The 55453-nt window shown below is 73.6% G+C and carries 59 protein-coding genes and 1 tRNA gene (2 of these 60 running past the window's edge); 43 read left to right on the top strand and 17 right to left on the bottom strand.

The genetic code is table 11. The annotated features are described in order from the left end of the window. A protein-coding gene (ligD, locus tag G5V58_RS14200; protein ID WP_230486629.1) for a non-homologous end-joining DNA ligase crosses the window boundary here: on the top strand, positions 1 to 253 show its final stretch. 686 nt of this gene lie to the left of the window's left edge; only the last 253 of its 939 coding nucleotides appear in the window; its start codon lies beyond the left edge, outside the window; the stop codon is at positions 251 to 253. After that, positions 250 to 1158, top strand: a complete 909-nt coding sequence (gene ligD, locus G5V58_RS14195; protein WP_165233896.1) for a non-homologous end-joining DNA ligase — start codon at positions 250 to 252, stop codon at positions 1156 to 1158. The genes ligD (G5V58_RS14200) and ligD (G5V58_RS14195) overlap by 4 nt, the downstream gene beginning before the upstream one ends. Here ligD (G5V58_RS14195) and G5V58_RS14190 read toward each other — a convergent pair. Continuing rightward, complete coding sequence (locus G5V58_RS14190) at positions 1139 to 1567, bottom strand: DNA polymerase ligase N-terminal domain-containing protein (protein WP_165233892.1); 429 nt, start codon at positions 1565 to 1567, stop codon at positions 1139 to 1141. The two genes, ligD (G5V58_RS14195) and G5V58_RS14190, sit on opposite strands and share 20 nt — an antisense overlap. Continuing rightward, the gene (locus tag G5V58_RS14185) at positions 1564 to 2313 is read right to left on the bottom strand and encodes a ZIP family metal transporter (RefSeq protein WP_165233889.1); all 750 of its coding nucleotides are present in this window, start codon (positions 2311 to 2313) and stop codon (positions 1564 to 1566) included. The genes G5V58_RS14190 and G5V58_RS14185 overlap by 4 nt, the downstream gene beginning before the upstream one ends. Positions 2314 to 2345: 32 nt before the next feature. Between G5V58_RS14185 and G5V58_RS14180 the strand changes: the two genes are divergently transcribed. From G5V58_RS14180 to G5V58_RS14155, 6 genes are all read left to right on the top strand, one after another. After that, complete coding sequence (locus G5V58_RS14180; protein ID WP_165233886.1) at positions 2346 to 3593, top strand: glutamate-5-semialdehyde dehydrogenase; 1248 nt, start codon at positions 2346 to 2348, stop codon at positions 3591 to 3593. A gap of 25 nt (positions 3594 to 3618) precedes the next feature. After that, positions 3619 to 3756, top strand: coding sequence for a hypothetical protein (locus G5V58_RS14175; protein WP_165233883.1), 138 nt, complete (start codon positions 3619 to 3621; stop codon positions 3754 to 3756). Positions 3757 to 3793: 37 nt separating this feature from the next. Then, complete coding sequence (nadD, locus tag G5V58_RS14170; protein WP_230487356.1) at positions 3794 to 4384, top strand: nicotinate-nucleotide adenylyltransferase; 591 nt, start codon at positions 3794 to 3796, stop codon at positions 4382 to 4384. Continuing rightward, positions 4381 to 4764, top strand: coding sequence for a ribosome silencing factor (gene rsfS / locus G5V58_RS14165; RefSeq protein ID WP_165233877.1), 384 nt, complete (start codon positions 4381 to 4383; stop codon positions 4762 to 4764). Before nadD ends, rsfS begins: the two co-directional genes overlap by 4 nt. Positions 4765 to 4769: 5 nt before the next feature. Beyond that, positions 4770 to 5408 carry a histidine phosphatase family protein gene (locus G5V58_RS14160; protein ID WP_165233869.1) on the top strand — a complete coding sequence of 213 codons (639 nt, stop codon included), beginning with the start codon at positions 4770 to 4772 and terminating at the stop codon, positions 5406 to 5408. 43 nt (positions 5409 to 5451) lie between these two features. Beyond that, a tRNA-Ala gene (locus G5V58_RS14155) sits at positions 5452 to 5524 on the top strand. 188 nt (positions 5525 to 5712) lie between these two features. Here G5V58_RS14155 and G5V58_RS14150 read toward each other — a convergent pair. Together G5V58_RS14150 and G5V58_RS14145 are read right to left on the bottom strand one after the other, a co-directional pair. After that, the gene (locus tag G5V58_RS14150; protein ID WP_230486628.1) at positions 5713 to 6717 is read right to left on the bottom strand and encodes a PQQ-dependent sugar dehydrogenase; all 1005 of its coding nucleotides are present in this window, start codon (positions 6715 to 6717) and stop codon (positions 5713 to 5715) included. Positions 6718 to 6937: 220 nt separating this feature from the next. Beyond that, positions 6938 to 7348 (bottom strand): ATP-binding protein, encoded by a 411-nt coding sequence (locus tag G5V58_RS14145; protein ID WP_165233863.1) that lies wholly within the window; start codon positions 7346 to 7348, stop codon positions 6938 to 6940. A gap of 215 nt (positions 7349 to 7563) precedes the next feature. On the opposite strand from G5V58_RS14145, the gene G5V58_RS14140 reads away from it, so the two are divergent. The 4 genes from G5V58_RS14140 to malQ all read left to right on the top strand — a co-directional run bounded on the left by G5V58_RS14140 (position 7564) and on the right by malQ (position 11960). Continuing rightward, positions 7564 to 8811 carry a fatty acid desaturase family protein gene (locus tag G5V58_RS14140; RefSeq protein WP_165233860.1) on the top strand — a complete coding sequence of 416 codons (1248 nt, stop codon included), beginning with the start codon at positions 7564 to 7566 and terminating at the stop codon, positions 8809 to 8811. 304 nt (positions 8812 to 9115) lie between these two features. Beyond that, positions 9116 to 9823: a response regulator transcription factor gene (locus G5V58_RS14135; RefSeq protein WP_165233857.1), complete on the top strand. Its 708-nt coding sequence runs from the start codon at positions 9116 to 9118 to the stop codon at positions 9821 to 9823. A gap of 16 nt (positions 9824 to 9839) precedes the next feature. Further along, positions 9840 to 10085, top strand: a complete 246-nt coding sequence (locus tag G5V58_RS14130) for a hypothetical protein (protein ID WP_165233854.1) — start codon at positions 9840 to 9842, stop codon at positions 10083 to 10085. Between the two features lie 9 nt (positions 10086 to 10094). Then, entirely contained in the window at positions 10095 to 11960 is a 1866-nt protein-coding gene (malQ, locus tag G5V58_RS14125; RefSeq protein ID WP_230486627.1) for a 4-alpha-glucanotransferase, read from the top strand. Here the strand turns inward: malQ and G5V58_RS14120 are convergent. Beyond that, the gene (locus G5V58_RS14120) at positions 11957 to 13141 is read right to left on the bottom strand and encodes an FAD-dependent oxidoreductase (protein WP_407939756.1); all 1185 of its coding nucleotides are present in this window, start codon (positions 13139 to 13141) and stop codon (positions 11957 to 11959) included. The two genes, malQ and G5V58_RS14120, sit on opposite strands and share 4 nt — an antisense overlap. A gap of 67 nt (positions 13142 to 13208) precedes the next feature. Next, the gene (locus tag G5V58_RS14115; protein ID WP_165233851.1) at positions 13209 to 13772 is read right to left on the bottom strand and encodes an OsmC family protein; all 564 of its coding nucleotides are present in this window, start codon (positions 13770 to 13772) and stop codon (positions 13209 to 13211) included. A 74-nt stretch (positions 13773 to 13846) separates the two neighbouring features. Between G5V58_RS14115 and metX the strand changes: the two genes are divergently transcribed. From metX to G5V58_RS14100, 3 genes are read left to right on the top strand one after another with little or no spacing between them, the layout of a single operon-like run. Further along, positions 13847 to 15049 (top strand): homoserine O-acetyltransferase MetX, encoded by a 1203-nt coding sequence (gene metX / locus G5V58_RS14110; RefSeq protein WP_165233848.1) that lies wholly within the window; start codon positions 13847 to 13849, stop codon positions 15047 to 15049. Positions 15050 to 15053: 4 nt separating this feature from the next. Continuing rightward, positions 15054 to 16349, top strand: a complete 1296-nt coding sequence (locus G5V58_RS14105) for an O-acetylhomoserine aminocarboxypropyltransferase/cysteine synthase family protein (protein WP_165233845.1) — start codon at positions 15054 to 15056, stop codon at positions 16347 to 16349. Next, entirely contained in the window at positions 16346 to 16840 is a 495-nt protein-coding gene (locus G5V58_RS14100) for a CoA-binding protein (protein WP_196240512.1), read from the top strand. Before G5V58_RS14105 ends, G5V58_RS14100 begins: the two co-directional genes overlap by 4 nt. Positions 16841 to 16929: 89 nt before the next feature. Here G5V58_RS14100 and G5V58_RS14095 read toward each other — a convergent pair whose 3' ends face one another. Continuing rightward, positions 16930 to 17535, bottom strand: a complete 606-nt coding sequence (locus G5V58_RS14095) for an SGNH/GDSL hydrolase family protein (RefSeq protein ID WP_165233842.1) — start codon at positions 17533 to 17535, stop codon at positions 16930 to 16932. Position 17536: 1 nt separating this feature from the next. Continuing rightward, positions 17537 to 18148 (bottom strand): response regulator transcription factor, encoded by a 612-nt coding sequence (locus G5V58_RS14090; protein ID WP_165233838.1) that lies wholly within the window; start codon positions 18146 to 18148, stop codon positions 17537 to 17539. Between the two features lie 148 nt (positions 18149 to 18296). Here G5V58_RS14090 and G5V58_RS14085 point away from each other — a divergent pair, with 148 nt between their 5' ends. Genes G5V58_RS14085 through G5V58_RS14070 form a run of 4 tightly spaced genes read left to right on the top strand, consistent with a single transcriptional unit; the run spans position 18297 to position 21116 of the window. Beyond that, complete coding sequence (locus G5V58_RS14085; RefSeq protein WP_230486626.1) at positions 18297 to 19451, top strand: CaiB/BaiF CoA transferase family protein; 1155 nt, start codon at positions 18297 to 18299, stop codon at positions 19449 to 19451. Next, positions 19448 to 20191, top strand: a complete 744-nt coding sequence (locus G5V58_RS14080; RefSeq protein ID WP_165233832.1) for a GntR family transcriptional regulator — start codon at positions 19448 to 19450, stop codon at positions 20189 to 20191. The genes G5V58_RS14085 and G5V58_RS14080 overlap by 4 nt, the downstream gene beginning before the upstream one ends. Next, positions 20179 to 20820: a carboxymuconolactone decarboxylase family protein gene (locus tag G5V58_RS14075; protein WP_165233829.1), complete on the top strand. Its 642-nt coding sequence runs from the start codon at positions 20179 to 20181 to the stop codon at positions 20818 to 20820. Before G5V58_RS14080 ends, G5V58_RS14075 begins: the two co-directional genes overlap by 13 nt. Beyond that, the gene (locus G5V58_RS14070) at positions 20817 to 21116 is read left to right on the top strand and encodes a putative quinol monooxygenase (RefSeq protein ID WP_165233826.1); all 300 of its coding nucleotides are present in this window, start codon (positions 20817 to 20819) and stop codon (positions 21114 to 21116) included. Before G5V58_RS14075 ends, G5V58_RS14070 begins: the two co-directional genes overlap by 4 nt. 15 nt (positions 21117 to 21131) lie before the next feature. Here the strand turns inward: G5V58_RS14070 and G5V58_RS14065 are convergent, their stop codons facing one another. Then, on the bottom strand, positions 21132 to 21884 hold the full coding sequence (locus G5V58_RS14065) for a TetR/AcrR family transcriptional regulator (RefSeq protein WP_165233823.1): 753 nt from the start codon (positions 21882 to 21884) through the stop codon (positions 21132 to 21134). A gap of 227 nt (positions 21885 to 22111) precedes the next feature. Here G5V58_RS14065 and G5V58_RS14060 point away from each other — a divergent pair, with 227 nt between their 5' ends. Genes G5V58_RS14060 through G5V58_RS14040 form a run of 5 tightly spaced genes read left to right on the top strand, consistent with a single transcriptional unit; the run spans position 22112 to position 28345 of the window. After that, positions 22112 to 23680, top strand: a complete 1569-nt coding sequence (locus G5V58_RS14060; RefSeq protein WP_165233820.1) for a class I adenylate-forming enzyme family protein — start codon at positions 22112 to 22114, stop codon at positions 23678 to 23680. Next, positions 23677 to 24915 carry an acyl-CoA dehydrogenase family protein gene (locus G5V58_RS14055; RefSeq protein WP_165233817.1) on the top strand — a complete coding sequence of 413 codons (1239 nt, stop codon included), beginning with the start codon at positions 23677 to 23679 and terminating at the stop codon, positions 24913 to 24915. Before G5V58_RS14060 ends, G5V58_RS14055 begins: the two co-directional genes overlap by 4 nt. After that, a complete protein-coding gene (locus tag G5V58_RS14050) occupies positions 24915 to 26360 on the top strand; it encodes a 4-hydroxyphenylacetate 3-hydroxylase N-terminal domain-containing protein (RefSeq protein ID WP_165233815.1) in 1446 nt (481 codons plus the stop codon). Before G5V58_RS14055 ends, G5V58_RS14050 begins: the two co-directional genes overlap by 1 nt. Further along, entirely contained in the window at positions 26357 to 27475 is a 1119-nt protein-coding gene (locus G5V58_RS14045; protein WP_165233812.1) for an acyl-CoA dehydrogenase family protein, read from the top strand. The genes G5V58_RS14050 and G5V58_RS14045 overlap by 4 nt, the downstream gene beginning before the upstream one ends. A 3-nt stretch (positions 27476 to 27478) precedes the next feature. After that, positions 27479 to 28345, top strand: coding sequence for an enoyl-CoA hydratase/isomerase family protein (locus tag G5V58_RS14040; protein ID WP_165233809.1), 867 nt, complete (start codon positions 27479 to 27481; stop codon positions 28343 to 28345). 3 nt (positions 28346 to 28348) lie between these two features. On the opposite strand, the gene G5V58_RS14035 is transcribed toward G5V58_RS14040, so the two are convergent. Then, entirely contained in the window at positions 28349 to 29500 is a 1152-nt protein-coding gene (locus G5V58_RS14035) for an acyl-CoA dehydrogenase family protein (protein WP_165233806.1), read from the bottom strand. A gap of 33 nt (positions 29501 to 29533) precedes the next feature. Next, positions 29534 to 30373 (bottom strand): enoyl-CoA hydratase/isomerase family protein, encoded by an 840-nt coding sequence (locus G5V58_RS14030; RefSeq protein ID WP_230486625.1) that lies wholly within the window; start codon positions 30371 to 30373, stop codon positions 29534 to 29536. Positions 30374 to 30557: 184 nt separating this feature from the next. Between G5V58_RS14030 and G5V58_RS14025 the strand changes: the two genes are divergently transcribed. Genes G5V58_RS14025 through G5V58_RS13955 form a run of 15 tightly spaced genes read left to right on the top strand, consistent with a single transcriptional unit; the run spans position 30558 to position 44859 of the window. Further along, the gene (locus tag G5V58_RS14025) at positions 30558 to 31721 is read left to right on the top strand and encodes a substrate-binding domain-containing protein (RefSeq protein ID WP_165233803.1); all 1164 of its coding nucleotides are present in this window, start codon (positions 30558 to 30560) and stop codon (positions 31719 to 31721) included. 54 nt (positions 31722 to 31775) lie between these two features. Next, a complete protein-coding gene (locus G5V58_RS14020; protein ID WP_165233800.1) occupies positions 31776 to 32618 on the top strand; it encodes an SDR family oxidoreductase in 843 nt (280 codons plus the stop codon). Further along, complete coding sequence (locus G5V58_RS14015; RefSeq protein WP_165233797.1) at positions 32615 to 34057, top strand: ATP-binding cassette domain-containing protein; 1443 nt, start codon at positions 32615 to 32617, stop codon at positions 34055 to 34057. The genes G5V58_RS14020 and G5V58_RS14015 overlap by 4 nt, the downstream gene beginning before the upstream one ends. 34 nt (positions 34058 to 34091) lie before the next feature. Further along, on the top strand, positions 34092 to 35324 hold the full coding sequence (locus tag G5V58_RS14010; protein WP_165233794.1) for an ABC transporter permease: 1233 nt from the start codon (positions 34092 to 34094) through the stop codon (positions 35322 to 35324). Next, entirely contained in the window at positions 35321 to 36022 is a 702-nt protein-coding gene (locus G5V58_RS14005) for a crotonase/enoyl-CoA hydratase family protein (RefSeq protein ID WP_165233791.1), read from the top strand. The genes G5V58_RS14010 and G5V58_RS14005 overlap by 4 nt, the downstream gene beginning before the upstream one ends. Continuing rightward, entirely contained in the window at positions 36019 to 36810 is a 792-nt protein-coding gene (locus G5V58_RS14000; protein WP_165233788.1) for an SDR family oxidoreductase, read from the top strand. The genes G5V58_RS14005 and G5V58_RS14000 overlap by 4 nt, the downstream gene beginning before the upstream one ends. After that, on the top strand, positions 36807 to 37109 hold the full coding sequence (locus G5V58_RS13995; protein WP_165233786.1) for a putative quinol monooxygenase: 303 nt from the start codon (positions 36807 to 36809) through the stop codon (positions 37107 to 37109). Before G5V58_RS14000 ends, G5V58_RS13995 begins: the two co-directional genes overlap by 4 nt. Beyond that, positions 37106 to 37756, top strand: a complete 651-nt coding sequence (locus G5V58_RS13990; protein ID WP_165233784.1) for a nitroreductase family protein — start codon at positions 37106 to 37108, stop codon at positions 37754 to 37756. Before G5V58_RS13995 ends, G5V58_RS13990 begins: the two co-directional genes overlap by 4 nt. Then, the gene (locus G5V58_RS13985) at positions 37753 to 38673 is read left to right on the top strand and encodes a hydroxymethylglutaryl-CoA lyase (protein ID WP_230486624.1); all 921 of its coding nucleotides are present in this window, start codon (positions 37753 to 37755) and stop codon (positions 38671 to 38673) included. Before G5V58_RS13990 ends, G5V58_RS13985 begins: the two co-directional genes overlap by 4 nt. Next, positions 38670 to 39809, top strand: coding sequence for an acyl-CoA dehydrogenase family protein (locus tag G5V58_RS13980; protein ID WP_165233782.1), 1140 nt, complete (start codon positions 38670 to 38672; stop codon positions 39807 to 39809). The genes G5V58_RS13985 and G5V58_RS13980 overlap by 4 nt, the downstream gene beginning before the upstream one ends. After that, the gene (locus G5V58_RS13975; RefSeq protein ID WP_165233780.1) at positions 39806 to 41380 is read left to right on the top strand and encodes a class I adenylate-forming enzyme family protein; all 1575 of its coding nucleotides are present in this window, start codon (positions 39806 to 39808) and stop codon (positions 41378 to 41380) included. The genes G5V58_RS13980 and G5V58_RS13975 overlap by 4 nt, the downstream gene beginning before the upstream one ends. Beyond that, the gene (locus G5V58_RS13970; protein ID WP_165233778.1) at positions 41377 to 42606 is read left to right on the top strand and encodes an acyl-CoA dehydrogenase family protein; all 1230 of its coding nucleotides are present in this window, start codon (positions 41377 to 41379) and stop codon (positions 42604 to 42606) included. Before G5V58_RS13975 ends, G5V58_RS13970 begins: the two co-directional genes overlap by 4 nt. Continuing rightward, a complete protein-coding gene (locus G5V58_RS13965; protein ID WP_165233776.1) occupies positions 42603 to 43328 on the top strand; it encodes a TetR/AcrR family transcriptional regulator in 726 nt (241 codons plus the stop codon). Before G5V58_RS13970 ends, G5V58_RS13965 begins: the two co-directional genes overlap by 4 nt. Beyond that, positions 43325 to 44056 carry an SDR family NAD(P)-dependent oxidoreductase gene (locus tag G5V58_RS13960; RefSeq protein WP_165233774.1) on the top strand — a complete coding sequence of 244 codons (732 nt, stop codon included), beginning with the start codon at positions 43325 to 43327 and terminating at the stop codon, positions 44054 to 44056. The genes G5V58_RS13965 and G5V58_RS13960 overlap by 4 nt, the downstream gene beginning before the upstream one ends. A 44-nt stretch (positions 44057 to 44100) precedes the next feature. Then, positions 44101 to 44859 (top strand): DinB family protein, encoded by a 759-nt coding sequence (locus G5V58_RS13955; protein ID WP_165233772.1) that lies wholly within the window; start codon positions 44101 to 44103, stop codon positions 44857 to 44859. 5 nt (positions 44860 to 44864) lie between these two features. Here G5V58_RS13955 and G5V58_RS13950 read toward each other — a convergent pair whose 3' ends face one another. After that, the gene (locus tag G5V58_RS13950) at positions 44865 to 46874 is read right to left on the bottom strand and encodes an ATP-binding protein (protein ID WP_165233770.1); all 2010 of its coding nucleotides are present in this window, start codon (positions 46872 to 46874) and stop codon (positions 44865 to 44867) included. Positions 46875 to 46992: 118 nt separating this feature from the next. Then, on the bottom strand, positions 46993 to 47523 hold the full coding sequence (locus G5V58_RS13945; protein ID WP_165233767.1) for a mycothiol transferase: 531 nt from the start codon (positions 47521 to 47523) through the stop codon (positions 46993 to 46995). Between the two features lie 68 nt (positions 47524 to 47591). Here G5V58_RS13945 and G5V58_RS13940 point away from each other — a divergent pair, with 68 nt between their 5' ends. Beyond that, the gene (locus tag G5V58_RS13940; RefSeq protein ID WP_165239098.1) at positions 47592 to 48539 is read left to right on the top strand and encodes a helix-turn-helix transcriptional regulator; all 948 of its coding nucleotides are present in this window, start codon (positions 47592 to 47594) and stop codon (positions 48537 to 48539) included. Here the strand turns inward: G5V58_RS13940 and G5V58_RS13935 are convergent. Both G5V58_RS13935 and G5V58_RS13930 read right to left on the bottom strand, forming a co-directional pair. Further along, entirely contained in the window at positions 48536 to 49177 is a 642-nt protein-coding gene (locus tag G5V58_RS13935) for a VOC family protein (protein WP_165233764.1), read from the bottom strand. The two genes, G5V58_RS13940 and G5V58_RS13935, sit on opposite strands and share 4 nt — an antisense overlap. A gap of 59 nt (positions 49178 to 49236) precedes the next feature. Beyond that, positions 49237 to 49818 carry a dienelactone hydrolase family protein gene (locus G5V58_RS13930; RefSeq protein ID WP_165233761.1) on the bottom strand — a complete coding sequence of 194 codons (582 nt, stop codon included), beginning with the start codon at positions 49816 to 49818 and terminating at the stop codon, positions 49237 to 49239. 97 nt (positions 49819 to 49915) lie between these two features. On the opposite strand from G5V58_RS13930, the gene G5V58_RS13925 reads away from it, so the two are divergent. Further along, a complete protein-coding gene (locus G5V58_RS13925) occupies positions 49916 to 51037 on the top strand; it encodes a 5-methyltetrahydropteroyltriglutamate--homocysteine S-methyltransferase (protein WP_165233758.1) in 1122 nt (373 codons plus the stop codon). 2 nt (positions 51038 to 51039) lie between these two features. Further along, positions 51040 to 52500, top strand: coding sequence for an aldehyde dehydrogenase family protein (locus G5V58_RS13920; protein ID WP_165233755.1), 1461 nt, complete (start codon positions 51040 to 51042; stop codon positions 52498 to 52500). On the opposite strand, the gene G5V58_RS13915 is transcribed toward G5V58_RS13920, so the two are convergent. Further along, the gene (locus tag G5V58_RS13915) at positions 52488 to 53114 is read right to left on the bottom strand and encodes an alpha/beta fold hydrolase (RefSeq protein ID WP_165233752.1); all 627 of its coding nucleotides are present in this window, start codon (positions 53112 to 53114) and stop codon (positions 52488 to 52490) included. The genes G5V58_RS13920 and G5V58_RS13915 overlap by 13 nt on opposite strands. A 49-nt stretch (positions 53115 to 53163) precedes the next feature. Next, on the bottom strand, positions 53164 to 54621 hold the full coding sequence (locus tag G5V58_RS13910) for a flavin-containing monooxygenase (protein ID WP_165233749.1): 1458 nt from the start codon (positions 54619 to 54621) through the stop codon (positions 53164 to 53166). Positions 54622 to 55192: 571 nt separating this feature from the next. Here G5V58_RS13910 and G5V58_RS13905 point away from each other — a divergent pair. Then, positions 55193 to 55453 carry the start of an NAD(+) synthase gene (locus G5V58_RS13905; RefSeq protein ID WP_165233746.1) on the top strand. The gene runs 1767 nt beyond the window's last position, so 261 of the gene's 2028 nt are visible here — the first part of the coding sequence; it begins with the start codon at positions 55193 to 55195; its stop codon lies beyond the right edge, outside the window.

Below are 55453 nucleotides of genomic sequence, written 5' to 3'. Positions count from 1 at the left end.
CGCCGGCAAGGTCGGCACCGGCTTCTCCGAGGCGGTGCTGCGCGACCTGCACGCGCGGCTCGGCCCGCTCGAGGTCGACCCGTCGCCGTGCACCCAGGGCGCGCTCCCGCGCAAGGGTGTGCACTGGGCGCGGCCCGAGCTGGTGGCGCAGGTCGCCTTCACCGAGTGGACGCGGACCCACCAGCTGCGGCACCCGCGCTTCCTCGGGCTCCGCGAGGACAAGGCCGCGGCCGAGGTGGTGCGGGAGACGTGAGCGACTCGACCGTCGCGGGCGTGGAGATCTCCAAGCCGGACAAGGTGCTGTTCCCGGACGACCCCCCTCGATCCGGCAGCGTCACCAAGCTGGACCTCGCCCGTTACTACGACTCCGTGGCCGACGTGATGCTGCCGCACCTGCGCGGCCGGCCGGTGAACATGGAGCGCTTCCCGGACGGGCTGGGTGGGTTCAGCTTCTACGAGAAGAAGGTGCCGTCGCACTTCCCGGACTGGGTGCACACCGTCGAGGTCGCCACCGCCCAGGACCCCCAGCGGCAGGTCGTGGTCGACGACCGCCGCAGCCTGGTCTACCTGGCCCAGCAGGCCTGCGTCACGCCGCACACGTGGCTGTGCACCACGAAGGCGCTCGACCAGCCGGACCAGCTCGTCTTCGACCTCGACCCCAGCGACGACGACCTGGCCAAGGTGCGCAAGGCGACCCGGATGGTGGGCGAGCTGCTCGACGACCTCGGCCTCACGACGTACCTCAAGACGACCGGTTCGCGCGGCTACCACGTGCTGGTGCCGCTGCGACCGCGGCTGGGCTTCGACGAGGTGCGCGACTTCGCGCACCGCTGCGCCGAACTGCTGGTCGAGAAGGCGCCGGACCTGCTGACCGTCGAGGTGCGCAAGGCCAAGCGGGGCAGGAGGGTCTACGTCGACGTGGCCCGCAACGGCTACGCGCAGACCGCGGTCCCGGCATACGCCGTCCGCGCGCGGCCCGGTGCGCCGGTCTCGACGCCGATCACCTGGGACGAGCTGTCGCGGGTGCCACCGACGAAGTACACCGTGCGCACCGTCGGTCGCCGCCTGGCCGCCAAGCCCTGCCCGTGGCGCGACGTGCGCCGGCACGCCCAGTCGCTGGCCCGGGCGGACCGAGCGCTCAGAGGGTCCGGTCGCTGAGCACCGAGCCCAGCTCGTCCTCGGCCCAGACCTGACCCGGCGCCGCGCCCTCGTCGTCCAGCTTGAGCAGCAGCCAGCCCAGCCGGGTCTGCTGCAGTGCGAAGCCACCGTGCAGCCGGTGGCCCTCGAGGGTGAAGCGCAGGTGGCCCTCCTCGAGGGCCGGGCCGGGGTCGGTCGCCGGCTCGAAGGTCCCGGTGTCCCAGACGACCTTGTGGTCGTCCTCGTAGGCCAGGTGCTCCTCGAGGTCGTGGTCGTCGACCCGGATGGCCAGCCGCTTCACCGCTGGGTCCAGGCTCGGCCCCTTCGGCACCGCCCACGACGCGAGCGCGCCGTCGACCTCGAGCCGCAGGTCGAAGTGGAGCGTGGTCGCCTGGTGCCGGTTGACCACGAACCGCAGTGGTGCGCTCACGACCGGGTCAGCGCGAAGGCGGTGATGAAGCCGAGCGTGACCACCAGCCCGGTGAGCAGGTGGGTGCGCGCGTACGCCTCGGGGATCATCGTGTCGGCCACCATGGTCAGGATGGCACCCGCCGCGACCGCGGTGATGACCGAGATCGTGGCGTCCGCCGCGCCGTCCAGCAGCAGGCAGCCGAGCAGGCCGGCCAGGCCGCTGGCCACGGCGATCGAGACCCAGACGCCGAAGACGTAGCGCGCGCTGCGGCCGTTGGCCTTCATGCCGGCCGAGCTGGACAGGCCCTCGGGCAGGTTGGAGATCGCGATGGCGGCCAGCACGGGTACGCCGACGCCGTGGCCGCCGAGCAGCGAGAGCCCGAGGACCACCGACTCCGGGATGCCGTCGAGCAGGGCGCCGACCGCGATGGCCGTGCCGCTGCCGGCCTGGTCCTGCTCGGAGGACTGCTCCTCGCCCGAGCTCTTGCGGCGGGCGGCACCGCGACGGTTGAGCACGGCGTTGGCGGCGACGTACACCGCGGCTCCGCCGGCCAGCCCGATGAGGGTCGCGGTGAGCCCGCCCGAGCGCTCGGCCTCGTCGACCAGGTCGAAGGCGAGCGCGGAGAAGAGCACGCCCGAGCCGAAGGCCATCACCGTGGCGACGACCAGCCGCGGCACGCGGAGCAGCCAGGCGATCGCGGCGCCGACCACCAGCATCCCGCCGGCGACCAGCCCCCACAGTCCAGCCTGCAGGTACACGGGCACGGTGCTGCCTCCTCACGCCTATCCTCGCGGCTGTGGGTACCCAGGACGTGCTCGACACCGCACGCCGCGCGCGTGCGGCCAGCCACGGGCTGGCCCTGGCCACGCGGGCCGAGAAGGACGCGGCCCTGCTGGCCATGGCCGACGCGCTGGTCGCCCGGTGGTCGGAGGTCCTGGACGCCAACGCCGAGGACGTCGCGCGCGCCGAGACCGGCGGCACGGCCGCGAACATCGTGGACCGGCTCCGGCTGACCCCGCAGCGCCTGGAGGACATGGCCCGCGGGCTGCGCGAGGTGGCGGCGCTGCCCGACCCGGTCGGCGAGGTGGTGCGCGGCGGCACCCTGGCCAACGGGCTCGAGCTGCGGCAGGTGCGGGTGCCGTTCGGGGTGGTCGGGATGGTCTACGAGGCCCGGCCCAACGTGACCGTCGACGCCGCGGGCATCTGCCTCAAGAGCGGGAACGCCGTGCTGCTGCGCGGCTCGTCCTCGGCCCGGTCGTCCAACGCCGCCCTGGTCGGGGTGCTGCGCGACGCGCTGGCCGGCTCCGGCCTGGACCCCGACGTCGTCCAGCTGGTGCCGGGCGACTCCCACGAGTCGGTCAAGGCGCTGATGCGCGCCCGCGGGCTGGTCGACGTGCTCATCCCGCGCGGGGGAGCGGGCCTCATCCGCTCGGTGGTCGAGGAGTCCACGGTGCCGGTCATCGAGACCGGGGTCGGCAACTGCCACGTGTACGTCGACCGGGCGGCCGACCTCGAGAAGGCGCTGGCCGTCGTCCTCAACGCCAAGACCCAGCGGACCAGCGTCTGCAACGCGGCCGAGTCGCTGCTGGTGCACGCCGAGGTGGTCGAGGCCTTCCTGCCGCGCGTGGTCGCCGCCCTCCAGGAGGCCGGGGTGACGATCCACGGCGACGAGGCCTTCCTGGCCCACGCGGGCGTCGTGCCGGCGACGGACGAGGACTGGGGCGAGGAGTACCTCTCCCTCGACATCGCCGCCCGCGTCGTGCCGGACCTGGACGAGGCGCTGGCGCACATCCGCCGCTGGTCGAGCCAGCACAGCGAGGCGATCCTGACCGAGGACCAGGCGGCGGCGCGGCGGTTCGTGGCCGAGGTCGACTCCGCGGCGGTGCTGGTCAACGCCTCGACCCGGTTCACCGACGGCGGGGAGTTCGGCTTCGGGGCCGAGATCGGGATCAGCACGCAGAAGCTGCACGCCCGCGGCCCGATGGGGCTGCCGGAGATGACGTCGACCAAGTACGTCGTGGTGGGGGACGGGCACACGAGGTGACGGCGGGGCTGGGTAGGCTGCACGCATGACCGCGCAGATCCTGGGCTTCGGGGAAGAAGTCGACGTCGCGCTGAGCTTCGGCATCGGCGCCCTCGCCTTGGTGATCCTGCTGGCCCTCATGGCCGCGCTGGTCGCCTTCGGCGGCGGGCGGGAGCACTCCTGACCTCGGCGGTCGGCCCGTGACCCGCCGTGTCGGGGTGATGGGCGGCACGTTCGACCCCATCCACCACGGCCACCTGGTCGCCGCCTCCGAGGTCCAGTCCTGGTTCGACCTCGACGAGGTCCTCTTCGTGCCCACCGGCGACCCGTGGCAGAAGTCCGACCGCGCCGTCACCGAGGCCGAGCACCGCTACCTCATGACGGTGATCGCCACCGCCTCCAACCCGCGCTTCTCGGTCTCGCGCGTGGACGTCGACCGGGCCGGCCCGACGTACACCGTGGACACGCTGCGCGACCTCAAGAACGCCGAGCCGGACAGCGAGCTCTACTTTATCACCGGCGCCGACGCGCTGGCCGACATCTTCACCTGGCGCTCGGCCGAGGAGCTGTTCGGGCTGGCGCGGTTCGTGGGCGTGACCCGGCCCGGGCACGAGATGGACCCGGCCACGCTCGCTGCCATCCCCGCCGACAAGGTGACGATGGTCGAGATCCCGGCCCTGGCCATCTCCTCCACCGACTGCCGCGCGCGCACCCGCCGCGGCGAGCCGGTGTGGTACCTCGTCCCCGACGGTGTCGTGCAGTACATCGCCAAGCACCACCTCTACCCCGCACCCGCTGGAGCCTCCTCGTGACCGCCACCGACCACGCCGTCGAGCTCGTCGTGACCGCCGCCCGCGCGGCCTCCGACAAGCTGGCGCAGCAGATCATCGCCTTCGACGTCAGCGACCAGCTGGCCATCACCGACGCCTTCCTCCTCGCCTCGGCCACCAACGACCGCCAGGTCCGCGCCATCGTCGACGAGGTCGAGGACAAGCTCCGCGAGATCGGCGCCAAGCCCATCCGCCGCGAGGGCGAGCGCGACGGGCGCTGGGTGCTCATCGACTACGGCGAGATCGTCGTGCACGTCCAGCACGAGGAGGAGCGGCAGTTCTACGCCCTCGAGCGGCTGTGGCGCGACTGCCCGACGATCCCGCTTCCCGCGGACGTCACCGCCCCGCACTCGCGCGGCTGAGCCTGGTGTCCGAGCTCGTCCTCCTCCGGCACGGCCGCACCGACTGGAACGCCGAGCGTCGCCTGCAGGGCCAGTCGCAGTCCCAGCTCGACGAGCTCGGCCGGGCCCAGGCCGCGGCCACCGCGCCGGTCCTCGCCGCACTAGGGCCCACGGTGCTCTGGTCCTCCGACGCTGACCGCACCCGCGCCACGGCCGCCTACGTCGCCTCGGCCACCGGTCTCGAGCCCCGCTTCGACCCGCGCCTGCGCGAGTACTCCTTCGGCGCTCTCGAAGGGTTGCTGGCCACCGAGTTCGAGGCGGCCGACCCCGACGGCTTCGCGGCGTACCGCGTGGGGGAGTGGGACCGCGTGCCCGAGGTGGAGCGCTACGCCGACGTCGCCGCCCGCACCACCGCCGCCCTCTCCGAGCTCGCCGGCCTGCTCGGCCCGGGCGACACCGGCGTCGCCGTCTCCCACGGCGCGGCCATCCGCACCGCCACCGCCACGCTCCTCGGCTGGGGCCGCCCCCAGGCCGAGACCATGACCGGTCTCGACAACTGCGGCTGGGTCGTCCTGCGCCGCCGGGGGCCCGACGCACCCTGGCGACTGGCCGCCTACAACCGCACCGTGGCACCCGATTTCATCCAGACGACACCGGTTGGCTAAACTTCCGCGGGTTGCCCACCGGGACACCGGGGGCGGCCGAGATGGGGCTGTGGCGCAGCTGGTAGCGCATCTGCATGGCATGCAGAGGGTCAGGGGTTCGAGTCCCCTCAGCTCCACCCACCGAGAAGGCCCGCCGCGCTGAGCGCGGCGGGCCTTCTCGCTTCGTCGGAGCCGACGGGACCCGAACCCCTGACCCTCTGCCCGCCACGCAGCTGCGCGGGCTCCACCCTGCGGGTGGCTCAGGGGAGCACGACGGCCAGGCGGCTGCGGGACCCCTGCCTCACGGCAGGGAGTACCCGTCGCCTCAGGCGGGCGTCACCCGGAGCAGCTGGTCCTGGCCGTCGCCGTTGTCGGTGGTGACGTACAGCGCTCCGTCGGTGCCCAGCTGCGGCGTGCGGATGCGGCCGTACTCCTCGAGCTCGGGGAGGCGGAACTGGTCGACCAGGGCGCCGGCGTCGTCGAGGCGGAGCGCGAGGACGCCGGTGTCCTTCTGGACGCCGAGGAGGAGCAGGCCCTCGTCGTCGCCCCACTGGTCGCCGTCGAGGAAGGTGATGCCGCAGACGGCGATGGTGGGGTCGCCGGAGGACCAGACGGCCTCGATGGCGCCGGGGATGTCGGTGTCGGTCATGGGCACGCTCTCGTCGTACTCGCCCTGGCCGACGGGGTTCCAGCCGTAGTTGCCGCCGTCGACGGCGAGGTTGACCTCGTCGTCGCGGGAGCTGCCCTGCTCGGCGGTGAAGACCTGGTCGGTGCCGGGGCGCACGGCGATGCCCTGGACGTTGCGGTGGCCGTAGCCGACGACCTGGGGCCGGCCGCCGGTGGCGGGGTCGACGCGCAGCAGCTTGCCGGCCAGGGAGTCGAGGTCCTGCGGGTTGGTGCCGAGGGCGTTGTCGCCGGTGCCGATGAGCAGTTGGCCCTGCGGGTCGAAGCGGAGCCGGCAGCCGCCGTGCCGGCCGATGGCGCGGTTGACCGGGATCTCGCCGACCAGGGGGTCGGCCACGCGGGTGGCCGCGGACCAGTCGTCGTCGACGGTCCAGCTCACGACCTCGATGGCCGGGCCGCCGTCCGCGCCGCCGTCGACGGCGCCCTGGCAGGTGTAGAAGGTGCGGTTGTCCGCGAACGCCGGGTCGAGCACGAGCCCCATGAGCCCGGTCTCGCCTTCGGCGAACAGGTCGGAGAAGTCGGCGTCGACCTCCTGGTCCGAGCCGTCGGGGAGCACGGCGGTCAGCCCGCCGCCGCGCTCGTCGAGCAGCAGGGTGCCGTCCGGCGCCTGCGCCACGTCCCACGGGTGGTCCAGGCCGTCGAGCACGGTCTCGACCCGCAGCGCCGGGGCGTCGGCGGGCGGGGGAGCCGACGTCCGCGCCTGCGCCGCTGTCGCCGGACGCCGTGCCGCCGCTGCCCCCGCTGTCGGCGCTGTCGGCGTCGTCACCGCACCCGGCCAGCAGGCCGGCGAGCAGCAGGGCGGCGACCGCGCCGAGCGCGGCGGGGCGGCGGCGTCGCGGGCTCACGCCAGCGACGCTACCCGGCGCTCACCAGCGCAGCCGGGCGGAGACCTCGGTGCCGTGGGAGCGGTCGACGTGCCAGGACTCGCAGATGGCGGCGACCATGACCAGGCCGCGCCCGGAGGGCTGGTCGTCGGACCAGGGCCGGGGCGTGATGGCGCCGCCCTCGCCGGCGTCGCGGACGGCGATCTCGAGGTGCTTCTCGGCCAGCGTGCAGGCGACGGCGATGAGGCCGTCGGCGTCGGGGCGGCCGTGGGTGACGCCGTTGATGACCAGCTCGTGCAGGACGAGCTCGGCGTCCTGGACGAGCAGGCGCGGCACCCGTTCGTCCAGCAGGTCGTCGAGCAGCTGCCGGGCGGTGCGCGCGGAGTCCAGGTGTGCGGGCAGGCGGACCGCGAAGGAGGAGCCGTGAGCGGCCGCGTCGGCGCCCATGGTCATCGTGTCCTTCCGTGCCCGTCCGCGCCCGCCGGAACGGGCAGCCCCCGAGAGTGGTCACCGGCGCCCCGTCGCGCCGGGGAGGTCGGTTCCCCATCCCGGCCCGGAACATGCCCACCCGTCTCACCCCTTCGGTGGGTGTGCCTAGGGTTCTCCCGGGGCACCAGCGGTGCGGCGCGGGGGCTGAGCAGGGGAGTGGAGATGCTGGGCGGACGCGCATGAGCACGACGGCGACGGCGACGACCTCGCCGACGGCGACGACGGCGACGTCGGCAGCACCGGCCGCGGTGCGGACCAGTGCGGAGCGGCTGAGCGCCGAGGACGTCGCGGCGATCGGGCGCGAGCTGGACGCCATCCGCGAGGCGGTGGTGCGCAGCCGGGGCGCGCGCGACGCGGCGTACATCCGCCGGGTGGTGGCCGCCCAGCGCGCGCTCGAGCTGGGCAGCCGTGCGGTGCTGCTGGTCGGCAGCCGCTGGCGGCCGGCGTGGGTGCTGGGCACCGCGAGCCTGACCCTGGCCAAGGTGCTGGACAACATGGAGATCGGCCACAACGTCCTGCACGGACAGTGGGACTGGATGCGCGACCCCAGGATCCACTCGACCACCTGGGACTGGGACCACGCCTCCCCGGTCGGGCAGTGGAAGCGCGCGCACAACGAGCTGCACCACCGCTACACCAACATCGTCGGGCGCGACAACGACCTCGGCTACGGGATCATGCGGGTAAGCGAGCACCAGGAGTGGCAGCCGCGGCACCTGGTCCAGCCGCTGTGGAACCTGATCACCGCGTGCATCTTCGAGTGGGGCATCGCGATGTACGACGCCGACCTCGGCGACGCGCTCCGCGGCGGCGAGGGCGTGCCGCCCGAGACGCGGCAGCGGGTCCGCGCGGCGCTGGGCAAGGCGGGCAAGCAGGCGCTCAAGGACTACGTCGTGCACCCGGTCCTGAGCGGCCCGGGCTTCCGGCAGACGCTGGCCGCGAACGCGCTGGCCAACCTGGTCCGCAACCTGTGGAGCCACTCGGTCATCATGTGCGGCCACTTCCCGGAGGGCGTGGAGACCTTCGAGCAGGACGAGCTCGACGAGCGCGAGGACCGCGCGCAGTGGTACGTCCGCCAGATGCTCGGCTCGGCCGACATCTCCGGCCCGCCCCTGCTGCACCTGCTGACCGGCAACCTGTCGCACCAGATCGAGCACCACCTGTTCCCCGACCTGCCGAGCAACCGGTACGCCGAGATCGCGGTCCAGGTCCGCGACCTCTTCGAGCGCTACGGGCTGGCCTACAACGCGCGCCCGCTCGTGCCCCAGGTGCTCTCAGCGTGGCACCGCGTCGTGCGCCTCTCGCTGCCCGACGGCTGGCTCGACGAGACCCGGCGCGGCGGGCTGCGGCCCCAGCTGCGCCGGCTGGCCCGCCAGGCCCGCGAGGCCCGGCACGCCAGACGGGCGCTGCGCCCGGCGCCCGCCTGAGGCCCGGACGGCCGCGGGCCGGGTGCGGTAGACCGCCAGCCGACCGGCCCCCGTCTCCGCCTCGCGTCGCGTCCGGACCGGACGGCGTGCGCTCGCGTTCCCCCCGATGATCATGACGATCCCGCCCCCCACGACGTGGGCCCCGAGCCCCACGCCCGGTCCCGATCCGCAGGCGCCGCCCCCGGCGACCTGCTGGTGGGGGTCTACCCGGCGCCCCGGCCCCGGACACCGCGGTCTGGACCGCGCCGAGCGCGCGGGCTCCACCCGAAAGGGCGGGTGCCTGGTCCCGACCGGGCTCCCTAGGGTGGAGTCGTGGGCGAGGAAGCAGGCGGCGGTCGGGGTGCCGGGGGCTGACGGCGGTGCTGACCCCGGGCTGGCGCCCCTGCTCGTGGCGGTCATCAGCCCGCGTGAGGTCGTGCGGCGGGGCGTGGTCGCCATGCTCGGCGACGCCGGTCGCACCATCCGCGTGAGCACGGTCGCCTCCGACGCCCGCAGCGGCGACGTGGGCCTGGTGGACGTCGTGCTCTACGACCTCGAGCGGCTGACCGGCGCGCCGCACACCGAGTTGAGCAGGCTGCTGGCCGGTTCGGCCGTGGTGGTCGCCTTCGAGGTCGTGGACCGGCCCGACCTGGCCCAGCGCGCGCTGTCGCTCGGCGTGACCGACTCGGTGCCGCCCGATGTCGGGACGCGCACCCTCATCGACGTGCTGCGGCGCGCCGCGCGGGGCGAGGGGACCAGCGCCTCGGCGTACCGCGCCGACCGGCACGCCGAGGCCGTGCGGCGCTACGGCATCACCGAGCGGGAGGCCGGCGTCCTCGCGCTCATCGCGGCCGGGATGAGCAACGAGCAGATCGCCGCCCACCTGTTCCTCAGCATCAACTCGGTCAAGACCTACATCCGCCAGGCCTACCGCCGCATCGGCGTCGGCTCGCGGACCGAGGCCGTGCTCTGGGCGGTGCGGCACGGGCTGGCCGAGCCGGACCCGCGCGAGGCCGAGCGGCGCGCCCGGTGAGGGGTACCGGGCCGCGGTGGCAGCGTCGGGAGAGCAGGTCGTCTACGGCGGCCCGAGCCTGCCCGACGTCGACGTGTGGGTCGAGGACGACCTCGGCGGCCAGTGGGTGCCCGGCGAGCTGCTCCGGTCGGTCCGGCTGGCGGACGGGCGCTGGCGCCACCTGGTCCGCTGGTGGCCGGTCGCGCACCGCCCGCCGCGCCGGCAGGTCGTGCCCGAGGAGCGGGTCCGGCGCGACGACCCGCTGCGCTACGACGAGCTCTAGGCGCGACGCATGCCGATGGCCCGCGTGGGTCACAGGCAGCGGGTGAGCGCGGACTTCGACGGGGGCATCGACGCCTGGGGCATCCAGCACCGCTGGCTGGACGCGGCGGACGCCGAGCACGAGGTCGCCGACGCCACCGTCGACCGGCTCCGCACGGTCATCGGCGAGCCGCCGGTGGACCTCGAGGCGACGGCACCGGTCGTGACCCGGCCCGGCCGCGACCTCGGTCTCGGCCGGGTGCAGGTGACCTGCGAGGACGGCAGCGAGCGCGTCGTGGACGGCGTGCTGCCCGCGGACTTCCCGCTCGGCTACCACCAGCTGCGCACCGCCGACGGGACCGAGCGCCGGCTGGTCGTCTCGCCCGGGCGCTGCTGGCTGCCTCCGCAGGCGACGTGGGGCTGGACCGTGCAGCTGTACGCCGCCCGCTCGGCCGCGAGCTGGGGGATCGGCGACCTGGCCGACCTGCGGACCCTGCGGACGTGGACCGAGGGCGACGGCGGCGGCTTCCTGCTGGTCAACCCGCTGCACGCCGTCGCGCCGACCCTCCCGCAGGAGGCCAGCCCCTACCTGCCGGCCACCCGGCGCTTCCGCAACCCGCTCTACCTCCGGGTCGAGGAGGTCCCCGGCCACGAGCCGGTCGACGTCGACGTCGACGCCGTGCGCACCCTGGCCGCCGAGTCGCTGGTCGACCGCGACGCCGCCTGGACCCTGAAGCGGGCGGCCCTCGCCGCGGCGCACGCCCGCAGCGGCGGCGACGACGCCTTCGCGGTGTGGCGCGCGGGTCGGGGGGACGCGCTCGAGGGTTTCGCCACCTGGTCGGCCCTCGCCGAGGAGCACGGGCCGGACTGGCGGCGCTGGCCCGAGGCGCTGCAGGACCCGACGTCCGCTGACGTGGCGGCGTACCGCGAGGCCCATGCCGGCGAGGTCGGCTTCCACGCCTGGCTCCAGTGGCAGCTGGACGAGCAGCTGCGGGCGGCCACCGGTGCGCTGACCGTCATCCAGGACCTGCCCATCGGCGTCTCCGGTGGCGGGGCCGACGCCTGGGTCTGGCAGGACACGCTCGCCCAGGGGATCACCGTGGGCGCACCGCCCGATGCGCTCAACACGCTGGGCCAGGACTGGGGCTCGCCGCCGCTCACGCCGTGGCGGCTCCGGGCGGCGGACTACGAGCCGTTCATCGAGTCGGTGCGCGGCACCATCGCCGGGGCGGGCGGGCTGCGCATCGACCACGTGATGGGGCTGTTCCGGCTCTGGTGGATCCCGGACGGCTCGGGCGCCGCGGACGGCGCCTACGTGCGCTACCCGAGCGACGACCTGCTCGACATCGTGGCCCTGGAGTCGCACCGCGCCCGGGCCGTGGTCGTGGGGGAGGACCTCGGCACCGTCGAGCCCGGCGTGGCCGAGGCGCTCGCCGAGCGGCGGATCCTGTCCTACAAGGTGCTGTGGTTCGAGGAGGACGACCCGGCGCAGTGGCCGGGCGCCGCCCTGGCCGCGGTGACCACCCACGACCTGCCCACGGTGGCCGGGCTCTGGACCGGCACGGACGCCGAGGACCAGCTCGAGGCCACCGACATGCCCGAGGCGGACGTGCGGCGCGGGCGCGCCGACCTGCTGGAGAAGCTGACCCGCGACGGCCTGGCCGAGGGCGCGAGCGCGGCCGAGGCCGTCGCGGCGGCGTACCGCCAGCTGGTCCGCGCGCCCTCGCTGCTCGTGTCGCTGTCGCTGGAGGACGCCGTGCTCGAGCAGCGCCGCCCCAACGTCCCGGGCACCACTGAGCGTGAGAACTGGCGGATCCTGCTGCCGGTCCCGGTCGACGAGCTGGGCGCCTCCGAGGACGTCGCCCGGCTGGTCCGGCTGGCCTCCGGGGAGGTCTAGGCCCGCTGGTGCGCGGGGTGGTCGAGGTACGCCGCGAGCCGGTCGACCACGTCGCGGGCGTCGTCCTCGATCCCGTGCAGGAACGTCGACTTGCGCCGCCGCAGGACCGGGAGGCCGAGGACGTAGAGCCCGGGGCTGTCCTCGACCACGCCCCCGTCGTGGCGCAGCGCGCCCTTGGCGTCGAGCACCGGCACGTCGAGCCAGGAGTAGTCCGGGCGGTAGCCGGTCGCCCACAGCACCGAGGACACCTCGCCGGAGCCCAGGTCGAGCTGGAGGCGCGCGGGCGACGGCACGCGCGTCGGCTCGGGCCGCTCGGCCTCGGGCCCGTCGACGCCGTTGGCCGCGGCGAACAGGTCGAAGCCGTCGAGCAGCCGCTGCTGCTTGAGGTCGGCCAGGGAGAAGACGTTGCGCAGTCCGCCGGAGAAGAGCGCCACCCCGTCGCGGACGGCCGCCCAGCGACCGACCAGCTGGACCCCGAGGTCCTGCACCGCGTTGAGGTCGAGCGTGGCCCGCTCGGGCGTGCCGACCAGCTGCGGCGAGGGCAGCCGGCGGGCGCGGGTGAGGTCGTCGAGCTCGTCGTACCGCTCGTCCCAGACGCCCGAGGCGTGCATCCACCACAGCACGTCGCGCCCGCGGTAGGTGCGCGGCAGCCGGGTGTGCTCACCGACCGAGAGCACGACGTGCCGACCGGCGCGGGCCAGCTCGGCGGCCAGCTGCGTCCCGGTGGCCGAGGCGCCGACCACGAGCACGCCGCCCTCGGGCAGCGAGGCGGGGTTGCGGTAGTCGAAGGCCGTCGTCTGGTGCAGGCCCTCGGGCAGAGAAGCGGCCAGGGCCGGCACCGCGGGCCGGTTGCAGGCGCCGGTGGCGATGACCACGCTGCGGGCGGTCAGCCCACCGGTGCTGGTGTCCACCGCGTAGCCGCCCTCGGTGCGCCGCACCGAGGTGACGGTGGTGCCGGTGCGCACCGGGGCCGCCGAGCGCACGGCGTACGCCGCGATGTGGTCGGCGACCTCGGGTGCGGACAGGTAGCCGTCCGGGTCCGGGCCCGCGTAGGGGTGGCCGGGCAGCCCGTTGAGCCAGTTCGGGGTCAGCAGGCGCAGCGAGTCCCAGCGCTCGTGGCGCCAGGAGTTCGCGACGTCGCCGCGCTCGAGGACCAGGTGGTCCACCGAGCGCGCGGCCAGGAAGTGGCTCGCGGCCAGCCCCGCGTGGCCGGCCCCGAGGACGAGGACGTCGGTGTGCTCGCTCAGGTCAGACGACCTCGACGCTCACGTCGGTGGGGTTGGTGAGCGCGTCGAAGACGGCCGAGCGCTTCTGCGACTGCGCGACCAGGGCCTCGATCTCCTCGCGCGAGGCGTCGGCGTCGATCTTGAACGACACGTGCACGTCGTTGAAGCCGTTGCGCACGTCGCTGTCGGCGCCGAGGATGCCGCGGATGTCGTGGTTGCCCGAGACCGAGGCCTCGACGGAGCGGAGCTGGATGCCGCGGTTCTGCGCGACCGAGGCGACACCGGCGGACAGGCAGCTGGCCAGGCCGACGAGGAGGTACTCGATCGGGGTGATGCCGTTGTCCGTGGCCCCGAACACGGCCGGGTGGTCGGCGTCGAAGGTGTGCTCGCCCTCGTGACTCTGCTCCGCGCCGAGACCGAAGAACGGCTGGACCTTGATCTGGGTGTGCACGCCACGGTCCCAGGTCGAGGTCGCGCGCCACTGGAACTGGGCGGCCTCGGGCGCGTCGGTCAGCGCCGCGCGGGCGTCGAGCAGGTGCTGGACGTTGACGCCGTTGTCGGCGGTGGGGCTCTCGGTGGTGGTCATGGCGCCACGCTCCTCGGGTTTTGTCTAGTGGACCGGTCCACAATGAAACCAGATGCGGCGCTAGCATCACGGCCATGTCACCAGTCGAGACGGCAAGGCCCGGCTCGGTGGGCGTCGTCGAGACGCAGTACGTCGACCTCCCGGGCCCGCTGGCCCTCGACTGCGGGCGCGAGCTGAGCCAGGTCCGGGTGGCCTACGAGACCTACGGCGAGCTGTCCCCGACGCGCGACAACGTCATCCTCGTCTGCCACGCGCTGAGCGGGGACGCGCACGCGGCCGGCGTCTCGGCGACGCCCGGCGCCGAGAGCACGCGCGACGGCTTCGCCGCCGAGGAGCGCGACGGCGCGGCCGGCCGGGCGCTGGGCTGGTGGGACGGGATGATCGGGCCGGGCAAGGCCTTCGACACCGACCGGTTCTTCGTGGTGAGCACCAACCTGCTCGGCGGCTGCCGGGGCACCACCGGACCGGGCTCGACCGACCCGGCCACCGGGGCGCCGTACGGCGCGGACTTCCCGGTCATCACCGTGGCCGACATGGTCCGCACCGAGCGGGCCTTCCTCGACGCGCTCGGCATCGAGCGCTTGTACGCCGTGGCGGGCGGCTCGCTGGGTGGCATGCAGGCGCTGCAGTGGGCGGTGTCCCACCCCGACCAGGTCGACCACATCGTGGTGATCGCCAGCACGCACGCGCTGCACCCGCAGGGCGTGGCCTGGAACGCCATCGCGCGCGAGGCGATCCGCGCCGACCCCGACTGGCAGGGCGGGCACTACGAGGGCACCGGCCGCAAGCCCGACGCCGGCATGGGTGTGGCCCGGATGATCGGCCACGTCACCTACCTGTCCGGGCAGGCGCTGGACGACAAGTTCCACCGCCGACTCCAGGACCGCGACGACCTGGCCTACTCGATCACCGAGCCGGAGTTCCAGGTCGAGAGCTACCTGGAGCACCAGGCCGCGTCGTTCGTGAAGCGCTTCGACGCCAACACCTACCTCTACACCTCCCGCGCGCTGACCTACTTCGACCTGGCTCGCCAGCACGGCGACGGCTCGCTCGCCGACGCGCTGGCCGGCGTCCGGGCCCGCACGCTGCTCATCGCCTTCAGCTCCGACTGGCTCTACCCGCCCGTGGCCTCGGAGGAGATCGAGGCGGCCCTGCGCGCGGACGGCAAGGACGTCGAGCTGCACGTCATCGACGCGCCGTACGGTCACGACTGCTTCCTGCTCGAGGAGGCCAGGCAGACGCCGCTGATCCGGGCCTTCCTGGGCGAGGGAGGATGAGGACGTGAGCGAGGAACCCGACCACGACTTCGGCTTCGAGACCCGGCAGCTGCACGCCGGCCAGCGGCCCGACCCCAACACCGGGGCGCGGGCGGTGCCGATCTTCCAGACCTCGAGCTACGTCTTCGAGGACCCGGAGTCGGCGGCGGCGTACTTCAACCTCCAGGAGTACGGCAACACCTACTCCCGGATCATGAACCCGACCACCGCCGTGCTCGAGGAGCGCGTGGCCAACCTCGAGGGCGCCGCCGGCGGCGTGGCCTTCGCCAGCGGTCTCGGCGCGCAGGCCGCCGCGCTGTTCACGCTGCTGGTGCCCGGCGACCACGTGGTGTCCTCGGCCGCGCTGTACGGCGGCTCGGTCAACCAGCTCAAGCACCTGCTGCGCAAGATGAACGTCGAGCTGACCTGGGTCGACCCCGACGACCCGGAGGCGTGGCGGGCCGCGGTGCAGGACAACACCAAGGCATTCTTCGGCGAGACCATCGGCAACCCGGCCGGCAACGTCCTGGACATCGAGACGGTCTCCAGCATCGCGCACGAGCACGGCATCCCGCTGCTGGTCGACAACACCTTCGCCACGCCGTACCTCTGCCGGCCGATCGAGTGGGGCGCCGACATCGTCATCCACTCCGCCACCAAGTTCATCGGCGGCCACGGCACCTCCATCGGTGGCGTGGTCGTGGACTCCGGGGAGTTCGACTGGAGCAACGGGCGGTTCCCCGTCGTGGCCGACCCGTCGCCGGCGTACCACGGGCTGCAGTTCCACGAGACCTTCGGCACCTACGGCTACCTCATGAAGCTGCGCGCCGAGACCCTGCGCGACCTCGGCGCCCCCATGTCGCCGTTCAACGCGTTCCTGTTCCTGCAGGGGCTCGAGACGCTGTCGCTGCGGATGGAGCGCCACGTGACCAATGCGCTCGCGATCGCGACCTTCCTCGACGAGCACCCGCGGGCCTCCAACGTCACCCACCCCGGCCTGCCCGGCAGCAAGTACGCCGCCCTGGTCGAGAAGTACCTCCCGCGCGGCGCCGGCGCGGTCTTCTCCTTCGACGCCGCCGGCGGCCGCACCGGCGGCACCTCGCTCATCGGCCACCTCACCCTCTGGTCGCACCTGGCCAACGTCGGCGACGCCAAGAGCCTGGTCATCCACCCCGCCAGCACCACCCACCGCCAGCTCAGCGACGACGAGCTCGCCGCCGGCGGCGTCGGCCCCGGCACCATCCGGCTCTCCGTCGGGCTGGAGTCGGTCGACGACCTGATCTGGGACCTCTCCCGCGCGCTCGACGGGCTGGCGTCGTGACCGACACGGCGCTCGACCTGGGGCGCTACCAGGACCCGCTGACCATCCAGCGGGTGCTGCACTCGGCGAGGACCATCGCGGTGGTCGGTCTCTCGAGCAACGAGCTCCGGGCCAGCCACTTCGTCGGCTACTACCTGAAGCGGCACGGCTACCGCGTCATCCCGGTCAACCCGCGCGAGCCGGAGATCCTCGGCGAGAAGAGCTACGCCTCCCTCGCCGACATCCCCGAGCCCGTCGACATCGTCGACGTCTTCCGCGCTCCCGACGCCCTCCCCGGCATCGCCGAGGAGACCGTGGCCATCGGCGCACCCACGCTGTGGTGCCAGTTCGGCGTGGTCAACGACGAGGGCTTCCGCATCGCCGAGCAGGGCGGCGTGACGGTCGTCGCCGACCGCTGCCTCAAGATCGAGCACGCGCGGTACGTCGGCCGCATGCACTGGCTCGGCTTCAACACCTCGCGCATCACGTCGGTCCGCTCGGGCCTGCAGTAGCCGCCTGCTCGGCCCCACCCCCCATGTAACGCTCAGTTACCGGTACTCCCGACCCGTTGCAACGGGTCGGGAGTACCGGTAACTGAGCGTTACATGGGCGCGCCGGCGTCGCCGGCCGCGGCCAGGACCTCGGGTAGCAGGGCGGCGGCGATGACGGCGTAGCCGGCGCTGGACGGGTGGAAGCGGTCGGCGGCGAACATCCGGCCCGGATCGTCGTGGAAGGCACGCGACGTGGCGCCGTCGGCGTCGGCGACACGGGCGCCGAGGGCGAGGGCGACCTCGCTCTGCCGGGCGCGCATCTCGGCGCTGGCGACCTGGACGAGGGGGCGCAGCGGCGCCGGCACGTGCGGCACCATGCTGAGGTCAGGAGCGGGGGCGACCACCACCTCGCTGCCGACCTCGCGCAGCCGGCGCACCGCCTCGCCCAGCGCGGCCGCGGCCTCGGCCACGGGCTGCAGGTGCGTCAGGTCGTTGGCACCGATGACGACCACGGTCAGCTCGGGCGGCCAGGCGACGGCGCGCTGGACCTGCGCCGCGAGGCTGCTGCTGCGCGCCCCCGGGACGGCGTAGACGTGGGTCTCGGTGGTCGTGCCGCGCGCCTCGAGGGCCCGCGCCAGGCGCGGGCCGAGTCGGTCGGCCTCCGCGGACGCGCCCACGCCCCAGGCGATCGAGTCGCCGACGAGGGCGAGGCGCACGCTAGTCCGGCTCGAAGCCGTGCGTCAGCGCCCACCGCACGGCCTGCCCGCGCGAGCGGACGCCGATCTTGCGGTAGCCGGTGCGGATGTAGGTCTTGACCGTGTTGACGCTCAGGAAGGCGCTGGACGCGATCTGCTCGTTGGTCAGCCCCCGGGCGATGAAGCCCAGCATCTCCGACTCCCGCGCGCTCAGCCCGTGCTCCTGCCCGGGCCAGGTCGGCACGCTCTCCTCCTCGTCGGCCTCCGGGACCGGCGACTCAGCGTACTCACCGCGGTGGATGGCCAGGATCGCCGCCACCAGTTCCTCGGGCGGCAGCCCCTTGTGGATGTAGCCGGCCGCGCCCTGCGCCATCGCGGCGTCCACCGGGTAGGCCTGCCAGCTGTAGACCACCACCTTGGCGTCGTTCTCGGCCACGATCCGCTCGAGCTTCTCGTCGTCGCCCGCGAGCCGCCCGAACGTGTCGTAGAGGATCACGTCCACCGGCTCCTCGATCTCCCGGTCGGTGGTCAGCTCGACGACCCGCACCTGGTCGGCGTACTGCGCGAGGATGGTGGCGACGCCGGCGATGACGACGTGGTAGTCGTTCGACAGGGCGATCCGGACCGGTCTCACGCTGTCCCTGTACCCCAGCACCGCGCCCAGTCAGCCCCGTCGGCCGGAGGCCAGGATCGTCGATCATCCGGGCGGCGGGACAGGGAACATGCCGGCGATCGCGCAGGATTGTGGACAATCTGATGTTCATTCAGATAGAACTGCCTGCGTGAGCGGTCCGCTGGAGGGTGTGCGGGTGCTGGAGCTGGGCAGCCTGATCGCCGGCCCCTTCGCGGGTCAGCTGCTGGCCGACTACGGGGCCGAGGTGGTCAAGGTCGAGCTGCCGGGAAGCGGCGACCCGATGCGCCGCTGGGGCATCACGGTGGACGGCCAGAGCCTGTGGTGGCCGGCCATCGCGCGCGGCAAGAAGTCGGTCGCGGTCGACGTGCGCACCGACGAGGGCCGCGACGTCGTGCGGCGCATCGCCGCGCAGTGCGACGTGGTGCTCGAGAACTTCCGGCCGGGGACGCTGGCCCGCTGGGGTCTGGGGTACGACGACCTCCGCGCCCTCAACCCGGGGATCGTGGTGGTCCACGTGTCGGGGTTCGGGCAGAGCGGCCCGCGCTCCGGTGACGCCGGGTTCGGCAGTGTCGGCGAGGCGATGGGCGGGATCCGGCACACCACCGGCGACCCGGACCGGCGCTCGAGTCGCGCCGGGGTGAGCCTGGGTGACTCGCTGGCCGCGGTGTTCGCGGTGATCGGCACACTGGCCGCCCTGGTCGAGCGCGGCCGCAGCGGCGCCGGCCAGGAGGTCGACGTGGCGATCTACGAGGCGGTCGCGGCGCTGATGGAGTCGACGATGGTGGACTTCGAGCGCGCCGGCGTGGTCCGGCAGCGCTCCGGCAGCGTGCTGCCCGGAGTCGCGCCGTCGAACGTCTACACCTCGGCCGAGGGCACCGAGGTCCTCATCGCGGCCAACGCCGACGCGGTCTTCGCCCGGCTGTGCCAGGTGATGGGCCGACCCGAGCTCGCCGCCGACCCGCGGTACGTCGACCACGGGTCGCGCGGGAGCAACGCCGCGGAGCTCGACGAGCAGATCGAGGCCTGGACGCGCACGGTCGGCACCGAGGAGCTGCTCCGGCTGCTGTCGGAGGGCGGCGTGCCAGCCGGGAAGATCTACACCGCCCCCGACATGGTGAGCGACCCGCACTACCTGGCCCGCGACATGGTGCTCCGGCCCGAGGTCGACGGGGTGCGCCACGGCCCGATGGCCGGGGTCGTGCCGAAGTTCTCGCGGACCCCGGGCGAGGTGACCCGGGTCGGCCCGGCGCTGGGGGAGCACACCGACGAGGTGCTGGCGCGGCTCGCCCAGGAGGAGCGGTGACCGGGCTGCGGCTGGTCGCGGCCGACGACGACCGCACCCCGGCGTACGTCGCGCTGCGGCAGGCCATCGTCGAGGGTCGCTACCGGCCGGGCGAGCGGCTCCAGGAGCAGCGGATCGCCACCGAGCTGCAGCTGTCGCGGACGCCGGTGCGTGAGGCGCTGCGCAGCCTCGAGGCCGAGGGGCTGGTGGTCATCGCGCTCAACCGCGGCGCGGTGGTCCGTCCGATCGACGTGGGCGAGGTGGAGGACCTCTACGACCTGCGGGCCCGGCTGGAGTCCTACGCCGCGCACCGGGCCGTCGGCCGAGCCGGCCCCGCGGACCTCGAGCGGATGGACGAGGCCATCGCCGACTTCGACGAGCACGCCGACCGGGCCGCGGGCGGCGACCCCGACGCGCTCCGCACGGTCAACGACGCCAACGCGCGGTTCCACCAGGCGGTGCTCGAGGCGGCGCGCCACGAGCGGCTCGGCGTGCTGCTGCGCCGCGCCACCGACGTGCCGCTGGTGTTCCAGGCCTTCCGCCACTTCGACCGGGCCGCGATGGAGCGGTCCAACCTGTTCCACCGGCTGATCCGCGCCGCGGTCGCCGGGGCCGACGCCGGACGCGCCGAGGCGCTGATGGCCGAGCACATCGACCAGGGCCGCGACGTCCTGCTCGAGCGGCTGGCCCACAGCGGCTCGGTCGACGCGCTGTTCGACACCGATCCCCACCACGACAGGAGCACGCAGTGCCACGACTGAGCGAGGTATCCCGCGCCGACACGACCGACGAGGTCGTCCTCGGGTCCTACCAACGGCTGTTCGGCGACCGGGACCCGGTCGCCGAGCCCGGCACCGCGACCGGTACGCCGGGCAACTGGTGGACGGTGTTCGCCCTGTCGCCCGACGTGCTCAAGCACGCGATCCGAGGCTTCGCGCTCTACCAGAGCCCGAAGCGCCGGCTGCCGGGTGACCTGCGCGAGCTGGGGCAGACCCGCGCCGGGTGGCGCTCGGGCAGCCAGTTCGTCTTCTCCCAGCACGCGAAGGCGGCCCGGGCCAACGGGGTGAGCGCCGACAAGGTCGAGGCCATCCCGCACTGGCAGGTCTCCGACCTCTTCACCCCGGTCGAGCGCGCGGTGCTGGCCTACGCCGACGCGCTGGCCGGCGACGGTGGCCGCGTGCCGGACGGCGTCTTCGACGCCCTCCGCGAGCACCTCGACGACGTGCAGATCCTCGAGCTGACCTACATCACCTCGCTCTACGTCCAGCACGCCGTCATGGCGCGCGCCCTGCGGGTGGAGTTCGACGACCGGGACGAGCCCGTGGTCGAGGTGGCGGCCCCCGAGGGCTACGCCGAGGGCGACCTGGACATCGCGGGCCGGGACGCATGATCCTCGCGACCGCCTACTTCCACGTGCGACCCGGTGCGGCCGACGAGTTCGCCGCGGCGGCGCGCGAGGTCATCGCCCGCACCACCGCCGACGAGCCGGGCTGCGTGGCGTACTCCTGCTACCGCGAGGTGCTCGACGAGGACCAGTTCGTCTTCGTCGAGGAGTGGCAGGACCTGGCGGCGATCGGCGCCCACGCGCAGAGTGAGCACTTCCTCGCCTTCGACGCGCTGGCGCGCGACCTGGTCGACGCCCAGCGCGTCGTGCTGCACACCGTGGAGAAGAGCCGCACCGTCTGAACGGGGCGGACGCCTTCAGGAGCCGGCCGGCTGGTCCTCGACCCGGTCCGGCCGCTCCTGGAGGCCGATGGCGTCGGCCCACAGCCCGGTGAGCAGGTCCACGATGTCGTCCACCGGGGGAGCCTCCTCGCCGCGGCGCGGGCCGACCACGAAGACGTCGGAGCAGTAGCCCTGGACCATGAGGTTCATGGCGCGGGCCAGCTCGTGCGGGTCCTGGGTCGAGCGGACGTAGCCGAGCTCCATCCCCTTGCGCATCTTGCGCGCGAAGCCCTCGCGGAACTGGCTCTCGAAGTCGGCCCGCAGCTGCGACAGCCGGTCGTCGACGTGGCTGGCCACCTCCCAGATGGAGAAGAACGGGCTGCTCTGCGAGTAGAGGTTGACCAGGGCCGCGATGGCCCGGCGCAGCCCGAGGCGGCCCGCGGTGGGGTCCCAGTCGTCGGCCCCGGCCTGGAGCATGCCGAGCGCGTGGTCCGCAGCCAGGGTGGCGACGATGTCGTTGCGGTCGGCGAAGTACTGGTAGATCGTCGGCAGGCTGACCCCGGCCTCCTGGGCCAGGTCGTTGAGCGAGGTGTTGACGTAGCCGCGCTCGGCGAACAACCGTGCCGCCGCCTCCAGGAGCTTGCCCCGCGTGCGCAGCGCGCGCGGTCCGACCGGGGTCTCGCGACCGTCCTGTCGGCGTACGGCGAGTCGGATCTCCTCCGCGGCCTGGATCAACCGGTTGAGCCGCGGGGGCTCCTCGTCGGTCCCGATGCTGTCGGCACTGGTCATGCGCTCACCGCCCCCTTCCTCTGCCACGGCCTGCCGCGCAGGCCCTGACGTCCAGGAGGGATGCTAGACCCTGGTCGGCCCGATGCCCTGATGAACCCTCAGAGTCGACGGGGTGAGCGGTCCCGGCGCTTCCCGCGCGATCCGCTCTTGCCGTCGCCGGGACTTTCTGAATAATGTTCAGAAGTGCGGCCGACTCGCCGGCGGCACGTGAACGGGAGCGACACGTGATGCAACTGTCCAGGCTGTGCCCGGGCGACTGGGTGACCCTGAACGCGCGCTACTTCCCCGGGAACGACTGCCTCGTGGCCGCCGACGGCCGGGTGCGCACCTTCGCCGAGGTCGACGCCCGCGTGACCCGGCTGGTGCGGGCCCTGCGGGCCGCCGGGGTCGGCCGCGGCGACCGGGTGGCGATCATGGCCGTCGACTCCCCGGAGTACGTCGAGCTGGTGCTGGCCTGCATGAAGCTCGGCGCGACGTACGCCGCGCTGAACTTCCGCCTCGCCGGGCCCGAGCTCCGGACCGTGCTGACCGCGAGCCAGGCCAAGCTGATCTTCCTCAGCGCCCGCTACGAGGAGCTCGTCGAGGGCTGCTTCCCCGCGGCCGCCGCGCACGTGCAGGAGCGGATCGCCTTCGACAAGACCGAGGCCGGGCTGACGACCTACGAGGACTTCCTGGCCAGCGGCGAGGACGGCGGCGAGATCGAGTCGGTGACCACCGACGAGGAGATCCTGTCGATCTCCTTCACCAGCGGCACCACCGGCGTGCCCAAGGGCGTGCTGCAGTCGCAGCGCATGATCAAGGCCGTGACCCAGTCGGGCGCCCTCGAGCTGGGGGTCCGCCCGGGCGACCTGCTCATGTCCGGGGCACCGCTGTTCCACGCGGGTGGCTTCGGCCACGTCCTCTACGGCGTCTCGCGGGCGGCCGGCTCCGTGGTCATGCCCCAGTGGGAGCTCGAGACGGCGCTGCACTGGCTGCAGTCCGGGCGGGTGACCGAGGCGATGCTCGTGCCGAGCATGATCATCCAGCTGCTCGGCCACCCACGGGTCACCGACGCCGACTACGCCGGCCTCCGCTCGATCATGTACGGCGGAGCGCCGATGCCGACATCGGTCATCCGGCGGATGAGCGAGGTCTTCGACTGCGACCTGCACAACGGCTTCGGGGCCGGGACCGAGGCCGGTGGCCAGCTGACCCTGCGGCCCGAGGACCACCGGCGCGCCCTGGCCGGCGAGGAGTGGCTGCTCGGCTCCATCGGCAAGCCGGCCTTCGGTTGCGACGTGCGGCTGCTCGACCCGGAGGGGAACGAGGTCCGCGACGGCGAGGTCGGCGAGATCGCCAGCCGCGGCGACACGGTGATGAGCGGCTACCTCGGCCAGCCCGAGCTCACGGCCCGGGCGGTCCGCGACGGCTGGTTCATCGCCGGGGACCTGGCCTGGAAGGACGAGGAGGGCTACCTGCACCTGGCCGGCCGTGCGGACGACATGATCATCCGCGGCGGCGAGAACGTCTACCCGGTCGAGATCGAGGACGTCGTCGGCGCACACGAGGACGTCGAGGAGATCGCCGTGGTCGGCGAGCCCGACGCCCAGTGGGGGCAGGTCGTGACCGCGGTCGTCGTCCTCCGCGACGGTGCGGCACCGCTGACGGTCGAGGCGCTGCGTGAGCACTGCCGGGGTCGCCTGGCCAGCTACAAGGTCCCCACCCGGGTCGTCGCGCTGCACGAGTTCCCGCGCAACGCCTCGGGCAAGATCCACAAGCAGGAGCTCCGTCGCCAGCTGGGAGAGGGGCTCGCGTGACGACCCCCGACGAGATCGAGGCGGAGGCGCGCGCGTTCGCGCAGGCCCAGGGGCTGCCGCGCCGGAGCACCGACGCGCGGATCGGCGAGGGCCCCGACGACGTGATGGGCGTCGGGCTCGACTCCGGCGTCCCGGAGGAGGTCGAGGTCGCCGCGGCGCGCGCCTTCCAGGCCCCGCTGTACGACGCGGGGCTGGCCTGGGTGGACGGACCGCCGGAGCTCGGCGGCCGCGGCCTGGGCCTCGAGCACCGCCAGCGGGTCGAGCACGTGCTCAACCAGTACGAGCGGCCCAACACCACCTGCTTCATGGTCGCCCACGACATCGTCGGTCCGGCGGTCCTCGCCCACGGCGACGAGCGCCAGCGCAAGGAGTACCTGCCCGCCATCTGGCGCGGCGACCTCATCTGCTGCCAGCTCTTCTCCGAGCCGGGCGCGGGGTCGGACCTGGCCAGCCTGCGCACCACCGCCCGCCGCGTCGAGGACGGCTGGGTCGTCAACGGCCAGAAGGTGTGGTCCTCCTTCGCGCACCTGGCCCAGGTGGGGGAGCTGCTGGCCCGCACCGGCGAGCCGGCCGACCGGCACCGCGGCATCACGGCGTTCCTGCTCGACATGTCCTCCCCGGGCATCGAGGTCCGACCCCTGAAGCAGATCACCGGCGTCGAGCACTTCAACGAGGTCTTCTTCGACGACGTCTTCATCCCGGACTCCCAGCGGATCGGGGACGTCGGCGGTGGCTGGCCGATCGCGCTGACCACCCTCGACAGCGAGCGCGCCATGATGGGCGAGGAGCACAACGGGCTGCTCATCGACCCGGTCCGGCGCCTGTTCGCGCTGGCCGAGGCGACCGGTCAGGCCGGTGACCCCGAGGTGCGTGAGCTGCTCGCCGAGGCCTGGGCCCGTGAGCAGATCGTCCGCCAGACCGCCCGGCGCAGCCGCACCGAGCCGCCCGCGGGCCAGTGGGCCTCGGTGCTCAAGCTCCTCAGCACCGAGGACATGGAGTTCTACCTCGCCGTCGCCACCCGCCTGCTGGGCTCGCGCCTGGTGCTCGACTCCGGCGGCTGGGGGACCTACGCCTGGAGCCAGCTGCTCCTCGGCGCGCCCGCGCACCGCATCGCCGGCGGCAGTGACGAGATCCAGAAGAACATCCTGGCCGAGCGGATCCTCGGCCTGCCGCGTGACCCCCGGCCGCCGATCCCGGCGCGCCCGACCACTCCCGAGAACCCGAGGACCACCTGATGCTCACCGGAGACCAGTACCTCCAGTCGCTGCGCGACGGCCGCCAGCTCTACGTCAACGGCCACGCGGTGCCGGACGTGACCGAGGAGCCGCTGCTGCGCGCGAGTGCCCTGGCCGCCGCGGAGGGCTACGACCGCCACTACCAGCCGGGCGAGGACGCCAGCGGGCCCTACTTCCTCATCCCGACCTCGGTGGACGAGCTGCGCCAGGTGCAGGACATGTACCTCGACTGGGACTTCCCGACCATCTCCACGTCCAACGGGCTGCTCATGGTGCTGACTGCGGCCAGCCGGATGCGCGCGGACTTCCCGCAGTACGCCGAGCGCGCGCTGGCCTACTTCGAGGACGCCAAGCGCCGCGACATCCGCATCGTGCAGACCATCACCGACGCCAAGGGCAACCGCTCGCTGTCCCCGAGCAAGCAGGACGACCCGGACCTGTACGTGCGGATCGTGGACCGCTCCGCGGACGGCGTGGTCATCCGCGGGGCCAAGCTGCACATCTCCTCCGCGGCGATCGCCCACGAGCTCATGGTCATGCCGACCAAGCGGATGAAGCCGGGCGAGGAGGACTACAGCGTGGCCGCCGCGGTGCCGGTGAACGCGCCGGGCGTCAAGATCATCAACGCCTCGTTCGCGCCGCGACCCGACCTGGACCCGGACTTCTACCCCTACAGCTCGCGTCACGTGATGACGGAGGGGTTCATCGTCTTCGACGACGTCTTCGTGCCCAACGACCGGCTCTTCCTGGCCGGCGAGGTCGAGCACTCCGCGACCTTCGCCCACGCCCTGGGCCTGTGGGAGCGGCTCGGCTCGGTGGGGAGCTACGTCCGGCTCGCCGACACCCTGGTCGGGCTCGCGCAGCTCATCGCCGAGGCCAACGGGCTCGAGCGCATCGGCCACATCAAGGACAAGATCGCCGAGATGATCACCTACGCCACGCTCATCCGGGCGGGCTTCGAGGCGGCGGTCCAGCACTCGACGTTCACCCCGGAGGGCTGGGCGTCCCCGGACGAGATGTTCACCAACGCCGCGAAGTACCACGCGGCCGCGGAGTTCAGCCGGATGGTGCGCCACCTGCACGACATCGCCGGCGGCTCGGTGCTCACCGCGCCGTCGCTGCGCGACCTGCGCAACCCCGAGACGGGCCCCTACCTCGAGAAGTACATGCGGACCATGGAGGGTGTCGACGCGGAGTACCGCATGCGCCTGTTCCACACCATCCGCGACTTCACCGCGGACGCGTTCGGTGGGTGGAAGCACGTGACGGTCATCCAGGCCGGCGGCGGGCTCTACGCCCAGAAGGTCGTGGTCACCAACCACTACGACATGGAGAACGCCAAGGCCCTGGCCCTGGAGACCGCCGGCATCACGCCGGACGGCACGGTCGTCTCCGCCGCCGAGGTGCCCTCCGCGGAGCTCACCGACGGGTACGCCCCCCTGTGAGCAGCGCCCCCCGCAGTCAGGACGCGAGCAGCGAGGAGGAGCGCCGCGCCCTGCGCGAGGCCTCCCGGCGCCTGCTGGTGTCGCACACGCCGCAGTCGGCCGACGAGCACGGGGCGGCCACCGCGGCGGCGCCCGACCGGCAGGCGTGGACGGCGCTCGCCGAGCAGCTCGGCCTGCTCGGTGTGCGCGTGCCCGAGGAGCTGGGCGGCGTCGGGCTCGGCCTGGCCGAGGAGCTGCTGGTCCACGAGGAGGCCGGCCGCGCGCTGCACGGCGGTCCGTTCCTCCCGGTGCTCGCCCAGACCGTGCCCGCCCTCGTGCGCCACGCGCCCGATCGGCTCGAGGCGGTGCTGGCGGGCGTGGAGGTCGTGGTCCCGGCCTGCACGGCGTGGTACCGACCCGACGCGGCGCCCCTGGTCCTCGACCGGTCCGGCCGCGTGAGCGGCACCGTGCCCTCGGTGCTGGAGCCGGTGGGGGCCGACCGCCTGCTCGTGGTGGCGGAGCGGGACGGCGCGCCTGTGCTCGGGCTGGTGGACGCGGCGTCGACGACGATGACCCGGCTCACGGGTGTGGACCTGACCCGTCGCTTCGCCGACGTCCGGCTGGACGACGTACCCCTCGACGAGCTGGCCCGGGGCGACGACGCACACGAGGCCGTCACCGCCCTCGAGTCCGACGGCGCGCTCGCGCTGTGCGCCGACGCCGTCGGAGCCGCGTCCGCGGCCTTCGCGATGAGCGTGGACTACCTGACGGTGCGCGAGCAGTTCGGCCAGGTCATCGGGGCCTTCCAGGGCCTCAAGCACCAGGCGGCCGACCTCCTGGTCCTGCTGGAGTCCGCGCGCTCGGCCCTGGCCTTCGCCGCCGACGCGCGGCAGGGCGACGACGAGGGGCTGGCGCGGGCCGCGCTGGCGGTGGCGCGCCGCCGCTGCGGCAGCGCGGCGTTCCGGATCACCAACGAGGCCATCCACCTCCACGGCGGCATCGGGTTCACCTGGGAGCACCGGGTGCACCTCCACCACCGCCGCGCCAAGACCGACGAGGTGCTGCTCGACGCCCAGGGCGCCCAGGCGCGGGTGCTGGCCGACGCCGTCTTCGGGCTGTACGCCGCGCAGGGCTGAGGCGTGGACTACGAGGAGTCGACGCCGGCCTGGCGTGACGACCTCCCGCAGGTCGACCTCGACCCGGGGGCCTTGACCCGGGTGCGCTTCGGGCTCGCCGACCGCGTGGCCGTGGTGACCCTGGACCGGCCCGAGCAGCGCAACGCCATCGACGGCCGCAGCCTGGTCGAGCTGACCCGGGTCCTGCACCACTGCGACCGCTCCGACGACGTGGGCGCCGTCGTGCTCACCGGCGCGGGGACCGTGTTCTGCGCCGGCTCGGAGCTGGCCGACGACGGCTTCGGCGGCGAGCCCGCCACCGACCGGGACGAGGTGCCCTGGCTCTCGCCGTGGCAGGTCCGCAAGCCGGTGCTGGCCGCGCTCAACGGCCATGCCGTCGGCGCCGGGCTGACCCTGGCCATGCAGTGCGACGTGCGGTACGTCGCGGAGCAGGCGATCCTGTCCTTCCCGTTCGTGCGCCTGGGCGTCGTCGGGGAGTGGATGGGTCACTGGACGGCGGTGCGCCACCTCGGGGTGGGCCGGGCGGCCGAGCTGTTCTTCACCGGCCGCCGCTTCTCCGGCGCCGACGCCGAGGCCTGGGGGCTGGCCGGTCGGGCCCTGCCCGCCGAGCAGGTGCTGGACGAGACCGTCGCGCTCGCGCGAGAGATCGTCGCGCACGCCTCGCCGGTCTCCCTGGCCGTGACCAAGCGGCTGCTGTGGGAGGCGACGACCGCGGACGCCTCCCGGGCCGGCCACGACGAGCGGCTGCTCCTCGAGGCCCTGCTGGCCGGCCCCGACCCGCGGGAGGGCGTCGCGGCGTACCTCGCGAAGCGGAGCCCGAGCTGGGCGGGCCGGGCCACGACGGACCTGCCGCCATGGCCCGCACCCTGACCCTCAGCCCCTGACCAGGTCGCGCCCGATGATGTGCTTCATGATCTCGTTGGTGCCACCGAAGATCTTCTGGATGCGGGCGTCCTGGTAGTCCCGGGCCACGGGGTACTCCAGCATGTAGCCGTAGCCGCCGTAGAGCTGCAGGCACCGGTCCACCACCCGGTTCTGCACCTCGGTGGCCCACCACTTCGCGTGCGCGGCGTCGACGTCGGTGAGGTCGCCGTCGTCGTGGGCGCGGATGCACTGGTCGAGGTAGGCCCGGGTCACCGTGAGCTCGGTGCTCATCTCGGCCAGCTCGAAGCGCGTGTGCTGGAAGTCCGCGACCGGCTGGCCGAACGCGGTGCGGTCCTTGACGTAGTGCAGCGCCTCGCGCAGCGCCACGTCGGCGCTGGCCACGGCGTGCGCGGCGATGGACAGCCGCTCTAGGGGGAGCAGCCGCTTGAGCTGGCCGAAGCCACCGCCGACGCTCCCGAGGACCTGGTCGTCGGGGACGAAGACGTCGTCGTAGGACAGCTCGGCGGTGTCCTGGGCGTGCAGCCCCATCTTGGCCAGCTTGCGGCCACGGCTGAAGCCGGGCGCGTCGGTCTGCACCACCATGAGCGTGAAGGCGTGGTGTCCGCCCGCGGGGTCGGTGCGCACCACCGTGACGACGAGGTCGGCCGCGGTGCCGTTGGTGATGAAGGTCTTGGTGCCGTTGACCACCCAGCCGCCGTCGACCCGCCGCCCGGCGGTGCGGATGCCCTGGAGGTCGCTGCCCGCGCCGGGCTCGGTCATGGCGATGGCGCCGACCAGCCGGCCCTCGGCCATCCCGGGCAACCAGCGCTGCTTCTGCTCCTCGGTCCCGATCTCGACGAGGTACGGCGCGGCGATGTCGTCCTGCAGCGAGAAGCCGGAGGCCACGGAGGCGGCGTGCACCCGCGCGAGCTCCTCCTGCACCACGTTGCGGAAGCGGTAGTCGTGGAGCCCGGCGCCGCCGTACTCCTCGGGGATGCCGAGCCCGATCACGCCCTGCCGCCCCGCGGCCTCCCAGCAGCCGCGGTCGACCAGCCGCTCCTCCTCCCAGCGCTCGAGGTGGGGGGCGACCTCGCGGTCCACGAACGCCGCGACGCTCGTGCGGAACGCCTCGTGGTCCTCGCCGTACAGGGTGCGCTTCACGGGTCCTCCTGGGGGCCGGTGGGAGACAGGGGATCAGCGGTGCTGGTAGTGCGGGGGCCGCTTCTCGAGGAAGGCCGCGGTGGCCTCGTGCCGGTCCGCGGTGAGGCCGGCGAGCACCTGCTGCCGGTTCTCCAGCTCGATGGCCGCCTCGAGCGACGGCACCTCCAGGGCGAGCCACATGCCCTGCTTGGTGAGCTGCACCGACGCGGGCGGGTTCAGTGCGACCTGGGCCGCCTTGGCCAGGGCCGCGTCGAGCAGCGCGTCGTCGTCGACGACGTCGAGGACGAGTCCGATCTCGCGGGCCTCGTCGGCGTCGAAGAGCCGCCCGGTGAGCATCAGCTCGTGCGCGCGGGCCGCACCGACCAGCCGGGGGAGCAGCCAGGACACGCCGAGGTCGCACGCGGAGAAACCGGCGCGGATGAACGAGACGCCGAACCGGGCACTGCGGGCCGCGATCCGCAGGTCGCTGGCGCACACCAGCGCGAAGCCGCCGCCGGCGGCCGGTCCGTTGACCGCGGCGACCACGGTCTGCGGCATCCGGTGCAGGCGCAGGCTCAGCGCGGCGAGCTCCCGTTGGCGCTCGAGCTCGGCGAGCGGGGTGCCGAGGGTCGCCACCCGTTCTGAGTCACCGTAGTCCTCGAGGTCCAGGCCGGCGCTGAAGGCGCGCCCGGCACCGGTGAGGACCAGGCAGTGGCAGTCGCGGTCCGCGGCCACCTCGTCGAGCGCGGCGCCCAGCGCGCGCACCAGCGCGTCGGTGAGCGCGTTCAGCCGGACAGCCCGGTCCAGCGTGAGGATGCGGACACCCGGGCCGGCGTGCTCGAGCCGCACGAGGGGACGCTCTCCGTCGTGCTCGGGCTCGGGCTCCAGGGGCACGGCGCCGTCTCCGTCCTGTGGGTCTGATGTTCTGATTGTTTGTCAGATTAGCCCGTACCGACCGTTGACACCCAGGATGTGACTGCGATTACATGTGCGCCGTCTGATGAACCTTCAGACATGTCCGCGCGACGAGGATCGGTCGTCCTGCGGCCCGGCTGCTCCAGGCGAGAGAGGACTCCAGATGACCAGAGGGCGACGACTGCGGGCCGGTCTCGGCGTGCTGGCGGTGACAGCGCTGCTGCTGTCCGCGTGCGGCGACGACGGCGACTCCTCGAGCAGCGGCTCCGACGGCTCGAGCGGCTCCGGCAGCTCGGGCGACACCTCGGCCGAGGTGACCAACCAGGACGCCCAGGACATGGTCGACGCCCTGCTCGCCGGCGACGTCGAGTACAACCTGCCGACCGAGTCGGTCGACCCCGGTGAGCACCACATCGCCATCATCGCCAGCGGCCTGGCCTCACCCGGCCCGGCGGTGCTGGCGCAGAACGCCGAGGACGCCGTCAAGGCGATCGGCTGGACCGCGGACCCGACGACCGACGGCAAGTTCACGCCGACCACCCAGGCCCAGCTGATCCAGCAGGCCGTGCTCGACAAGGTCGACGGCATCATCCTGGTCGCGATCACGCCCGCCGCGGTCGACGCGGCCGTGCAGGCGGCGGCGGACGCCGACATCCCCGTCGTGTGCGCCCTCTGCGGACCAGGCCTGCCGGACGGCATGGTCGGTGTGGGCAACGACCCGGACGCAGCGGGCGAGGCGCAGGCGGCGTACGCCGCGTCGGTGGCGAAGCCCGGGGACACCGTGGTGGTCTACCAGAACAGCGAGTTCCAGCAGTCCGAGGAGCAGATGAGCCACGCGGCCGACACGGTCGAGGAGCTGTGCCCCGACTGCAAGGTGGAGCGGCCTGACCTCACCCTGGCCGAGTCCGCCACGCCCAACGCGCCGATCTTCACCTCACTGCTCCAGCAGTACGGCGAGGGCGACCTGAGCTCGGTCCTCGTGCCCTTCGACACCCCGGCCAGCGTGCTCGCCAACTCCGCGCAGGCCCTCGGCCGGACCGACTTCAACGTGGTCGGACTGGGTGCGCTGTCGCCGTTCGTCGACATGGTCGGGGCCGGCCAGCCGGTCGTGGCCAAGGCCGACGTGCTGCTCTCGACCCCGCTCTACGGCTGGGCCTCGGTCGACGAGCTGGCCCGCGTGCTGGCGGGCGCCGACACCTGGGACGCGGAGTCGATGCCGGTCGGCCTGGTGGACGAGTCCACCTACGGCAACTACGAGAAGGGCAACCTGTTCATCCTTCCCCAGGACGACTGGAAGGGCACGTTCACCAGCCTCTGGGGCAAGTGAGCCAGCGGGGGCCACGCGACACCGACTGACCGAACGGACCGGACGAGGGAGCGCATGAAGACGACACCGGAGCTGATGGCGGACTCCTACGCCTACGCCGAGGCGCCGTTCGCCTCCCTCGTCCGGTTCGACGACACGGTCGCGGTGGTCACCGGTGGCGCGGCCGGCATCGGTCGCGGCATCGCCTCGCGGCTGGCCGAGCTCGGCGCCGCGGTGGTGCTCCTCGACGTCGACCCGCAGGTGACCGGGACCGCCGCGGAGCTCGCCGAGCGCCACGGTGCCGAGGTCGAGGGCCGCCTGGTCGACGTGCGGCGCAGCGCCGACCTCGACGCCGTGGCGCGCGCGGCGGCGGCGCGGACCCCGCGCAAGCTGGTGTGGGTCAACGCCGCCGGCATCTACCCCTCCCACCTCCTCGGCGACCTCGGCGACGCCGAGTGGGACGCCGTCGTGGGGCTGGACCTCACCGGGTCGTTCTACGGCTCGCGGGCCGCCGCGCTGGCGGCGCGCGAGGCCGGTCGCGAGGCCGTCGTCATCAACATCAGCTCGGTCGCGGGGTTCCGCACGGGCCGGCCGCCGGGCCTGACGCACTACGCCTCGGCCAAGCACGGTGTGCAGGGCATGACCAAGGCTCTGGCGGCCGAGCTCGGACCCGACGGCATCCGCGTCAACTGCATCGCGCCCGGCGCGGTCGTGACCGACACCCTCGAGTCGAAGTTCGGCTCGATGGACCTCGAGGCCGGCACCGACTACTTCTCGACAAGGGCCCAGGAGATGCCGATCCGGCGGCCCAGCCTGCCCGACGACGTGGCCCGCGCGGCGTGCTTCCTGGCCTCCGACGCCGCGGCCAACATCACCGGCGTCATCCTGCCGGTCGACGCGGGACACCTGACCACGTGAGCGGGATCCTGCCCCTCGACGCGACCGCCGCCGACGACGTGATGATCGAGGTGGACGCGGTCCGCAAGCGCTTCGGTGCGACCCAGGCGCTGGCGGGCGTCTCCTGCACCTTCGGTCGCCACGAGTTCGTCGCGCTGCTCGGACCCAACGGCGCCGGCAAGTCGACGCTCATCAAGGTCCTCGACGGCGTCCACACCGCGGACGCCGGCGCGATCCGCGTCCGTGGCGGGCGTGGCGGCCTCGGCGTCGTCCACCAGGACCTCGGCCTGGTCGAGGAGCTGACCGTCGCCGAGAACATGTTCCTCGGCCAGCCTCGCGCCCTGGTCAACCCCCGCCGCGACGCGCGCCGGGCCGCCGCCGCGCTCGAGGCCGTCGGCCTCACCACCATCGACCCGCACGCCCTCGTCGGCTCGCTGGGGCTCGGTCAGCGCGCCATGGTCGCGGTGGCCCGCACCTTCGACCGCGGCGCGGAGACCGTGGTCATCGACGAGGTCACCGCCGGGCTCCACCCCCACGAGGCGCGCTGGGTCGTGGAGCGGCTCCGCGTCGCCGCCGAGCTCGGTGCCACGGTCTTGATGGTCACCCACAAGCTGGACGAGGCCCTGGGCGTGGCCACCCGGTACGTCGTGCTCAGCGACGGCCGGGTGGCGCTCGACGCCCCGGCCGCGGAGGTGACCAAGGCCCGGCTGGTCGACGTGATGTCGCGCGACCGGCGGGCCGTGGCCGCGCCGGAGCGGAGCGCCCAGGACGTCGAGCGCGACGACGTCGTGTGCTCGCTCGAGGGCGTCCACGCCGGACCGGCCGGCCCTGTCAGCATGGCCGTCCCCGCCGGCCGGGTGACCGCGCTCACCGGGCCGCTCGGCTCCGGGCTGCACGAGGTGGCCTACGTCGCCGCGGGCCTGCTCGAGGCCACCGCAGGCCGTGTGTTGGCGGCCAGGGGCCTGCGCCGCGCGTGCGTCCCGGCCCACCGCGAGAGCGAGGGCGTCTTCCCCGAGGCCAGCGTGGAGTTCAACGTCGCGGCGGGAGGCTGGCGGCGTTGGCGCGGCCCGCTGGGTCTGCTCGACGTCCGCGCGATGCGCCGCGACTGCGACGCGGCCGTCGCGGCGCTGAGCGTCGTGCCGCACCGGCTGGACGTGGGCGTCTCCGACCTCTCCGGCGGCAACCAGCAGAAGACGCTCTTCGCCCGTGCCCTGATGCGAGACCCCCAGCTGCTGGTGCTGTGCGAGCCGACCCGCGGTGTCGACGTGGCCACCCGGCGCGAGATCTACGCCCAGGTGCGCGAGGTGGCCGAGCGCGGCGCCGCGGTCCTCGTGGCGTCGACGGACTACGAGGACATCGCCGCGCTGGCCGACACCGTGGGGGTGCTCGACGCCCGGGGCCGGCTCACCGGGTGGCTGCCGCCCGACCGCTTCTCCGAGCTGACCGTCGAGCTGGCCTGACGCCCCGCAGACCGACCTGCACCCGAGGAGACCGATGAACACCGACGAGGTGACCGACGCGATGACCGTGCAGGACCCACCCCCGCCCGCGACCGAGCCCGACGCCGCAGCGCCGGCTCGGCGCGGACCGACGCTGGAGATGGTCTCGTCGGTGGCCACCGTCGTGGCCTTCGGCGTGGTCTTCGTGGTCTTCGCCGTCTGGCTGGGCACCGAGTTCTACGACGTCACCCGGCTCTCCTTCGACGCCAGCCGCAGCGCGCCCCAGCTGGTCCTGGCCGTGGCCGTCGCGGTCTGCCTGAGCGGTCACCAGTTCGACTTCAGCGTCGCGGCGGTGGCGACCGGCGCCTGCTTCATGAGCGTCGGCCTCTTCGTCAACAACGGGTGGTCGATGCCGCTGGCGCTGCTCGCCGCGGTGGTCGCCGGCGCCCTGGCCGGCCTGGTCAACGGCCTGCTGGTCACCCGGCTGCGGGTCAGCGCGTTTATCGCCACCCTCGGCACCAGCGGGCTGGTCGCCGGCCTCGGCGTCGCCTACTCCGCCGGCACCGTCGTCGGCCCCACGCCCGACAGCGGGCCGCTCCCGGACTGGTTCTCGGGCGCAGGCTCGATCGGCGACTTCCAGAACAAGGTGCCCCTGGTCGTCGGCCTGGTCGTGGTGGCCGCGGTCGTGCTGTCCGCGCTCATCTCGCTCGACCAGCGCTTCCCGGGACCGGACCGGCTGCGCCCTGCACGCACCATCGGCCTCGTGGTCGTGACCGCCCTGCTGGTCCTGGGCGGCTGGGCGCTCGGCGTGCCCCGCGAGATGGACTGGATGATCGTCTTCGTCGTCGCCCTGGCCGTCGTGGCGTGGACCGTCATGAAGTACACCTCGCTCGGTCAGGCGGTGTACGCCGTCGGCGGCAGCCCGAAGGCCGCCTCCTTCGCCGGCATCCGCACCGACCGGGTGTGGCTGTGCCTGTTCGTGTTCTCCGGAGCCATCGCCGCCGTGGCCGGCTGCCTCATCGCCTCGACCCAGGGCAGCGCGGCGCCGGGCGTCGCGGACCCGCTGCTCCTCCCGGCGTACGCCGGCGCCTTCCTCTCCACGGTCATCATCAGCCGGGGCCGCTTCCACATCTGGGGCACCGTCGCGGGCAGCCTCGCCCTCGTCTACGTCACCGACGGGCTCGTCGTCGGCGGCGTGCCCTACACGTGGACCCAGGTCATCAACGGCGCCGTCCTCATCGTCACCGTCGCGCTGAGCACGATCCTGCAGCGCCGGCCCGGTCGATGACGACGGGCACCGACGTCGCCGTCGTCACGGTCCGCACCACCGCGAGCGCGGTCGTCGCCACGCTCGACGACGGGAAGGTCAACGCGCTCGGGCTCGAGCACGTCCACGGTCTGCGCGCCGCGCTCACCACGGCGACCGAGCACGAGCTCCCTCTGGTGCTGGCCGGCCGTCCGGGCGTGCTCAGCGCGGGCTTCGAGCTCGCGCTGGTCGAGGCGGACGACGACGAGGACTTCCGGCACCTGCTGGTGGAGACCGAGCTGCTCTGCCTGGACCTGCTGACGGCACCGGTCCCGGTCGTCGTCGCCTGTACCGGCCACGCCGTGGCCGCGGGCGTCCTGCTGCTGCTGTGCGCCGACCACCGAGTGGGGACGACGGGGGACCACCTCGTCGGCTTCACCGAGGTCCGCCTCGGCATGGTCCTGCCGGACTTCGCGCTCACGCTGGCGCGGGCCCGGCTCGACCCGCGCGCCTTCGTCCGTGCCACCGTCCTGGGCGAGGCGCTGGCGCCCGGCGCCGCCGTCGACGCGGGGTTCCTCGACGTCGTCGCCGACGACCCGGTCGCCGCGGCCGAGGCGGCGGCGGCCGACCTCGCGGCCCTCGTCGGACCCGCCCTGGCCACCACCCGCCGGCTCGCGCACGCGCCCACCGTGGACACGCTGCTGCGCCAGTCGCTGCTCGCCCCGGACCGGCAACCGTGACCGCGACGTACGACGGTGCGGTCGCCGTGGTGACGGGCGCGGCGTCGGGCATCGGAGCGGCCACGGCGCGCCGCCTCGAGGCGCTCGGGGCCACCGTCGTCGGGCTGGACCGAGCCTGGGGCTGCGACGTGCGCGACGACCGGTCGGTCGAGGACGCGCTGCGCGGCGTGGAGCGCGTCGACGCCCTCTTCAGCTGCGCCGGCGTCACCGGGGCGAGCGGACCCGAGACCACGCTGGCGGTCAACGTGCTCGGCCTGCGGCGCGTCACCGAGCGAGTCCTGGAGCGGATGCCCGACGGCGGCTCGGTCACGCACGTGGCCTCCGTCGGCGGCTGGGCGTGGGAGCACCACTACGACCTGGTCACCGAGTTCCTGGCCGAGGTCGACGACGCCGGGCTGCCGGCGTGGTGCGCGACGCACGCCGACCTGCTGGAGCCCAGTGCCTACCCCTTCAGCAAGCAGTGCGTGGTCGTCGAGACCCTGCTCCGCGCGGCCGGCCTCGCCCCGCGCCGGATCCGGGTCAACGCGACCTGTCCCGGGCTGGTCGACACCCCCATGGTCGACCAGGCGCCCGCAGCCTCGGGACCGGGCTTCGTGTCCGGCTTCCCGCTGCCGTTCGGGCGCCTCAGCACCGTGGAGGAGCAGGCGGCGGCGCTGACGTTCCTCGGCGGCCCCGACGCCGGTGCACTCTCGGGCGCGGTCGTGCCCACCGACCACGGCCTGCTCTCGGGTGTCCGGGTCGGCGCCATCGCCTCACCGTTCGTGGACGACCCCAGGAGGACAGCGTGATCGTGGTCAGCGGCTCGATGCGGATCGGGCAGGACTCCCTGGAGGCCTTCCGGGACGTGAGCCGAGTGCTGGTCGAGGAGACCCTGCGCGAGCCGGGCTGCGCGGCGTACTCCTTCGCCGAGGACGTCTGCGAGCCCGGCCGGTTCCTCATCTTCGAGGAGTTCGCCGACGACGCCGCGCTGGAGGAGCACGTCCGGGCCGAGCACTACCGCACCTGGGGACGCGCACTGCGCGACCTCGAGGTGCTCGAGGTCGCGGTCGCGAAGTACGACGCCTCGGGACGCACGGTGCTGCGGTGACGGGGGCCGACGTGCTGGACTTCCCGGACGGCGTCGCGCTGAGCGAGACGCTGCGGATGATGGGCCAGGCCCGCGCGATGCGACGGCTCCGGCCGGACCCGGTGCCGGACGAGCTGGTGCGCGCGCTGGTGTGGGCCGGGACGCGGGCGGCCAGTCCGAACAACACCCAGCTGTGGCGCTTCGTCGTGGTGCGCGAGGCGGAGCAGCGGGCCGCGATCGGCGGCACGATGGAGGAGTTCTTGTCGTGGATCGACGCGCTGGGGGAGCCGGCCGACGAGCACGACGCGCACATCCGCGCCGAGGCCCGCCACCTCGTCGCGAACGTGGCCCAGGCGCCGGTGCTGATCTTCGTGTGCGCTGAGCACGCCTACCCCGAGCGCGGCCCCGACCCGCGCTACCTCTGGTCGGTGGTCAACACGGCCAGCCAGAACATCCTGGTGGCGGCCCGGGCCCTCGGCCTGGGCGCGACGCTGACGATGATGCAGGTGCGCAACGAGCAGAGCGTGCGCGAGGTCCTCGGCCTGCCCGAGAACGTCCAGATCGGGACGATGATCCCGGTCGGGTGGCCCGACCGGGCCTTCGGTCCGGCGCGTCGGCTGCCGCTGGACGACGTGGTCCACCTCGAGCGCTGGCAGGAGGGGTCGTGAGCGGCCCGTTCGACGGCGCGCTGCCCGAGCGCGTGTCGGTCCGGGAGGTGGGCCTGCGCGACGGCCTGCAGATCGAGGCGCCGGTGCCCACCGAGGCCAAGCTGCGACTGCTCGAGGCGGTCGTCGCCACCGGGGTGCCGCGCGTGGAGCTCACCAGCTTCGTGTCCGCGCGGGCCGTGCCGGCGCTGGCCGACGCCGAGCGGGTGGCCGCGGCGGCCCTGGAGCGGTTCGACGACGTCCTCTTCTCGGCCCTCGTCGCCAGCCGCACCGGCGTCGACCGTGCCCTCGCCGCCGGCCTCACCGACGTGGAGTACGTCGTCTCCGCCAGCGACACCCACAGCCGGGCGAACGTCGGGCGCGGCACGGAGGAGTCGGTGGCCCTGACCGCCGAGCTCGCCGAGACCGTGCACGCGGCCGGCGGCCGGCTGGAGGCGGTCATCGCCATCGCCTGGGACTGCCCGTTCGAGGGGCCGACGCCCCCGGAGCGGGTGCTGGGCATCGCCGAGGCGGTCGTCGCCGCGGGCGCCGACGCCCTGTGCCTCGCCGACACCATCGGCACCACCACGCCCCTGCGCCTGGTCGAGCTGGTCCGCGCCACCCGCGAGCACGCACCCGGTCTCGACGTCGGCATCCACCTGCACGACACCCGGGGGATGGGCGCCGCGAACGCGCTGGCGGCGGTCACCGCGGGCGTGACGTCGCTGGACGCCTCCGTCGGCGGCCTCGGCGGGTGCCCCTTCGCTCCGGGGGCGAGCGGGAACGTGGCCACCGAGGAGCTGGTCTACCTGCTCGACGGGATCGGGGTCGCGACCGGGCTCGACCTCCGGGCGGTCCTGCACGCGGCCGGCGTCGCGCGTGACGCGGTCGGGCACGAGCTGACCAGCTCGCTGCTCAAGGCCGACGGGGGTGCCGCGTGACGACGTACCTCCCGCCCACCGAGGAGCAGCAGGCGCTGCGGGGCACGTTGCGCGTCTTCTTCCGCGAGCGGTGGCCCGAGACCGAGCTGCGCGCCTCGCTGGAGCTGGCCGACGGTCACCCGCGCGGACTCTGGCGCGCGATGGCCGACGAGCTCGGCCTGCACGGAGTCGCGGTCCCCGAGGAGCTCGGCGGCAGCGGCTTCGACTACGCCGACCTGCTCGTGGTGCTGGAGGAGATGGGCAGTGCGCTCGTCGGCGGCCCGTTCTTCGCCTCGGTCGCGCTCGCCGCGCCCCTGCTGCTGGCGCTGCCGGACTCCGCCGACGTGCGGGCCGAGCTCGACGGCGTCGCCACGGGCGCCCGGGTCGCCACCGTCGCGGTGGCCGAGCAGCCGACCCGGTGGCACGCCGACACGTTCGGCACGCGCGTGGAGGGCGCGGGGCCGGAGCGCCGGGTGACCGGCGAGAAGCTCTTCGTGCTGGCCGCCGAGGTGGCCGACACCTTCCTGGTCCTCGGCCGGCTCCCGGACGGCCAGCCGGCGGTGCTGGCGGTGGAGCCGGGGGCAGGGGTCGGCGTCGAGCCGATGCGCACCGTCGACCTCACCCGGCGCCAGGCCCGGGTCCGCTTCGACGGGGCGCTCGGCCACCTGCTGGCCACGGGCGCGGCCGCCGAGGAGGCGGTGGCCACGATGACGTCGTACGCCTGCGTGGCCCTGGCCGCCGAGCAGGTCGGTGGGGCCCAGCGGGTGGTCCGGATGGCGAGCGAGTACGCCCAGGTCCGCGAGCAGTTCGGTCGCCCCATCGGGGCCTTCCAGGCGATCAAGCACCAGCTCTCCGACGCGCTCGTCGCGGTGGAGGCGGCCCGCGCGGCGCTGGCCCACGCCGGCGCGGCGTACGGCACACCGGGCTTCGCACGCGCCGCCAGCGTCGCCAAGGCGTTCTGCTCCGAGGTCTACTCCGCGGCGGCCGAGACCACCATCCACGTCCACGGCGGGATCGGGTTCACCTGGGAGCACCCGGCGCACCTGTACTACAAGCGGGCGGTGACCAGCGAGGTCCTGCTCGGCGGGCCGCGTCAGCACCGCGAGCAGATCGCGCAGTCCCTGCTCGCCCCGGGCACGCAGGAGACAGCACGGTGAGCAACCTGTCGTCGGCCAAGCCGGCCAACTGGGTCAGCCTGCACGCCCGCACCTTCCCCGACCGGCCGTGCCTGGTGACGGCCGAGCGGACGCACACCTTCGGCGAAGTGGCCGGGCGCATCAACAGGATGGCGCGGGCGCTGACCGAGCAGGGGATCGGCCGGCACGACCGGATCGGCATCCTGGCCACGGACTCGGTGGACTACATGGTGCTACTGATGGCGTCGATGAAGGTCGGCGCGACCTACGTGCCCTTCAACTACCGGCTGGCTCCGCAGGAGATCGGCACCTTTGCGCGGGCGGCGAACCTCCAGGGGCTCGTCACCATGGCGCGCTACGCGGACTACACCGCGGTCGTCGAGAGCGTGTGCCCCGAGCTGCGGTTCCGGGCGTCCTTCGACCCCGTCGAGGGCTGGCCGCTCGTCGCCGACCTGATCGAGGCGCAGGAGGACGACAGCGACGTCGACGTGCCCACAGAGGACGAGGACGTCGTCTCGATCATGTTCACCAGCGGCACGACCGGCAGCCCCAAGGGCGTCATGCAGTCGATGCGGATGATCGGCGTCTCGACCAACGTCTCGCTCGTCGACTTCGGCTACCGCGTCGACGAGCTGCGCTACTCGGCGTCGCCGATGTTCCACGCCGCCGGCATGGGGTGCGTCTACTACGGCTTCGCGCGCGGCTTCGCCTCCCTGATCCTCGACCAGTTCGACCCGGCCGTGCTGCTCGACTGGATCCGGCGCGGCGAGCTGACCGGCGCGCTGCTGATGCCCACCATGCTCCGCGCGGTCCTGGACGTGCCCGGGGTGCGCGACCAGGCCTACCCGAACCTCCTCTCGATCGCCTACGGCGGGGCGCCGATCGGCATCGCGCTGTTGCGCGAGGCTCTCGAGGTCTTCGACTGCGACTTCATCAACACCTTCGGCGCCGGCACCGAGGCGGCCGGGCAGGCGATGTTCACCCCGCGCGACCACCTGCGGGCGCTGGCCGGCGAGGAGCACCTGCTCGGGTCGATCGGACGGCCGGTGTACGGCGTGGAGCTCAAGCTCTGCGACGACCAGCTGCGCGAGGTGCCGCGCGGCCAGGTCGGTGAGATCGTGACCCGCTCGAACACCATCATGAGCGGCTACCTCGACGACCCCGAACGCACCGCGCAGGCGGTCGTCGACGGGTGGATCCGCTGCGGCGACCTGGCCTGGATGGACGACGACGGCTACCTCTTCCTGACCGGCCGCAAGTCCGACATGGTCATCCGCGGCGGCGAGAACGTCTACCCGGTCGAGATCGAGACCGTGCTGCTGGAGCACCCGTCGGTCGCGTCGGTCGCCGTCGTCGGGCAGCCGGACGAGTACTGGGGCGAGGTCGTGGTCGCGGCGGTCGAGCTCGCCGACGGCCAGGTCCTCGACGAGGCCTCGCTCGCGGCGCACTGCCGTGAGCGGCTGGCGGCGTACAAGGTGCCGGTGCGGTTCCTGGCCATGACCGAGCTGCCGCGCAACGCCAACGGCAAGCTGCAGAAGTTCGCGATCGGGCCGCTCGTGGCGGCCCGGCTGGCCGAGCAGGAGGACGAGTGACCAGCACCGACGAGGCCCAGCGCGCCGACGCCTTCGCGGCCCGCGTCGAGGCCTTCCTGGCCGAGCGCTACCCGCCGCGGCCGCGGACGCTCGAGCACGGCTGGGGTGACGACTCCCTGGTCGGCGCGGCCTTCCGGGAGAGCCACGACGAGGTCGAGGACCTGCGGCGGGCACGGGCCCACCAGCGCGAGCTCTTCGACGCCGGTCTGGCCTGGCTCGGCGGGCCTCGGGAGTACGGCGGGGCCGGCCTCGGCCCGGCCGAGCGTCGCGCCTTCGCCCAGGTCGCGAGCCGCTACGAGGTGCCGGACGTCAACGGGCTGCTCGTCGGCCAGGAGATCCTGGCCCCCGCGGTGCTCGCGCACGGGACCGACGAGCAGCGCGCCAGGCTCCTGCCGGCCCTGTGGAGCGGCGACCTCGTCGGCTGCCAGCTCTTCTCCGAGCCCGGTGCGGGCAGTGACCTGGCGTCGCTGCGCACCCGCGCGGAGAAGGTCGACGACGGCTGGGTCGTCAACGGTCAGAAGGTGTGGTCCTCCGGTGCGCACCTGTCGCAGGTCGGGGAGCTGCTCGCACGCACCGACCCCGATCCGGAGAGCCGCAGCCGGGGGCTCACCATGTTCGTGCTGGACATGGCGGCGCCCGGGGTCGTCGTCCGGCCCCTGCGGCAGATGACGGGCACGGCGCACTTCTGCGAGGTCTTCCTCGACGACGTCTTCCTGCCCGACTCGGCGGTGCTGGGCGAGGTCGGCGCCGGCTGGGCGGTGGCCAACGTCAGCCTGAGCAGCGAGCGCGACAACTTCGGCGACGAGAGCGCCGACCTGTTCGTGCGCCTCTTCGACCGGCTGGTGCTCCTGGCCCACGAGGTCGGGGCAGACACCGACGCGACCGTGCGCGACCGGCTGGCCGACGCCTACATCCGCGAGGCGATCACCGAGCTGCTGCCGCAGAGCCTCGCCGCGGGGGGTGGGCCGGTCGCCGGGGTCGGACCCAGCCTGGTGAAGCTGTTCGCCACCGATGCGAACCGCCGGCTGGCCCAGACCGCGCTCGACCTCATCGGCCCGTCCCTGGTCACCGACACCGGCGCCTGGGGCACGTTCGCCTGGTCGCGGGTGCTGCTCGGCCTGCACGCGACCCGCATCGCCGGCGGCACCGACGAGATCCAGCGCAACATCATCGCCGAGCGCGCGCTCGGGCTGCCCCGCGAGCCGCGCCCGGCGGCACGCGGGTGAGCGCGGCCCGGGCGACCGCGCTCGACACCGCCGCGGTCGACGAGCTCGAGGACCGGCTGCGCCGCTCGGTGGAGTCCATCCACACGGGCGCGCGCCGCGTGGGCCGCTCGCAGAAGCTCGGACCGCAGGCCGAGGCGACCCGGCGCCGCCTGGCCGACAGCGCCCGGGCGCTGTTCCGAGAGCAGGGCTACACCCGCACCACGGTCGCCGACATCGCCTCGCGCTCCGAGGTCAGCCTCGGCACCTTCTACCAGTACTTCGAGGACGTCCACGACGTGACCGCCCTCGTGCTGGTCGACTTCGTGCGCGCCTCGCTGGCCAGCGGGCTGGACCGCTGGGACAGCCTGGCCGGTGAGCCCGGGCTGCGGGGCTTCCTCGACCGGTTCCTCGGGCTGTACGTCGCGCACGCGGAGCTGCTCGAGCTCTGGGAGACCGGCACGCTCGTCTCGCCCCGGCTGCGGTCGCTTTACCAGGACTACAGCCGCGTCTACCGCGGCCGGCTCGAGGCGTGCGTCGTCACCGGGGTGGCCGCCGGACGCGTGCGCGCCGACCTGCCCGCCTCGCGGCTCGCCGACCTGCTGGCCACCCTGGTCGAGCGCTACTGCTACGAGCACTTCGTGCTCCACCGCGAGACCGCTCTCGACGACCACGTCGACGTGCTGGCCGCGGGGCTCGTCGGGCTGCTCGGGCTGAGGGGACCGTCCGAGGGGGCCGACGGATGAGGACCGCGCTGATCACCGGTGCCTCGCGGGGCATCGGCCGCGCCGTGGCCCTGAGCCTGGCGGCTTCGGGCTTCGGGCTGACCGTGTCCTCCCGCCGCGACGAGGACCTGGTCGAGCTGGCCGCCGAGCTGCGCGCGGCCGGGGCGCCGCGGGTCGCCCACCGCGCCAGCGACCTCACCGACCTCGACTCGCTGCCGCCCCTCGCCGAGGCCCACGAGCGCGCGTTCGGGGCGATGAGCGTGCTGGTCCTCAACGCCGGCATGGCGGCCAAGGGTGCGGTGGACACCTTCCCGCTGCGTCGCTTCGAGCGCACCCTGACCGTCAACCTCACGTCGCAGTTCGTGCTCACCGCGGCCGCCCTCCCGCTGCTGCGCCGGGGCGCCGCCGCCGACCCCGAGCACGGCGCCCGCGTGGTGGCCGTCTCCTCGCTGACCGGCCGCTACGCCGAGCCCGGCCTGGCGGCCTACGCCGCCAGCAAGGCGGCGCTCACCTCCTTCGTCGAGACGCTCAACCTCGACGAGGCGGCCTCCGGCGTCACCGCGTCGGCGATCCTGCCGGGCTACGTCGACACCGACATGACCGCGGGCCTGGAGGGCGTGGCGGCGGAGACGATGATCCGCGTCGGCGACGTGGTGACGGTCGTGGACATGCTCGTGCGGCTGAGCCGGCACGCCTCCATCACCGCCATCCCGGTCTCGCGCAGCCTGAGCGGCGGCTACCGGGCCTGAGCCGGCGGAAGCCTTCCGTCCGCAACCGCTCCTAGCCTGGGGCCATGTTCGAGCGACGCGAGCACGACCTCACCGGCCGGACCTTCCGCAACACCGTGGTGCGCGGGGGCGACCTGCGCGGGGGCGGCGTCACGGGCCTGCGGCTGCGCGGGGTCGACGTGTGGGACGTGGAGGTGCACGGCGAGCTGCGCAACGTGGTGGTCAACGGCGTGGACATCGGACCGCTGGTCGAGGCCGAGCTGGACCGGCGCGACCCGGAGCGGGCGCTGATGCGGCCGGAGACGGGCGAGGGGTTCCGGGCGGCGTGGGAGGTGCTGGAGGGGCGCTGGGCGGCGACCGTCGCGCGGGCGCGGGGATACGACGAGGCGCGCCTGCACGAGCCGGTGGGGGACGAGTGGTCGTTCGTCTCGACCCTGCGGCACCTGTGCTTCGCCACCGACGCGTGGGTGGCGCGGATGGTGCTGGGGGACCCGTCGCCGTGGCACCCGCTGGACCTGCCGTGGGACGAGGCGCCGGGGTGGGAGGGCGTGCCGTGGGACCGCGAGGCGCGGCCGTCGCTGGACGAGGTGCTGGCGGTGCGGGCCGAGCGGCAGGCGCTGGTGCGCGGGGTGCTGGACGGGCTGGGTGAGGAGCAGCTCGCCGGCACGGTCTCGATGCCGCCGCCCGGCTGGCCGGCGTACGACGACGTGCCGGTGCGCGAGTGCCTGCTGGTCGTGCTCAACGAGGAGTGGGAGCACCGCGCGTACGCCGAGCGCGACCTCGACGTGCTGGACGCCCGGGACCGGGACGACGAGAGCGACTAGAGCGACTAGAGCGGGAGGCAGACCCGGAAGGTCGAGCCGGTGCCGGCCTCGGACTCGACCTCGAGGGCACCGCCGTGCTGCTCGACGATCTTCTTCGCGATCGAGAGGCCGAGCCCCGAGCCGGGGATGGCGTGGTGCTGGGCGAGCGAGGAGCGGAAGAAGCGGTCGAAGAGCCGCTCCTGCTCGTGGGCGGGCACGCCGATGCCGGTGTCGGCGACCTCGAGGAGGGCGCGGTCCGCCTCGGCGGTGAGCGAGACGCGGACCGAGCCGCCGTCGGGGGTGAACTTGAGCGCGTTGTCGCTGAGGTTGAGCACCACGCGCTCGAGCATGTCGCGGTCGCCTCGGACCGTGACCGGTCCGGCGGGCAGGTCGACGGTCAGCTCGACGTCGCGGCGGGCCACGGTGGGGGAGAGGACGGCGAGGGCGGCGGCGACGACGTGGTTGAGGTCGACGAGCTGGTGCTGGGCGGGCAGCTCGGCGGCGTGCACCTTGCCGAGGGTGAGCAGCTCGGAGATGAGCGAGAGCAGCCGGCTGGAGTTGCGGCTGATCCGGTCGACGGCATCGGACTGGGCCTGGGTGAGCGGGCCGAGCGCGCCCTCCTCGAGCAGCTCGGTGTAGCCCAGGATCGAGGTGATCGGCGTGCGCAGCTCGTGGCTGACGCTGGAGACGAAGGCGTCCTTGACCCGGTCCACCTCGCGCAGCTGCTCGACGGCCTTGCGCTCGGTCTCCAGGGCCTCCACCAGCGCGGCCTCGGCGCGCAGCCGGTCGGTGACGTCCTCGGAGGTGCTGACGTAGCCGATGGCCTCGCCCCGATCGTCACGGACCCGGTTGAGCGACATCTGGTGCTGCCGCTCCTCGCCGTCGTGGCGCCGGAAGCCCATCTGGGTGGGCCCCAGCCCCATCAGGTGCGCGGCGACGCTGGAGTAGTCGTCCGGCAGGTCGAGCTCGGCCGCCTTGGCGCTCACCGACGCCTCGGAGTGCAGCATCCGCGTGGACTGGCCCAGGGCCGCCGTCGCGTCGTACCCGAGCAGCCGCTCGGCGCCGGGGTTGAACAGCGTGATCGTCCCGTCGACGTCGGCGCCGATGATCGCCGTGCTGGTGATGCCGTCCACGACGTTGCGCAGCCGGTCGCGCTCGGCGGCCACCTGGCGGGCCTGGGCCTGCGCCTCGCCCACGGTGATCCGCAGGGTTAGCACGACCAGCGCGCACACGACCGCGAACGTGGCCAGCAGGATGCCCTGCATGTCGACGGGTACGCCGAACCTCTCGTCCGGTCGCGCGAAGGGGCCGTGGCCGGCGGTGGTGATGGGCATCGCGAGCCCGACGGCCACCGCCATCTGGGCCATCGCCTCGTAGGAGCCGTTGCGCAGCGCGCCCCACGCGAGCACCGGCACGATCAGCAGGGCCAGGGAGGGGAACTCGGTCGGCACCATGACCGCGACCGTGACCGCGAGCAGCACCGTCCACTGCGCGGCCCGCTCGACCGGCCCGGCGATGGGCGGCTGGATCCGGAAGCGGCAGAAGAACGGCAGCAGCGCGACCTGGGCGGCCAGGCTCGACGTGCCGGTGGTGAGCGCGAGCAGCCACGGCGTGCCCCACCCGGTCACCGCCGAGGTGATGGCGGAGACGACAGCCATGGTCAGCGCCCCCGCGGTGCAGGCGAGCAGGAAGCGGGACAGGTCGACGATGGTCAGCAGCGCGGCGCGCTCACGGCGGCCCTGGCTGGCGATCCACCAGGTCACCCCGGCCTCCGCGCTCAGCCCGAGGCCGAGCCCGAGGGCGACGTCGAAGGGCCGCGAGGCCCACAGGGTGCCGACGCCTACCGCGGCGAGCGCCGGGAGCCACCAGAGGGCGCGGGGCCGGCGGGTGAGCATCAGGGTGGCCGTGGCCAGGGCGACCGGCCAGATGCCGATGCCGCGGCCGCCCTCGGGCGTGGCGGTGACCGCCATGATCCCGAACCCGACCATGAGGGCGAGGAGCGCGGCGACGACGGCCGCGCGCAGTCGCGTGGACACCCCGTTCTCCTCGCTCAGTCAGCGGCGCCCCCGCACTGCCTTCCGTCGGTCCTGCCGGTCTTGCTCCCGCCCGTCACCCTAGGTCACAGGCGTCACGCGCCGCAGGCGAATGCGAGCCTCACTCCCGGGGCGCGTCCTCACCCACCAGGCCGTCGACCGACTCGCGGATCAGGTCGGCGTGACCGGTGTGCCGCGCGTACTCCTCGATCATGTCGACCACGCTGCGCCGGGCGTTCGGGACCTCGTCGTGCTGGGTCCAGGCGACCGGGTCGTCGAGGGTGTGCTCGGCCAGGAACGCGGCGGTCGCAGCCCGCGAGCGCTCGACCGCGGCCCGCCAGAGCGCCTCGAGCTCCTCGGGCGAGTCGTCGGCGGCGCTGCGCCACTCCCAGTCGGGGTCGGCGTCGAAGTCCACGTCGCGCCACGGCTGCGGCATCACCTCGCCGAGGCCGAGCGAGAAGTAGAAGTCCTCGATCAGCGAGAGGTGCTTGACCAGCCCGGCCAGGGTCACGGTCGACGGCGGGTGGGCGCGGTGCATCCCCCCGGAGTCGGGGCCGAAGCACTTCCAGGCGAAGGTGCGCCGGTTGCGGTCGAGGACGCCCAGCAGGGTCTGCACCTCGTCGCCGGCGGTGGGCAGCGGAGTCGCGGTCATGGACGAGACGCTAGGGGCGGTTCCGGACGTTCTTCTTCCGCTACGTCGACTAGCGTGCAGGGGTGTCCATGGACTCCGGCGACACCAGTCCGACGTCGCGGGCCCTGCTCGCCCTCGAGCTCCTCCAGGGGAGCCCGGGCATCAGCGCCGAGCGGCTCGGGGAGCGGCTAGGGGTCTCGGAACGGGCGGCTCGTCGCTACGTCGCGATCCTGCGCGAGGCCGGCGTACCGGTGGAGTCGGTGCGCGGGCCCTACGGCGGCTACCGCGTCGGCCGCGGCCTGCGCCTGCCGCCGCTGATGTTCAGCGCGGAGGAGGCGCTCGGCCTGGTCATGGCCGTGATGGAGGCGCACGGCCGGGCCTCCGGCGACGACCCGGTGGCCACCGCCGTCGGCAAGATGGTCCGCGTCCTGCCCGAGAACGTCGCCCGTCCCTTCGAGGCCCTGCGCTCGGTCGCGGCCCGGCGCACCGACCCCGACCCACCGCACCCCGAGACCACCGCGACCCTGGTCCGCGCCTCGGCCGACCAGCAGCGGGTCCGGATCGGCTACGCGCTCGGCCCGCACCGCGAGCGCACCCTCCAGGTCGACCCGTGGGCGGTCGTCGTTCGGCACGGCCGGTGGTACGTCCTCGGCTGGTCGCACCCGGCCGACGCCCGCCGGATGTACCGCATCGACCGGGTCACCTCCGTCGACGTGCTGCCCGAGCGGTTCGAGCCGCCCGCCGACCTCGACCCGCTGGCCGCGCTCGAGGAGCAGATGTCCCAGGGCTGGCCGTACGCCGTGGAGGTGGTCCTCGACGCGCCGCTCGAGGACGTGCGCCGCTGGATCTCGCGCAGCCTCGGCCGGCTCGAGGCCGTCGACGACGGGCACACCCGGCTGCTCGGGACCACCGAGAACCGCCACTGGTACGCCACCGAGATCGCCGAGTTCCCCGTGCCTTACCGCGTGGTCGGCGGTCCGGAGATCCGTGACGCCGTGCGGGACCTGGCCGAGCGGCTGAACGCGGCCCTGGACTAGCTGGGTGGGACCAGCTCGACCTCGTTGCCGTCGGGGTCGGCCAGCTCGTGCTCGGACAGGCGGGTGGCGCCGAGCCCGAGCAGCCGCTCGACCTCGGCCTCGTCGGCGCCGATGGTGAACCGCTGCGGGTTGCGCCCGAGCTTGGCCGTCTCCGGGCCGCCGCCCCACGCGACCTTCGTGCCGCCGTGCGGCGACTGGACGGCGGTCTCGCCGTCCTCGTCCCAGACCAGCGGCCAGCCCAGCGCCTCGCTCCAGAACACGCCGACCGCGCGGCTCCCGTCGCAGGCCACCTCGCCGAGGAAGCCGGTGCCGGCCAGGTAGGAGTTGCCGGGCTCGATCACGCAGAACGCGTTCCCCTCCGGATCGGCCAGCACCACGTGGCCCTCGTCCGGCCGCTGGCCCACATCGAGGTGCGAGCCGCCGAGGGCCAGGGCCTGGTCGACCGTGGCCCGCTGGTGCTCGGCCGACTCGCTGGTCAGGTGCAGGTGGAGGGTCCGCGTGCCTGGCGCCGGTGGTGTCCCCGCGACGAACCGCAGGGCCACCTGGTGCTCGGCCGACGGGACCAGCGCGTCCCAGAACGCCGTGAGCCGTTCGGGATCGAGGGCGTCGTAGGTCACCGCCGCCAGCCGCGAGGTCATGGCCTCACGCTAGGGCCTGTGGATCAAGTCGGCATCCACGCCGACTTGATCCACAGGCCCTAGATCCGGCCGAGGAACTCCAGCACCCGGGTCTCCAGCAGCTGCGCCGCCTCCGCGTCGTACGACGGGAGCGAGGAGTCCTCGAACAGGTGCTGGTCGCCCTCGTAGACGAACAGCTCGCCGTCGTCGGTCGAGGCGACCAGCTCGCGGGCCGCGTCGATGTCGCCGTCGCCGGCGAAGAACTCGTCGGCGTCCATGCCGTGCACCTGGACGGGTACGCCGGCCGGCCACGGCCCGATCGCCCACTCGCCGCTGATCGGCAGGCAGGCCTCCATGAGGACCGCACCCTTCGCGCCCGGGCGGGTCTGGGCCAGCCGCTGCGCCTGCATGACTCCCGAGGAGATCCCCGCGTAGACCAGCCCCTCGGGCAGCCCGGCGGCGACCTCGTCGGCCAGCTTCTCGAGGTCGGGACCGCCCTCGCCCTGCGAGAACGCGGCGCCGTCCTGGATCGAGTCGAACGTGCGCCCGTCGTACAGGTCGGGGGTGTGCACGGTGTGACCCGCCGCCCGCAGCCTGTCCGCGAACGCGACGACGCCGGGGGTGAGGCCCTGGATGTGGTGGAAGAGGAGTACGTCTGCCATGGCCAAGACGCTAGCCGCGGTTCCGGACGCCCTGCGTCCGCTTTGCTCCAGTTTCACCGGCCGGCCGGTGAAACTGGACCGCGGGTAGGTTCGAGCCATGGCCGCCAGGACGCTCCCTCCGTTCCGAGCCGACCACGTGGGCAGCCTGCTCCGCCCACCCGAGCTGCTCCAGGCCCGCGAGCGCCACCGCGCCGGCGAGCTCGACGCCGACGGCCTGCGCGAGGTCGAGGACGCGGCGATCGCCGACGCGGTCCGCCTCCAGCGCGACGCCGGGCTGACCACGGCCACCGACGGCGAGTTCCGGCGCACGTCGTGGCACATGGACTTCATCTACCAGCTCGAGGGCGTCGACCCGACCGACGAGAAGCTGGCCGTGCACTTCCGCAACTCCGGCGGCGACCTCGACTTCGAGTCGGCCGCGCTGAGCGTGCACGACAGGGTGAGCCTGGGCCACACGATCTTCGGCGACGCGTTCTCGTTCCTGCAGAGCCAGGTGAGCGAGGACCAGGTCGCCAAGCTGACCATCCCGAGCCCCAACATGGTCCACTACCGCGGCGGCCGGGCGGCGATCGACGAGAGCGTCTACCCCGAGCTCGAGCCGTTCTGGGCCGACCTCACCGCGGCGTACGCCGAGCAGGTCAGGCGCGTGGCCGAGCTCGGCTGCACCTACCTCCAGCTCGACGACACCAGCTTGGCCTACCTCAACGACCCCGAGCAGCGGGCGCTGGTGGCCAGCCAGGGCGGCGACCCGGACCACCTGCACGAGCAGTACGTCAAGAACGTCAACGACGCCATCCGGGACCGCCCCGAGGGGCTGCGGGTCACCACGCACATGTGCCGCGGCAACTTCCGCAGCTCGTGGGCGGCCGAGGGTGGCTACGACTTCGTGGCCGAGGTGCTGTTCAGCCAGCTCGACGTGGACGGCTTCTTCCTGGAGTACGACGACGAGCGCTCCGGCGGCTTCGAGCCGCTGCGCTACGTGCCCGAGGGCAAGCAGGTCGTGCTCGGGCTGGTCACCACCAAGAGCGGTGAGCTGGAGAGCAAGGACGACCTCAAGCGGCGCATCGACGAGGCGTCGCAGTACGTGCCACTGGAGCAGCTCTGCCTGAGCCCGCAGTGCGGGTTCTCCTCGACCGTCGAGGGCAACGAGCTGACCGTGGAGCAGGAGCAAGCCAAGCTGCGGCTCGTCGTCGAGACCGCCGAAGAGGTGTGGGGGTAGTCGTGTCGCTGCTGGACGGAGTGGCCTGGGAGGGCCAGGTCTTCAAGGACGGTCGCTGGACCGAGGGACGCGGCGGCACGTACGCCGTCGTCGAGCCCGCCACCGGCGCCGAGCTCGGGACGATGGGCCACGCGGACGCCGAGGACGTGGCCGAGGCGGCCGCGTCGGCGGCGCAGGCCCAGAAGGAGTGGGCGGCCCTGCCGCACACCGCCCGGGCCGCCGTGCTGCGCAAGGCGGGCGACCTGTGGCAGGAGCACGCCGAGGAGATCCGCGGCTGGAACGTCCGCGAGGTCGGCTCGGTGCCTGGCATGGCCGACTTCGCCATCCACACCGCCGCCGAGGAGTGCTACCAGGCGGCCTCGCTGCCCGGCCTGCCGATCGGCCAGCTGCTGCCCAGCGAGCAGCCGCGGCTCTCGATGGCCCGCCAGCTCCCGGCGGGCGTGGTCGCGGTGATCTCGCCGTTCAACGTGCCGATCATCCTCGGCATCCGCTCGGTCGCGCCGGCCCTCGCGCTCGGCAACGCGGTCCTCCTCAAGCCGGACCCGCGCACCGCGGTCACCGGCGGCACGCTCATGGCCCGCATCTTCGAGGAGGCCGGGCTGCCGGCGGGCGTCCTGCAGATGCTGCCCGGCGGCAAGGACGTCGGCGAGGCGATGGTCACCGACCCGCACGTCCGGGTCATCTCGTTCACCGGCTCGACCTCGGTCGGCCGCAGCATCGGCGAGCTGGCCGGGCGCCACCTCAAGCGCGCCCACCTCGAGCTCGGCGGCAACTCCGCCCTGCTCGTCCTGGACGACGCCGACGTCGAGCAGGCCGTCGGTCTCACCGGCTGGGCGTCGTTCCTCAACCAGGGCCAGATCTGCATGACCACCGGGCGCTACTTCGTGGCCGACGGCCTCTACGACGACTTCGTGGCCGCGCTCAGCGAGAAGGCGAGCCACCTCCCGGTCGGCGACCCAAACACCGAGCAGGTCGCGCTCGGACCGGTCATCGACGAGGGCTCGCGCGACAAGATCCACGGCGTCGTCACGGCCAGCGTCGACCAGGGCGCGCGGCTGGCGGCCGGGGGTGAGTACGACCGGCTGTTCTACCGCCCGACGGTCCTGGCCGACGTACCCCTCGAGGCGCCGGCGTTCACCACCGAGATCTTCGGCCCGGTCGCCCCGGTCACCCGCGTGTCCGGCGTGGAGGAGGCGGTGCGGCTGGCCGCGCAGAGCGAGTACGGCCTCTCCCTCGGCATCGTGACCCGGGACGTGATGCGCGGCCTCGCGGTCGCCGAGCAGATCCCCACCGGCATCGTGCACATCAACGACCAGACCGTGAACGACGAGGCCAACGTGCCCTTCGGCGGCCTCGGCGCCTCGGGCCTGGGCCGGCTCGGGGGAGCGGCGGCCAACATCGAGGCGTTCACCGAGACCCGCTGGATCACGGTGCGGGGGGAGCCGGCCACCTACCCGTTCTGAAGCGCGGCGGCGAGCCCCTCGGGGTTCGACAGCGCCACGAGGTGCCCGCCGGGGACCACGGTCGGCTCGATGCCGAGCCGGTCGCGCAGGTAGGCGCGCTGGAGCGACTCCGGGAACAGCCGGTCGTCGCGCCCGGTGATCGCGGAGGTCGGCACGTCCGGCCAGGCCTCGAGGGGGAACGGCTCGCCGCACGGCTTGTCCGCCTGCTGCGGCTCGCCCCGGGAGTAGAGGTCCTCGGTCACCTCCGCCGGCACGTCGTGGAAGAAGATCCGGCCCTCGTCCCAGTCCGGCTGCTCGGGCACACCGACCGTGCCCCACCACTCGTTGAACGTCTCGCCGGGCCGCGGCACCATCGCGTTGAGCAGCACCAGCCGCCGCACGTCGAGCCGCTCGACCGCCAGCGGCGCCGAGAAGCCGCCCATCGACTGGGCCACCAGCGTGATGCCCGTGGCGTCGCCGGCCGCGGCCACGATCGTGTCGGCGTACGCCGCGAGCCCGGCGCTCTCGTCGGCCGCCGGCAGCGTCACCGGGACCGTGTCCGGCCCCAGGAGTGGGGCGAGACGGTGCCAGTAGTGGCCGTCGCCGCCGGCCCCGGGCACGAGCACGTAGGTCATGGATGCTCCGACCCGGCCACCACGCCGGACTCATCGCTCAGCCCGTCGATCAGCCGGCGACCAGGTCCCGCCAGTCCACCTGCGCCAGCCGGTCGCGGTACTCCGCCACCATCCCCGGCCAGTTGGTGGTGATCTTGCCGCCGTCGGTGTACCAGTTGTCGCACTGCGCCCAGACCCCGCCGGACAGCCGGCCCTGCATCTCGCGGTCGTAGGCGTCGTAGGCCGCCGACCGCACCTCGAAGGTCCGCGCGTCACTGTCCGCGAGGCGCCGCACCACCTGCGCGATCCAGCCCGCCTGCGCCTCGAGCATCACGATGATCGAGCTGCCGCCGAGGTTGGTGTTGGGGCCGTAGACGCAGAACAGGTTGGGGAAGCCCGCCACCCCGATCCCGAGGTACGCCGACGCCCCGTCCGCCCACACGTCGTGCAGTCGCTCGCCCCGGCGCCCGGTCACCTCGATGGTGCGCAGGAAGTCGGTGGCCGCGAACCCCGTGCCCCAGATCAGCACGTCGGCCTCGTGGAAGGTCCCGTCGTCGGTCCGCACCCCGGTCGGCTCCACCCCGGTCACCGCGTGCGTCACCACCGAGACGTGGTCGCGGTCCACGGCGGGGTACCACTCGTTGCTGAACAGGATCCGCTTGCAGCCGATCGGGTAGTCCGGCACCAGCCGCGCCCGCAGCCCCGCGTCCCGCACCTGCCGCCGCAGGTGCGCCCGCCACGCCAGCCGCAGGGCGTTGAGCACCGGCGCCGACAGCACGCTCTCGCCCTCCTGCGCCCGCGTCAGGAGCTCGGTCACGTGGAAGGTCGCGCCCCGCTCACCCCGCATCACGGCCGGGTAGCGCTCGAACAGCGTGTGGTGGAACGGCCGGTACGCCGTGTCCGGCTTCGGCACGACGTACGGCGCCGAGCGCTGGAAGACGGTCATCGCCCCCACCCGGTCCACGATCGCGGGCACGAACTGGATCGCGCTCGCCCCCGTCCCCACCACGCCCACCCGCACCCCCTCGAGCGGCACGTCGTGGCGCCACTGCGCCGAGTGGAACGTCGGCCCCGCGAAGGTCTCGATCCCCGGCAGGGCCGGCACCACCGGGTCCGACAGCTGCCCCACCGCCGGCACCACGACGTCGGCGTCGTACGTCGTCCCGTCGGCCGTCGTCACCCGCCACGTGGACGTCGCGTCGTCGTAGGCCAGCGAGCGGACGTCCTGGCCCGTGCGGACCAGGTCGAGCAGGCCGGCGCCGGAGGCCGCGCCCTTGATGTAGTCCAGGATCTCCGGCTGCGGGGAGTAGCGGTGCGACCAGGTGGGGTTCAGCGACCAGGACCAGGAGTACAGCGGCGACGGCACGTCGCACGCGGCCCCCGGGTAGGTGTTGTCGCGCCACACGCCACCCACGTCCTCGGCGCGCTCCAGGACGGTGATGTCGTCGATGCCCTGCTGCAGCAGGGCGCGGGCCACGCCGAGGCCGCCGAAGCCGGCGCCGATCACCACCACGCGAGGAGCGGTCACGGGACGGCACCTTAGTGGGGTGGGGGTCGGTGGGTCTGGGGGCTGCGGCTCGTGGTGCGGGCTCTCGGGTCCGGCCGCCTGTGGGCTGACCCGGCCTCCGCCGGATCCGGTGTTCACCGCCGAAGGCAACCGACGCCGTGTTGCACGCGACTGCTTCCAGCCCCATTACGTCTCGTGTGCGTGCCCCACGCCGCGGATTCAGCCTTCGACGGCGAACCCCGGCCCGGCGGGGGCCGGGTCAGCCCACAGGCGGCCTGGTCTGGCGGCGGCACCGTCTCGTCTCCGCCTTCACGTGGGTGGGTGGGGTGCGGTTCGGGTTGCCGCGGACGGCGGCGCCGAGCACTTGTAACGCGCAGTTATGGGATCTTCCGACCCGTTGCGGCGGGTCGGAACATCCGACAACTGCGCGTTACAAGTGAGTGGAGGCGGACCGGAGCGTGGCCGCCACAGGCGGCCGCGCGGCCGCACGCAATTGGTCTCGGCACGATGAAGAAGCTCGAGGCGGGCAGGAGCCCAGGACGAAGAGCCCTCACCACGAGCAGGGACGGCCCCCCGATGGGAGACTGCGAGCGTGGACTTCTACTCGGCGTACGCCCACGGGTTCGCGCGTGTGGCTGCTTGCACGTTCCCGATCGCGATCGCCGATCCGGTGGCCAACGCTCGGGCGGTGCTGGAGCAGGTGCGGGCGTGCCACGACGAGGGCGTGGCGGTGGCGGTGTTCCCGGAGTTGTGCCTGAGCGGGTACTCGATCGAGGACCTGTTCCTGCAGGACACGCTGCTCGACGCGGTGCGGGAGGCGCTGGTCGAGCTGGTCGTGGCGACGGCGGACCTC

It is taken from the genome of Nocardioides anomalus, from assembly GCF_011046535.1.
Classification (GTDB): Bacteria; Actinomycetota; Actinomycetes; order Propionibacteriales; family Nocardioidaceae; genus Nocardioides; species Nocardioides anomalus.
Note: the sequence above shows the minus strand (reverse complement) of the source record. Positions and strands in the feature narration are given on the sequence as shown.

Coding starts and splice junctions, on each gene's coding strand:
- G5V58_RS14025 (WP_165233803.1), top strand. CDS start 30,558: ATGACCAGAGGGCGACGACTGCGGGCCGGTCTCGGCGTGCTGGCGGTG.
- G5V58_RS14140 (WP_165233860.1), top strand. CDS start 7,564: ATGAGCACGACGGCGACGGCGACGACCTCGCCGACGGCGACGACGGCG.
- G5V58_RS13955 (WP_165233772.1), top strand. CDS start 44,101: ATGTTCGAGCGACGCGAGCACGACCTCACCGGCCGGACCTTCCGCAAC.
- G5V58_RS14020 (WP_165233800.1), top strand. CDS start 31,776: ATGAAGACGACACCGGAGCTGATGGCGGACTCCTACGCCTACGCCGAG.
- G5V58_RS13915 (WP_165233752.1), bottom strand. CDS start 53,114: ATGACCTACGTGCTCGTGCCCGGGGCCGGCGGCGACGGCCACTACTGG.
- G5V58_RS14070 (WP_165233826.1), top strand. CDS start 20,817: ATGATCCTCGCGACCGCCTACTTCCACGTGCGACCCGGTGCGGCCGAC.
- G5V58_RS14145 (WP_165233863.1), bottom strand. CDS start 7,348: ATGACCATGGGCGCCGACGCGGCCGCTCACGGCTCCTCCTTCGCGGTC.
- G5V58_RS14010 (WP_165233794.1), top strand. CDS start 34,092: ATGAACACCGACGAGGTGACCGACGCGATGACCGTGCAGGACCCACCC.
- G5V58_RS13960 (WP_165233774.1), top strand. CDS start 43,325: ATGAGGACCGCGCTGATCACCGGTGCCTCGCGGGGCATCGGCCGCGCC.
- G5V58_RS14115 (WP_165233851.1), bottom strand. CDS start 13,772: ATGACCACCACCGAGAGCCCCACCGCCGACAACGGCGTCAACGTCCAG.
- G5V58_RS14065 (WP_165233823.1), bottom strand. CDS start 21,884: ATGACCAGTGCCGACAGCATCGGGACCGACGAGGAGCCCCCGCGGCTC.
- G5V58_RS13940 (WP_165239098.1), top strand. CDS start 47,592: ATGGACTCCGGCGACACCAGTCCGACGTCGCGGGCCCTGCTCGCCCTC.
- G5V58_RS13925 (WP_165233758.1), top strand. CDS start 49,916: ATGGCCGCCAGGACGCTCCCTCCGTTCCGAGCCGACCACGTGGGCAGC.
- G5V58_RS13935 (WP_165233764.1), bottom strand. CDS start 49,177: ATGACCTCGCGGCTGGCGGCGGTGACCTACGACGCCCTCGATCCCGAA.
- G5V58_RS13945 (WP_165233767.1), bottom strand. CDS start 47,523: ATGACCGCGACTCCGCTGCCCACCGCCGGCGACGAGGTGCAGACCCTG.
- G5V58_RS14060 (WP_165233820.1), top strand. CDS start 22,112: ATGCAACTGTCCAGGCTGTGCCCGGGCGACTGGGTGACCCTGAACGCG.
- G5V58_RS14050 (WP_165233815.1), top strand. CDS start 24,915: ATGCTCACCGGAGACCAGTACCTCCAGTCGCTGCGCGACGGCCGCCAG.
- metX (WP_165233848.1), top strand. CDS start 13,847: ATGTCACCAGTCGAGACGGCAAGGCCCGGCTCGGTGGGCGTCGTCGAG.
- G5V58_RS13930 (WP_165233761.1), bottom strand. CDS start 49,818: ATGGCAGACGTACTCCTCTTCCACCACATCCAGGGCCTCACCCCCGGC.
- G5V58_RS14175 (WP_165233883.1), top strand. CDS start 3,619: ATGACCGCGCAGATCCTGGGCTTCGGGGAAGAAGTCGACGTCGCGCTG.
- nadD (WP_230487356.1), top strand. CDS start 3,794: ATGGGCGGCACGTTCGACCCCATCCACCACGGCCACCTGGTCGCCGCC.
- G5V58_RS14005 (WP_165233791.1), top strand. CDS start 35,321: ATGACGACGGGCACCGACGTCGCCGTCGTCACGGTCCGCACCACCGCG.
- malQ (WP_230486627.1), top strand. CDS start 10,095: ATGCCGATGGCCCGCGTGGGTCACAGGCAGCGGGTGAGCGCGGACTTC.